Raw genomic sequence first — 54,619 nt, 5'->3', positions numbered from 1 at the left:
TCAGGATGCACAGGATCCTCAGCGTCGTGGACGGCTCCCCATAGATCAGAATGCCGATCCCCGCCGCGCCCACCGCACCGATGCCGGTCCAGATGGCGTAGGCCGTGCCGATGGGCAGCTTCTGTGTCGCCAGCCACAGGAACCAGAAGCTGGCGATCATGGTCACGCCCACCACCAGCGAGGTCACCGGCCGCGACGGCCCCACGAATTTGAAGCCCGAGGCCCAGGCCACTTCGAGCAGGCCCGCGATCAGCAGCGAAACCCAGGGATTGAGGGGAGGAATCGTCATCCCCGCCACATGGGACAACCGGCGCGGAGGGGCAAGCGACGATCATATCGGCGGCCCATGCCCTGTCCGGCGCGAAGCTTCACCAACCCGACGCCCTAAATCCCCTGTTTTTCAAGACCAGTTCCTTGCAGGACAAGGCTTTGATCCGTCGCAACGGCCGGATTTATCCCGCTGTCCCGCGCGCCCTTATAATGGCGTCATGACCGCACGCATCGCTCCCGCCTCCCGCCTCCCCCCGCAGCGAAGGAAGTGAGACTCCCATTGCACTCTTTTTCGCGTCGAGAGTCTCACCTCCCCGCATCGTCATTCCCGGCCTTGTGCCGGGAATCCATAATCACGGAGCGCGCCAGGGACTCTCACCCCTCGGGCGTATGGATCGCCGGGACAAGCCCGGCGATGACGTCATTGTTTGAATAAAATCAACAGGCTGACCAACTCAACCAGCCGAATTCATACAAGGAGATTTCAGACAATTCAGACCCTGTTTTTTTTTCAGACCTGAGTCTGAAATCATCCGTTCCGGCTCAGCGCCGGAACACGCCCACCAGCTCCACATGGGTCGACCACAGGAACTGGTCGATGGGGGTCACACGCTCCAGCACGAAGCCGGCGTCGATCAGCACCCGGGCGTCGCGGGCGAAGGTGGCCGGGTTGCAGGACACGCCCACCACCACCGACACTGACTTCGTTCCGGCGAACTGCTGGGTCTGCTCCAGCGCCCCGGCCCGGGGCGGGTCGATGACGATGGCCTCGATCCCCTTCAGGTCGTGGGGCGACAGGGGGCGGCGGAACAGGTCGCGGGCCTGGGCGTCGATGCCCTTCAGCCCCTGCGCCGTCCCGGCCCCCGCCTTCAGTCCGGCGATGGCCCCCGCCGAGGCGTCCGCCGCCAGCACCGGGGCGACCTCGGCCAGGGGGAAGGTGAAGGTGCCCGCGCCGCAGAACAGGTCGGCGATCCGTTTGGCCCCGCGCACCGCCGCCACGGCCCGCTCCACCATGGCCGCCTCGGCCACGGGCGAGGCCTGCATGAAGGAGGCGGGCGGCAGGGGCACCGTAGCCCGGCCGAACCGCACCGTGGGCTGGCGCATCATCACCAGCACCTCTCCGTCCATGCTCAGCCGCGCGATGTCGGCCATCCGCGCCGCGCGCACGCCCTGCTGGGCCACGTCGGCGGAGCGGCCGCTGCGCTCCACCCCGGTGATGTCCACGTCCAGGCCCGAGTCGGTCACGGTCACATGCAGGGTCGGCGCCGACTTGGCCCCGCCCAGAAACGGCGCCGCCACCGCCGCGAGGCTCGGCAAAGCTGCGTTGATGCGCGGGTCCGACAGGGGACAGTGGGCCAGGGGGACCACCCGCCACGACCGGCGCCCCTTGAAGCCCAGCACCACCTGCCCGTCCTCGTCGCGACGGGCGTGCAGGGCGATGCGGCGACGCACGCCCGGCGGGGTGGCGACGGTGGCCTCCACCTCGGTCTCGATCCCTTCGCGCTCCAGGGTCTCCACCACCAGATCCCGCTTCCACGCCAGATAGGGGGCGCTGGCCCAGTGCTGCAGCGGCGCGACCCCGCACTCGGCGTAGGTCTGCGACTGGATCGGAACCCGGTCGGCGCTGGCCTCGAGGATCTCGATGTCCTCGGCGCGGCCGTCCCTGACCACCGCGCGCACCACCTCGCCGGGCAGCGTCCCCGGCACGAAGACAGCCCCGCCGGGGGTTTCGGCGATCCCGTCGCCCTGGTGGCCCACGCGGGCGATGGTCAATTGTTCGGACATGGCGCGCTCATAGCCCGTCCCGCGCCCAAACCGAAACATGAACGAAGATGAACGGCCCGCTCAAAACCCGTTCAGGTTCGCTCCGCCATAACGGACGTCGACAAGGGGGTGCTGATCCGTTCAGCCCCGCAACCCCAGGTACGGAGCTGAAACGATGAACGCCTTCCTGAAGAATTCCGCCGTCGCGGTCGTCGCCGTCGCCGCCTGTGCGACCGCCCTGCCCGCCTCGGCCCAGAGCTACAGCCAGCCCTACGGCTCCTCTTCCAGCTATCAGGCCCAGAGCGGCTACGGCTACAACCAGGGCTACGAGACCGGCCAAGCCTACTATGACCAGTGCGTCCGTGACCGTCGCCAGCGCCAGGTCGCGGGCGGTGTGGTCGGGGCCCTCGTCGGCCTCGCCGCCGGCCGCGGCGTCGCCAGCCGCCGGGTGCGCAGCGAGGGCGGCGCCATGGGCGCCCTTCTCGGCGCCGCCGTCGGCGCCGGTGTCGGCGGCTCCACCGCCGCCTGCCAGCCCGGGCAGTCGCAACCCTACGCCCAGCCCTACGGCGCCCAGGCCGGCTACGGCTACGACAACAGCCGCTACGACGATCGCTCCAGCCAGCAGTACGGCTACGACCGTGGCTATGACGATCAGGACCGCGGCTACGGCTACGGCCAGCCGGTCCGCGACTATGACAACACCGACCAGTGCCGCCTGGTCGAAAGCAACATCCGTCTTCCCGACGGCCGCGTGGAGAACCGCTACGTCCGCGCCTGCCCCGATGGAAACGGCCGCTATCGCGTCGTCGATTAAGTTTCAGCCCCCCTGTCGAATCGACGACGTGTAGGGAACCGCCGGTGGAGCAATCCTCCGGCGGTTTTTCCTTGCCCTGTCGCCCCGAATTTTGACCGCACCGCCCCCTCTGTTAAGCATACCGCCGTTCTTCAGGAGGGGGTTTCATGAAGATCGTCGCCGCCATATCCGCCGCCGTCCTGGCCCTGTCGGGCGCCGCCCTGGCCCAGGACGCCTCGGTCCCGTTCCAGGACCGCACCGAACGCCTGAACCTGGAGGGCCGACGCGGCCCCAGCCTGTTCCGGCCCGGCTTCGCCGTCGGCGAATACACCGGCGCGTCCAGCGCCCGCTCGTCCAGCACCCGCATGCCGTTCCGCTCCCGCGACTTCTCCCGCGCCGGCTTCGATGTGGCCACCGGCGTCGGTCAGGTGACGGGCGAGTGCGAGGGCGGCCAGAGCCACGTCTCCTTCGCCTGGATCACCTTCGATCGGGACGAGCTCAGCTATGTGTGCAGCTACGCCGGCGCGGCGCCCGCCAACGCCCGGCTCAGCCTCGCCGTGGCGCGCGGCGGCGGCTTCTTCCAGCGGCTGCAGCAGCCCCAGCGCGCGGGCGAACTGACCTGGGGCGACATCACCATCCGGGCCGAGACCCGCTATGTGGACGGCCTGCCCTGGGGCGGCGGAAACGTCATCGGCTATGTCTTCACCCGCGACGGGATCGACGTGGGCGGCCTGGCGCTCAGCGGCATGCGCCCCACCTTCTACCTGCCCCCGCAAGGCTCCCCCGACCGCGACGCCGTGGCGGTGATGGCGCTCAGCCTCTACTTCTTCCAGGACCCCGGCCGGGGCGGGTGAGCTAGAACTTCCGCTTCCCGCTGACCGTCTCGAAGAACAGGCGAAAGTCGCCCATCAGGCTCCACAGGGGGTATTTGAAGGTGGCAGGCCGGTTTTTCTCGAAGAAGAAATGCCCCACCCAGGCAAAGCCGTAGCCGATCAACGGCATGGCCAGCAGCCACCATGGGTTCAGGGTTACGATGGCCAGCGCCAAAGCCCCGAACACCAGCCCTGTGCCCACCACATGGATGCGGCGGCAGGTGCGGTTGGAATGCTCGTGGATGTAATACGGGTAGAAGGCTTCGAACGAGGGATAGCGTTCGGCCGCTGCGGGCTGGGTCATGGCGTCCTCCGGGTCCGAAGCTTGCGACGGCCCCGTCTTCACTGCAAGTCCGAGGCGGGCTCGGGTCCCAGCAGCCGCTGGATCAGCGGCCAGATGCGCACAACCGCCGCGACGAATCCGACGAAGCTGGCCACCGCCTGGAACGCGCCCCAGATCAGGTTGAACGCCCCGCCGCCGAACAGGGCCGCCGTGGCCGGATACAGCGCCCGGCTGATGCCGATGCGGAAGTCGGCGTAGGCGCTGGAATACTCGATGGAGCGGTCGGCGAAGAAGGCGATCACCGCCGCCGCCGAAACGGGCGCCCACAACAGCGGCAACAGCAGGATCAGGGCGCCCAGCACTACCGCCAGCTTGGTCCCCAGGGTGTGGGGCGAGATCAGGCTCAGCACCACCCCCGCCCCCAGCGCCAGAACGGTCAGGGCCAGCATCACCGGCAGAACCAGGTCCGCCGCCTCCATCAGGTCCATGAAAAGCATGGCGGTCAGAATGGCCCCGCCCGACAGCAGGAACGCACCCAGCCACAGGGCCGCATACTGGCTGATCCGCCGCTTCAGATGGCCGCCGTGAAACATGGTCTGGCTCCGCTCAGCGGAGCGACCATGCCGCGCGGGGCCGCGCCTGTCGATTCAGATTTCGCCGTTCGTCAGGCGGGCCGCCTATTCCGCCCGGTGCTTCTTCTTGAAGGTCGGCTTGCCCGCCTTGGGGCCGGGTTTGAAGCCGGGCTTGGGCTTGCCCTTGTAGGGCTTGCGGTCGAACGGGCGGGCGTCGCCTTCAGCCGCAGGCGCGGCCGAGGCCGTCCGTTCGGGGCGGTAGGGCGCGGGGCGGTTCTGGGCGTTGTCGTTCTCGCGGCGCTTGAAGGGCTTCTTGGGGCGGGGTCCGCCAAAGCCCTGGTTCGGGGCCTCGGACGGGGTGATGGCCACCTCGGCGCCCTTGGCCGCCTTCACCGAGGCGAGGAACCCGGCCTGGGCCGCCAGGGAAATCTCGAACCGGGTCTCGTCGGGGAACACGCGGATTGAGCCGATGTCCTTCTTGGTGATTCCGCCCAGACGGCAGATCAGCGGGATCAGCCATTTGGGGTCGGCGTTCTTCTGGCGGCCGATGTCGGCGCGGAACCAGGTCACCTCGTCGGGCTGCAGCCGGTCAGTGGGCCAGGCCGAGGCGTTCGGCGCGGCGCCGGGCTCGCGCCGTCCGCGCGGTCCCTCGCCCGGATCCACCAGATCCTCGGGCGCCGGCATCTCGGCCCGCATCAGCCGCACCAGGGCGCAGGCCAGTTCTTCCGGCGTGCGCTCGGCCGCCAGCTTCTTCGCCAGGGCGAAGTCCTCGTCGGTCACCGTCTGGTCGAAGATCGGTGTGGCCAGCAGGCGCTCTTCATCCCGGGCCAGAATCTCGTCGATGCCCGGCGCGGCGCTCCAGGTGGCGTCCAGTCCGGCGGCGCCCAGCAGCATCTCGGCCTTGCGGCGGCGGGTGGAGGGGACCAGCAGGACGGACACGCCCTTCTTGCCCGCCCGCCCGGTGCGGCCAGACCGGTGCAGCAGGGTGGCCTTGTTGACCGGCAGTTCGGCGTGGATGACCAGCCCCAGATCGGGCAGGTCCAGACCGCGCGCCGCCACGTCGGTGGCCACACACACGCGGGCCTGACCGCTGCGCAGGGCTTGCAGCGCATCGGTGCGCTCGCGCTGGCTCAGTTCGCCCGACAGGCCGACCGAGGAGAAGCCCCGCTCGCGCAGGGCCGCCTGCAGATGCTTGACCGCCTCGCGGGTCGAACAGAACACGAGGGCGCCCGGCGCCTCGAAGAAGCGCAGCACATTGACCACCGCGTGCTCGATCTGGTTCGGCGCGATGCGCATGGCGCGGTATTCGATGTCGCCGTGCGGCTGGCTGCGGTTGGTGGTGTCGATGCGCACCGCGTCGCGCTGATAGCGCTTGGCCATGGTGGCGATTTCGCGGGCGATGGTCGCCGAGAACATCAGGGTGCGGCGCTCTGCGGGCGCCTGCTCCAGAATGTACTCAAGGTCCTCGCGGAAGCCCATGTCGAGCATCTCGTCGGCTTCATCCAGCACCACGACCTTCAGGGCCGACAGATCCAGATTGCGACGGTCGATGTGGTCCTTCAGGCGGCCGGGCGTGCCGACCACAATGTGGGCGCCGACGTTCAGGGCGCGGGCTTCCTGACGCGCGTCCATACCGCCCACGCTGGTGGCGATGCGGGCGCCGGTGTCGGCGTACAGCCAGGTCAGTTCGGTCGCCACCTGCATGGCCAGCTCGCGCGTCGGCGCGATCACCAGCGCCAGCGGGGCGCGGGTCTGGCCGAAGCGCTCGGCCTCACCCAGCAGGGTCGGCGCCGCCGCCAGACCAAAGGCCACCGTCTTGCCCGAGCCGGTCTGGGCCGAGACCAGCAGGTCGGCCTCGGTCAGCCCCGCTTCCAGAACGGCGTCCTGCACGGCGGTGGGTTCGGCATAGCCGCGCTGGACGAGCGCGCGATCGAGCGCGGGGTGAATGGCGGGAAAGGGCATTGGAAACCTGAATCTTGACTTGGGCGGCCGTGGAAACGACCGCGCCCGGCCGGTTATGCACCGGGCCGGGCGTTGGAAAGCGGGCACTATACACGAATAGCGGCGGTATTGCGTTCACTTATGGATTCACCCTGTTCCTGAACGGTCCGGTTACGCCGTCGCGTCACTGTGGCGGGGTAAGAGGAGACCGCCATGCAGGCCCTGTCCATCGCCGCCGCCGGCATGATGTCCGCCGCCGAACGCTTCGACGCCTCCGCGCGCCGCACCGCCGCCGCGCCGCTGAACAATCTAGCGGAAGAGATGGTCGAGCGGATCACCGCCGGGCACGCTTTCAAGGCCAACGCCGTGGTCATCCGCACCGCCGACGAGATGATCGGGACCCTGCTGGACAAGACGGTTTAACCCGCCCTCCCCCGCCGCTAGACTCCCGGCGACACGGGAGGAATGCATGATCCATCGCCGTCAGGCGCTGCTGGGCGTCGGCGCCGCCGCCCTGGCCGCGCCCTCGATCGCCCACGCCCGGCCTCGACGGACCCAGCGGGTGCTGTATCTCAGCCAGTCGGTCGGATGGCTGCACAATACGGTGGCCCGACCCGACGACGGCGGCCTGGCCATGTCGGAACTGGCCATGACCGAGATCGGCCGCGCGTCCGGCGCCTTCACCACCCGCGCGACCCAGGACGCCTCGGAGATCACCCCCGCCCTGCTGGCCGAGCTGGACGTGCTGGTGGTCTACACCACCGGCGCCCTGCCCATCCCGCGGCAGTCGTGGCAGGCCATTCAGGCGTGGCTCGCCTCGGGCCGGGGCGGGTTCGTCGGCCTGCACAGCGCCGCCGACACCGGGCTGGATTTCCCGGGCGGACGCGAGGCGTGGGTCGGCATGATCGGCGGCGACTTCGCGGGCCATCCGTGGAATCAGGGCGATCCCATCCGCATCCGCACCCACGGCGACCACCCCACCGTGGCCATGTGGCCCGAGGTCTTGGATTATCGCGAAGAGATCTACCAGTATCAGGGCTTTGACCCGACCCGGGTCCGTGTGCTGCAGAGCCTGGACCTCGCCCGCACGCCGACGAAGCGGCCGTGGGCCGTGCCGGTGACCTGGGTGCGCCAGATCGGCCACGGGCGGCTGTTCTACACCAACCTGGGCCACACCCCCTCCACATGGAGCGACCCGCGCTTCCGCGACCAGATCGTGCAGGCGGTGCAGTGGGCCGGCGGCGCCGGGCGCATCGACGCGGACCCCAATCCGCTGGATCAGGCGGTGGACAGCATTCGCGCCCTGCTGACTTGGTCGGGCGACGATCCCGCCGTCACGGACGAACTGACAGGCCAGCGCCCGGCCTGGCTGCTGGACATGGGCCGCCGCATCACCGCCCTGATCGACCATGAGGGCGACGAGGACGCTCTGACCGCCGCCGTGGCGCCCCTGCGGCGTGAGGTGCTGGAACGGGCGTAGGCCTACGTCCCCGCCTTGGGCGGCAGGGTGTAGAGATCAATGAAGCGCTGTGCGAGAGCCTTGTCACCCGTCACGCTCACCACCTCGGCGGCCTCCATCGCCGTCAGGGGCTGATCGCCATACACCGCCGCGGCCGTCATCTCCGGCGTGGCGGTGATCACGAAGTCCGCCCCGTCCACATCGCCGCGGGCCACGGACAGCTCACCGTCCGCCAGCCGCGCGCGATAGGTCTCGTCGCCGAACACGAAGCCGGCGTCCAGACGCAGATCGCCCGCCTTCACGCTGTCGATCATGGTCCTGAGCGACAGCATCATGGACACCCCGCTCAGCGGCAGGGTCGGGTCGTGGCCCGGCGACCGCGCCGCCCAGCGCCCCAGGGTCATGATGATGGGCTCGGCCTCGCGGCCCCAGTCCGTCAGGTCATAGACCTGCACCGAGGCGGGCGGCGCCAGCTTGCGCCGCGTCACGATGCCCGCGGCCTCCAGCCCCTCCAGACGCTGGGTCAGCACATTGGCGCTGATCCCCATCAGATCGGCCTTCAGATCCCCGAACCGCTTGGGCCCCAGCATCAGCTCCCGGACCACAAGCAGCGCCCAGCGCTCGCCGATCAACTCCAGCCCATGGGCCGTGCCGCAGGCGTCGTTGTAGGCCCGCCCGACCTTGTTAGTTATTTTTTCTAACTTCATACTTGCATTACATAACACATGGGGACAGGATGTCCATCACAACGAACGGAGAGCCCCATGACCCGGATGATCTTCATCAACCTGCCCGTCGCCGATCTCAATCGCTCCATCGACTTCTACGAGGCCGTCGGGGCCGTGAAGAACCCCCTGTTCTCGGACGACACCGCCGCCTGCATGGTGATCTCGGACGTCATCCACGTCATGCTGCTGACCCACGCCAAATGGGCCACTTTCACCGACCGGGTCATCCCGGACGCCCACCACAGCGCCCAGGTGCTTCTGTGCGTGTCCGAGGACAGCCGCCAGGCGGTCGATGACGCCACGGCGCGCGCTGTCTCCGCAGGGGGCCTCGCCGATCCCACCCCCACCCAGGACTTCGGGGTCATGTACGGCCGCAGCTACGCTGACCCGGACGGCCACATCTGGGAAGTCATGTGGATGGACCCGGCGGCCGCCGCGCAGGGCGCCGAGGCGCTCGAGCCCGCAGGAGCCTGATCATGCGCAAGCTCCATGTCGCCGCCTTCATCAGCCTCGACGGCGTCATGCAGGCGCCGGGCGGGCCGGAAGAAGACCGTTCGGGCGGCTTCGCCCATGGCGGCTGGGTCTTTCCCCACTTCGACGAGGCGCTGGGCGAGGAAGTCGACCGCTTCTTCGCCCCGCCCCGGGCGCTGCTGCTGGGCCGCAAGACCTACGACATCTTCGCCGCCCACTGGCCGCACCAGACCGACGCCTTTGCTGACACGCTGAACGCCATGCCCAAATATGTGGCCACCCGCTCGCCCCGCCCGCTGGACTGGACCAACAGCCACGCCATCGGGCCGGACGCCGTGTCCGCCGTGCGGGCGCTGAAGGCCGAGGAGGGCCCTGACCTGCTGACCCAGGGCTCGTCCGGCCTGATCCAGTCTCTGCTGAAGGCCGATCTGGTCGACCAGTTCACCCTGCTGGTGTTCCCTCTCGTGCTCGGTCGCGGAAAGCGGCTGTTCCACGGCGAGGCCGCCCCTGCTGGTCTCCAGTTGCTCGGCTCGCGCACCACCGATCCGGGGGTCGTGGTCGCCTGCTACGAGCGCGCGGGCGAGGTCTCCAGCGGCTCCTTCGCCATGGAGACGCCGTCGGAGGACGAAGTGAAACGCCGCGCCGACATCAACGGCGAACAGGAGCTATCCCGATGACCGACAAGATCGTCCCCTGCATCTGGTACGACACGGGCCAAGCGCGAAAGGCTGCGGAATTCTACGTCTCCCTGGGCCTGCCCGACAGCCGGATCGACACCGTCCACGCCAGCCCGGCTGACAACCCCTCGACCGCCGAGGGCGAGGAGCTGGTCGTCCAGTTCACCCTGGCCGGCCGCGAGTATCTGGGTCTGAACGGCGGCCCGATCTTCCCGCAGACCGAAGCCGTTTCGTTCATGGTCATGACAGACGACCAGGCCGAGACCGACCGCCTGTGGAACGCCATCGTTGGAAACGGCGGCGCCGAAAGCCAGTGCGGCTGGTGCAAGGACCGCTGGGGCGTGAACTGGCAGATCACGCCGCGCCGCCTGATGCAGTTCTACGACGACCCGAATCCCGCCCGCGCCAGGGCCGCCTTCGAGGCCATGATGTCCATGAAGAAGATCGACATCGCCGCCCTGGAACGGGCCGCCGCAAACGCCTGACCAATCCACAAAGGAGACGACCCATGAGCTATGTTGACGGAATGATCGCCGCCGTGCCGGACGACAGGAAGGACGCCTATCTGGAGCACGCCAGATTCGCCGCCGACATCTTCAAGGAGTTCGGCGCCGAGCGCTGCGTCGAGTGCTGGGAGGACGACGTGCCCGACGGCAAGGTCACCGACTTCCGCCGCGCGGTTCAGCGCAAGGAGGGCGAAAGCGTGGTGTTCTCGTGGATCACCTGGCCCGACAAGGCCACCCGCGACGCCGGCTGGGCCAAGATGATGGAGGACCCGCGCATGGCCAATATGGAGATGCCCTTCGACGGCAAGCGCATGATCTACGGCGGCTTCAGCCCTATCCTGGACGTCTGAGTCCCCGTTCACCATCTGTGATGACGGAGCCCTAACCATGGCGCGGCCATCCTGCCCGGATGAGCCGCGCCTTTTCTTTTCGCCGCCGCCGTTTTCGCCGCCTGAGCCCGCTGGAGCGCGGGATCATTGTCGCCGCCGTCGTCTCGGTGGTGGTGATCCTGAAACCGGACTGGATCGAAGCGACGCTGAACACCGACCTGCCGCCGCTGCCGTCGGCGACCGCCGCCTCCCTGCCTTCGCCGTCAGCCGCCCACATTTCCGGCTACGCCCGCGTTGTCGACGGCGACGGGCTGGAGATCGGCGGCCAGAGCATCCGGCTGCACGGCATCGACGCCTTCGAGATGCGCCAGATGTGCGGCGGCCATGCCTGCGGCCAGGCCTCCACCAACGCCCTGCGCAATCTGGTGGGCGGCCGCTCCGTGACCTGCGTCAGGATGGATCGCGACCGCTACGGCCGCGTCGTCGCCGTGTGCAACGCGGGCGGCCAGGACCTCGGCGCGGCCATGGTCCGTCAGGGCCATGCTGTGGCCTACACCCGTTACTCCCACCGCTATGTCCTGGAGGAGCGGGCCGCCCGCCGCGACAACGCCGGCGCCTGGGCCTACGGCTTCACCCAGCCGGAGGCGTGGCGGCGCGCGTCCTGAGCGTCAGCGGATCTTCGACCAGTCCAGAACCACCTTGCCCGACTGGCCGGACCGCATGGCCTCGAAGCCGTCTTCGAAGCGGTCGTAGGGCAACTGGTGGGTGATCAGCGGGGTCAGGTCCAGCCCGGCCTTGAGCAGGCCCAGCATCTTGCGCCAGGTGGTGAACATCTCACGCCCGTACACGCCCTTGATGGTCAGGGCCTTGAGGATGATGGCGCCCCAGTCGGTCACCATGGGCTTTGACGGAATGCCCAGCATGGCCATGCCGCCGCCCATGATCAGGGTGTCGACGCACTGCTTGAAGGCGATGGGCGAGCCGGACATTTCGAGCGCCACGTCGAAGCCGACCTTCATGCCCAGCTCGTGGATCACGTCGTGCAGGTCTTCCTTCGTGGTGTTCACCGTGCGCACGCCCGGGGCCACCTTCTGGGCCAGCTCAAGCCGGAAGTCGTTGATGTCGGTCAGCACCACGGTGCGCGCGCCCGCGTGACGGGCCACGGCGGCGGCCATCATGCCGATGGGGCCCGCGCCGGTGACCAGCACGTCCTCGCCCAGCAGGTCGAACTGCTGCGCCGTGTGCACCGCATTGCCGAACGGATCGAGGATGGCGCCGATCTCCCACGGCACCTCGTCGGGCAGTTCGATGACGTTGAAGGCGGGGGCCACCACGAACTCCGCGAAGCCGCCCTGGCGGTTCACGCCGATGCCCCGGGTGGCCGGATCCAGATGGAAGTGGCCGGCGCGGGCCGCCTCGCTGTTCAGGTCGATGACGTGACCCTCGACCGAGACCCGCTGGCCGATCTTGATGGGACGGTCCACGTCCTTGCCCACCGCGACCACCTCGCCGGAGAACTCGTGGCCGGTGATCATGGGGACGGGCACGTTCTTCTGGCTCCACTCGTCCCAGTTCCAGATGTGGATGTCCGTGCCGCAGATGGCCGTGCGCTGGACGCGGATCAGCACGTCCTCGGGCCCGGCGACCGGCACGGGCGCGTCGATCAGCTCGAGGCCCTCGGCGGGCCGGGTCTTGGCGAGGGCCTTCATGGTCTGGGTCATGTGGTCTTCCTGAGTCCTTGGGTGTCGGTCGGCGAGGTCAGATAACCCCAAGCTCCCTGCCCGCCGTGGTGAAGGCTTCGACCGCCTGGTCAATATGCTCGAAGGTGTGGGCGGCTGACATCTGGGTGCGGATGCGGGCCGCGCCGCGCGGCACGACCGGGAACGAGAACCCGATCACATAGACGCCCAGCTCCAGCATGCGCGCGGCGAAATCCTGGGCAAGTTTGGCGTCGCCCAGCATCACCGGGATGATGGGGTGCTCGCCGGGCAGCAGGTCGAAGCCGGCCTCGGTCATGGCGCCCCGGAACCGCGCGGCGTTGGCGGTCAGTTGCTTGCGCAGGGCGTCGCCTTCCTCGCCCTGAGCGATGCGGATGGCCTCGAGGCTGGAGCCGCACACGGCGGGCGCCAGGGCGTTGGAGAACAGATAGGGCCGCGCGCGCTGCTTCAGCAGTTGAACCACCTCGGTGGTGGCGCAGATGAACCCGCCCATGGCCCCGCCCAGCGCCTTGCCGAAGGTGCCGGTGACGAAGTCCACCTTGACCCCGTGATGGGCGTAGGAGCCCCTGCCCTTCTCGCCCAGGAACCCCGTGGCGTGGCAGTCGTCCACCATGATCAGGGCGTCGTACCTGTCGGCCAGCACGCGGATGTCCTGCAGCCGGGCGATGTAGCCGTCCATGGAGAAGGCGCCGTCGGTGGCGATGATGATGTCGCGGGCGCCGGCGCCGCGGGCCTCCTTCAGCTTCGCCTCCAGCTCATCCATGTCGGAGTTGGCGAAGCGGTAGCGTTTCGCTTTGCACAGGCGCACGCCGTCAATGATCGAGGCGTGGTTCAGGCTGTCGGAAACAATGGCGTCCTCCTCCCCGAACAGCGGCTCGAACAGCCCCCCGTTGGCGTCGAAGGCGGCGGCGAACAGGATGGCGTCCTCAAAGCCCAGATAGCCCGCGATGGCGGCTTCCAGCTCCTTGTGGATCTCCAGCGTGCCGCAGATGAAGCGCACCGAGGCCGTGCCAGAGCCCCAGCGTTCGGTGGCCGCGATGCCGGCCCGGGCCACCCGCTCATCGCCGCCCAGACCCAGATAGTTGTTGGCGCAGAAGTTCAGGACCTCACGGCCCGCCACCGTGATGACCGGGCCCTGACGGGAGGCGATCACCCGCTCGGGCTTGGTCAGGCCCTGCTGGTCGATGGAGTCCAGTTCAGCGCGGACACGGGTATGGAATTGCGCGGGCATGGTGTCTCCGGGGTCGGGGATTCAGCTATGGGCGCGAGTTACGCCGAATCCGCGCCCAAGGCCACCCGTCCTCAGTCCGGTCGCGAGCCGTCCCGGACCGGACGCAGCGGGCTGACCCGGACCTGACGGCCGCAGGGCTGGATCTCCAGATCCAGCGGAATATCCGCCGTATCGCCCGGCGCCCGCGCGATCACCTCGGCGACCGACGGGCAGCGGGTCTCGCCAAGGTTTTCATGGGGTACGGCGCTGTAGGACAGATCGAAATACGCCTTGCCGTTGGGTTCCAGCTCCACCGCTTCCGGCGTCTGCCCGGCGCGGAAATAGTTGCCCGACTGCTGGACGGTGCGGACCTGATCCAGATCGTCCCCGTCCGCGTCGCGCAGCACCAGGCCGGGATAGCCCCGGACCGAACAGGCCGTCGATCCGGCGTTGGTCAGGGACATCACCACCTGACGGTTGCCCGCCCCCGCATCGCCGCCCTCACGCGCCAGGCGCAGGGCCGGGCCGCGGCACGGCGGGGCCATGTCCGGGTCCGCCGCCTCCAGTCCCTCGGCTTCGCCGGGCGCGCGCGGCGGCAGCACCGTATTGGCCGGACGCGAGCAGCGCTCCAGCACCGTGGAGCCCACGTCCTCATTGGGCCCCAGGCGGCTCAGGGTCGCGGTCTCCTGATCGCCCCGCGCGGCGGTCCACCATTCCAGGTCGGGACCCGCATAGCGCGCGCCGCTGGCCGAGCGGGCGATGTTCAGGGTGTAGGTCTGGCCTTCGTAAGTGACCTCGGCGCTGGCGGAATCCACATAGCGCACGCTCAGCGAGCGGCCGCTCTCGCAGGCGTAGCTGACTTCCGGCGCGGGCGGCGCTTCGGGCTGCTCGGCGACGGGAACGTCATCCACCGCCTCGACCGGCGCCTCCTCCCGCGAACAGGCGGCCGCGCTCAGGGCCAGGCAGGACACGGCGAGGATGGACAGGGTGGTGCGGGTGGTCATGGACGTCTCCGGTTTGCGCCGAAGATTAACGCTGTTCGCCCGCAAAGGCTCCGCTTGCCGGTTCAGGCCGCGGCGACGGCCCGGCGCCCATCCTGTCGCCGGTCCAGAAAGGCATGGGCTTCCTCGGGCGTCGAGAACACGTGGTGGGTCCGGTTGGTGAAGCAGAAATCCATGGTGCGCGCCCAGTCAACAAAGCCCGCATCGAAGCTGATGAAGCAGGTGTGCGAGGCCCGGCGCCCCGCCCCGCAGGCCCGGAAGGTCTCCGCCGTCCGCACCACGTCGTCATGGGATCCGTCGCCGTACGATTCCCGCAGATCGATGATGAAGTCATGGTCCGCCCGTTCGGGCTTCTCGAGAACCAGGCCGAGCAGGGCGCCGTTCAGATCACGCGCCATGACGTTGAAAGTACACGTCAGGACGACGCGGCGACAGGCGTCATCAATCTCGATCCCGGGCTTCATGGCGCGGCCTCCACCCGGCGGACCAGCGACGACAGTCCGTCAAGCATCGCCTTGGCCTCAGGGCCATCGTCGAAGCCCGTGGTGAGGATCAGGCGCAAGGACCGGACGTGGACATCGACCGACGACCAGTCGCGGCGCCCGGCGGCGCCCAGCTTCTCGGTCAGCTCACACAGGCTGTAGACGGCGCGGTAGAAGGGTCCCGTCTCGAAGAATCCGGCCGTCCCGGCGAGGTTGGCGGCGAGAGGATAGATTGAGGCGAAGCCCCCCTCGGACCGTTCGCGACACAGGGCCTCCAGACGCTCAACCCCCAGATGGAGGCCCTCCACGGCCGAGGCCCGCTGATCGTCCAGGGCGGCGTCGGCGGCGGCCACGGCCTCGCCGACCTTTTTCCCGCCGGGCAGGCGGATCTGATCAGCGAGGGTCGGTCTGACCTTGAACATACGGGCGTTGTCTGATGCGGCGGTCACAGGGCAACCCTTTGCGGCTTCAGGAGCATGTCGATGTCCGACTGGTCCATGTTCGGCTCAAGGGCGACGCCCACATGGGCGGACAGATCGCCCGCCCGGCGGCCGGCCATGCCCAGGGGGGGGCCGTAATTGCGCACCCGCCGGTCCGGCCCGACATAGGTCTCGCACTCCACCCATTCGCGCTGGTCCTTGGTCAGCCACAGGATTCGCTGCAGCAGGACCATGGGCGTCAGGGGCTTGGTCACGATGAAGCTGGCCCCGCAGTCCCGGCTCTTGGCCACGAAGCCTTCCGAGGCGTGGCCGGTCAGGATGATGACAGGGGTGTAGGCGCTGGTCTTGGGTCCCTCCCGGCGCATCCACCGCACGAAGTCGCAGCTTTCGGCCGCCGACGCGCACTCCACCAGCACCATGTCCACCGAGCGCCGCTTGATGACGCCGCGCGCGTCGTCGGGCGAGGCGGATTTGATCTGCTCCTTCAGGCCGAAGCCCTGAACAATGGAGCTGAGGATATCGAGACCTTGCGGATTGTCGTTGATCAGCAGCGCGGAGGTGCGCTCCAGGTTGATCCGCGTTTCTGGGGAGATGGCGCGGGACATGATCAGTCGAACAGCATCAGGTCGCCCGAAGGCGGCGGATGTGAGATCGCGGGAGCGGCTTCCCCGTTCAGGCTGGCGCGCATGCGCTCCACCAGCCCGCCCAGCGGGGCGGCGACCACGGCGTTCCGGGGGCAGTCGCCCTCGGCGACGCGCGCGGTCATGGCGGCCAGGGCGTCCAGATGCTGCACCAGCATGTCCAGACCCTGGGCGCGGACCATGGCCTCGTGCTGACCCGCCGACGGCGCCGCCGACAGCAGCGGCGCGAGGCCTTCGGCCATCGCGCGGCCGTGCGCCAGTTCGTCGGACAGGGCGGCCAGGAAGCGGGCGTCGATACTCATCAGAACAGCTCCAGCTCGCCAGAGTCGGCGACCACCGGCGGCGGAACGCGACGCTCCACGGGACGGTCGCTGACGGACTTCTGAAGGGCCCGGCCGGTGGCGGGCCAGAACTGGACCCGCCGGGCGCCGTGCCCGCGCAGGCTGGAGGCGATGATCGGAATGCCTTCGTCGGCCAGGAATTTCTCGGCGAAATTCGCATTGGCCACGCCCACGTCGGCCAGGCCGTCGAACATGCGCCCGCCGCCGAACAGCTTGGCCTCAAGGCGGTCGCGGCGCCCTCCCGCGGTGAGAACGCCGTTGATCAGCACTTCCATGGCGTAGGCGCCGTAGCGGCGGCCCTCATCGGCGCCGTCCGTGCGGCCCGACGGCAGCAGGAAATGGTTCATGCCGCCGATCCGCGCGACCGGATCCCGCAGGCACATGGCCACGCACGACCCCAGGATGGTGGTCAGCATCACCTGCGGGTCGCCGGTGATCAGATGCTCGCCCTGGCCCACATGCAGGCGCACCGAGGCCGGGGGGGCCGTGAGAATCTCCGCATTCATCATGTCAGCGGACCGAACACGCCCTCGATCTTCTCCTTCAGCTGGCCGGCGGTGAAGGGCTTCACGAGGTAGTTGTTGACGCCGAACTGCACGGCGCGCTGCACCAGCTCCTTGTCGGCCCGGCCGGTCAGCATGATGAAGGCGGACTTGCTGGTGGGCGGATGGGCGCGGATGGCGCGCAAAAGGCCCAGACCGTCCAGGTTCGGCATGTTGAAGTCCGAGATCACCAGATGCGCCGGCTGGGCGATCATGGCGCGCAGGGCCTCCTCGCCGTCATTGGCCTCGCGCAGATTGACGACGCCGATCTGCTGCAGGCTGGCGCGGATCAGGCTGCGCATGGTCAGCTGGTCGTCCACGATCAGGGTCTGGATGGCGGAAGCGGCGGGCATGTCACTGAACCTCTGCAGGCTGGGAGGCGGCCGGGGAGGCGGCGGAAACAAGATCAAGAATGGCGGGGCCGATGCGGCCGAGGGGCAATTGGCGCTCCACGGCGCCCAGCTCGTAGGCGGCACGGGGCATGCCGTAGACGACGCTGGAAGACTCGTCCTGGCCCAGGGTTCGGGCGCCGGACTGACGCATGGCGAGCAGCCCCTGCGCCCCGTCACGACCCATGCCGGTCAGGAGGACGCCCACCGCTTGCTGGTCCAGTCGGGCGACGGATTCGAACAGCACATCGACCGAAGGCCGGTGGCCGCTGACCGTGTCTGCGGCCCTGAGCCGGCATCGCGGCGAGGACCCGCGCGAAACCTCCAGATGCGCCAGGCCGCCGGGGGCCAGGAAGATGCGGCCGGGAAGCAGGACATCGCCGTCCTCGGCTTCCTTGACCGACGGCGCACACAGCTTGTCGAGCCGCGCCGCGAAGCTCTTGGTGAAGGTCGCCGGCATATGCTGGGTGATGACGGTGGGCGGGCAGTTCGCAGGGAAGGCCGACAACACCGTGATCAGGGCCTCAACCCCCCCGGTGGAGGCGCCCAGCGCCACCACATGATCCGGCCGGGCGCGCCAGGCGGCGTCCACGGACGGGCCCCGGGTTTCGCTCACCGTGCGCACGCGGGCGCCGGCGGCGGCCTTCACGCGCTGGGGCAGGTCCGCGAAGGCCTCCATGGCGGTCACGCCGCCCGACGGTTTGCCCACAGCATCCACGGCGCCCAGCTCCAGCGCCGCCAGGGTCACGTCGGCGCCCGCCTGGGTCAGGGTAGAGACCATCACCACCGGCATGGGCCGCAGGCGCATGATCTTCTCGAGGAATTCCAGCCCGTTCATGTTGGGCATCTCGACGTCCAGGGTGATGACGTCGGGGTTCAGTCGCTTGATGGCCTCGCGCGCCTCCAGCGGATCGCCCGCCGTTCCCAGCACCTCGATCTCCGGATCGCGCTTGAGGGCGGCCGAGATCAGACCGCGCATGGTCGGGGAGTCGTCCACCACCAGAACCGTCACGGTCATGGCGCGGCCTCATAGGTGGTCAGGCCGCTGGTGCGCAGCCGCGCCGTGGCGGGACCTGAAACGCGCTCGGAGTGGCCGATGTAGAGCGTTCCGCCGGGATTCATCAGGGGCAGGAAGCGGCTCCAGACCGTCTCCTGGGTCTGGTCGTCGAAATAGATCACCACATTCCGGCAGAAGATCACGTCGAACTTGCCCTTCATGGGCCAGTCGCCGATCAGGTTCAGCTCGTTGAAGGTGATCATCCGGCGCAGCTCGGGCGCCGCAGCATACAGCATGCGGTCGCCGCCGCTTTCGCGCTTGAACCAGCGATGACGCAGGGTGTCGGGCACCGGCTCCAGCGTTTCGGCGGAATAGAGCCCTTGGCGGCCCTCGGCCACCATGTTCGGGTCGATGTCGGTGGCCAGGATCCGTACGTCCAGGTCGGCCGCCTCGGGCAGGACCGACAGCACCGTCAGGGCCATGGAATAGGGTTCCTGCCCGTTCGAGCAGGCGGCGGACCACAACCGCACCCGTCCGCCCTGACGCGCCCGCTCGGCCAGGGCCGGCATGACCTTGTCGCGCAGGTGATCGAAGTGGTGGGGTTCGCGGTAGAAGCGCGTGACGTTGGTGGTCAGGGCCGCGAACATCGCCTGACGCTCGTCCAGACCGTCCGCGCCGTCGATCAGGGTGCAGTAATCGCGGAAACTGCGCAGGCCCAGGGCGCGCAGCCGCTTGGCCAGGCGCGAATAGACCAGGGCCGCCTTGGCCTCGGTCAGGGCGATGCCGGCATGGGAATGCAGCACCTGGGCGATATGGCGGAAATCCTCGGCGGTGAAGGCGAACTCGCCCTGCACCAGCGATGTCTCCTTCGCCGGGCGCACCCTGTCGGCGGTCTGGGTCATGCCGCTTCTGCCTCCGGTTCGGTCGGCAGGATGCGGTCCAGGGCGATCAGGCTGATCATGCGGCCGTCGATGGCGAAGATGCCCTTCACGAACGCCTTGACCTCGTCCGCCGCCACGTCGGGCGTGGGCTGGACCTGGTCGTCGGTCAGCTGAAGGATGTCGGACACCGCGTCGACCAGCAGGCCGATGGTGCGATCGCGGATGTGCACCACCATGATGACATGGCGGGCGTTGGGCTCGGTGACACCCAGGCCGAACCGGCCCGACAGGTCGATGATCGGCAGCACGGCGCCGCGCAGGTTGATGACGCCCTTCATGTAGCCGGGCGTGCGCGGCAGCGGCGTGGCCGGGGTCCAGCCGCGGATCTCCCGGACCGCCATGATGTCCACGCAGAATTCCTGTTCGCCGATGCGGAAGGCGATCAGTTCACGTCGGGCGCCGGTCTGGATGTTGGCTTCGGTCATGGATCAGCTCGCGAGCTTGAGGTCGGGTTTGCGCACCGAACGGCGCGTGTTCGAGACGAGGGCGTCGATGTCGAGAATCAGGGCCACGCGGCCGTCACCGAGAATGGTGGCGGCAGCCACGCCGTCGATGGCCTGATAGTTGGTCTCAAGGCTCTTGATGACCACCTGGCGCTGGCCCTGGATGGCGTCCACCAGCAGGGCGGCCTTGGCGCCGCCCTCGGCCTCGACGATCAGCGCCACGCCGGTCGAGGCCGGTTCCGGCCCGATGCCGAAGCCCAGGGTCGCGGCCACGTCGACCAGGGGAACGAACTCGTCGCGGAACCGGATCACGGGCGTATGGCCGCCGACCAGATGGATGTCCTCGGCCCGGGGGGTCAGGCTCTCGACAATGGCGGCCAGCGGGGCGACCAGGGTCTGTTCGGCGCTGGACACCACCATCCCGTCCAGAACCGCCAGGGTCAGCGGCAGACTCATGGTGAAGGTGGAGCCTTCGCCGGGCTTGCTGGTGATCGAGATGCGTCCGCCCAGCGACTGGATGGAGCGCTTGACCACGTCCATGCCCACCCCCCGGCCCGAGACGTCGGAAATGGTCTCAGCGGTCGAAAAACCGGGCATGAAGATCAGGTTGTCGATCTGTTCGTCGCTCAATTGGGTGTCCGGTTCGACCAGGCCCTTTTCGACGGCGATGCCCAGAACCCGTTCGCGGTTGATGCCCGCGCCGTCGTCGGAGATCTCGATGACGATGCGGCCCGAGCGGTGCAGGGCGGCCAGGCGCACCTGGCCCTCGGCGGACTTTCCGGCGGCCACCCGCTTGTCGGGCTTCTCAAGCCCGTGGTCGATGGCGTTGCGCAGCATGTGGGTGATGGGTTCAGCCAGGCGCTCGACGACGGTCTTGTCCACCTCGGTGGCCTCGCCCTCGGTCACCAGGCGCACCTGTTTGCCGGTCATCTGGGCGACTTCGCGCACCAGACGCGGCATGCGCTGGAACACCGACTTCACCGGCTGGGCGCGGATGGCCATGACGCTGTCCTGGATCTCGCGGGTCAGCAGCTCCAGGTCTTCCAGCCCCTGCCCCACGCCCGTGGCGCGGATCATGGCGGTCTCGCTCACCCGCTGGGCCAGCACGGCCTGCTGGATCACCAGCTCGCCCACCAGATTGATCAGACGGTCGACCCGGTCCAGGTCGACGCGGATGGTCACGGGCGCCTGGGCGACGGGGGCGTTCGCCGCCGTCTCGGGCGCGGCCGGCGGCGCCTTGGCCTCCGCCGCAGGCGCAGCGATCACGGGGGCCGGTTCCGGCGCCGGCGCGGCCGGCTCGGCGGGCGCTTGCACCTGCGCCTGGGCGGCGGCCAACAGGGCGGTGATGTCCAGATCGGGTGCAGGCGCAGCCACGGGTGCGGCGACGAACTCGACCGGCGGGGCCTCCGCTTCGTCGCGCAGGATGGCCAGGTCGCAGTCGCCGTCGACAAATTCGAAGACTTCGCGGATCGCCGCCTCGTCCACCGCGCCCGGCAGGCGGATGGTCCAGCTGAGGCAGCCCTCTTCCGGCTCCAGGACGTCCAGCATCGGCACGCCGCTGGCGTCGATCTCGACCGTCGCCTCGCCCAGCCGCGACAGTTCGCGCAGCAACAGGCCGGCGTCATTGGCCTTGGCGTAAAGTGCGGCGTTGGGCTGGAACACGATGCGCCAATCACCACCGCCGGACGTCGCGGGCGCCGCAGCGGGCGCCAGATCCATCGGGTCGAACTGAACGGGCTTGAAGCCGAATTCGTCTTCGTCCGCTTCGGGTGCGGCGGCGGACGCGGCGGGCGCGGCGTCGCCGTGGGTCAAGGCCTCCAGCTCGGCCACCAGGCCGGCCGAACGGGCCTCATCCACCGGCGCGCCCGCGCCGCGGGCGGCGGCCACATGGTCGTTCAGCACGTCAGAGGCGCGCAGAAGGGTCTTGATGGTCGCGTCGTCGCAGGGTTTGCGGCCCGCGCGCAGCTCATCCATCAGGGTCTCGAAGACATGGGCGAAGCGCACCAGCGCTTCCATGCCGAAGGCCCCGGCGCCGCCCTTGACCGAGTGCACCGCGCGGAACACGGCGTTGATGGTCTCGTCGTCGCCCTCGCCGTTCTCCAGCGCCAGCAGCCCGGCTTCCAGGTCGGCGAGCAGCTCCTCGCATTCCTGGAAGAAGGTCGCCTTGATGGCCTCGAAGGGATCTTCGGTCATGTGGCGCTCCCGCTCAGGCCGCGACCCGGCGAACCGCGTCCACCAGCTTGACGGGATCGAACGGCTTGACGATCCAGCCGGTCGCCCCCGCATCACGGGCGCGCTGCTTCTTGGCGGCGTCGCTTTCGGTGGTCAGCACCAGGACGGGCGTGCCCCGATAGTCGGGATCAGCGCGCATGCCCTCGATGAAGCCGAAGCCGTCCATGCGCGGCATGTTGATGTCGGTGATGACCACGTCGGCGCCATGCGCCTTCAGGGTCTCCAGCCCATGCACGCCGTCCTCGGCCTGAATGACGTGATAGCCAGCGTCCTTCAGGGCCATCATCAGCATGTCCCGCATTGTGCGCGAGTCATCGACGGTCAATACGGTCTTCATCCTGTCGCCCCAACGAGATCAGTGTTCAGGTCCGCGCAGCCATAGGCCGCAAGTTGTTCGGTCAGAGCGTCGGAGAGAGGCGCCAGCGTCAGCGCCTTTCCGTCCATGGCCCAGGTCTTCTTCGCGCTGATCAGCACCTGCAGACACAGGCCGCCGATCCGCTCCACTTCGCCGCCGTCCAGGACGATGTCCGACCCGCGCAGGGCCAGCAGATCTTCCCGGAGCGTCCCGGCGGCGCGGATATCCAGCACCGCCGGCAGGCGCACGGCCGTCATCAGAACTCCTCCCAGCCGTCTTCGGCGGCCACAGTCTCGAGCTTGCGGGCCGCGCCGCCGGCGCCCATGGCCTTCAGGGCCGTGACGGTGCGTTGGACGGCGGAGGGCTTGGCCGCGGGCTTGGCTGCGGGCTTGGGCGCGTGCGCGGGAGCCGAGGCGGTGCGGTCCTTCTCGCCGATCTCGAAGCGCGAGACCGACTCGTTCAGCTGATCCGCTTCCTGAGCCAGCGAGTGGCTGGCCGCGGTGGACTGCTCGACCATGGCGGCGTTCTGCTGGGTCACCTGGTCCATCTGGTTGACGGCGGTGTTGACCTGCTGAAGGCCGGTGGCCTGCTCCTGGGCCGAGGCGGAGATCTCGGAGATCAGGCCGTCGATCTCGGCGACGCGCTCCACGATCCGGTTCAGGGCCTCGCCGGTCTGGCCGACCAGGCTGACGCCGGCGCCGACCTGGGTTCCAGAGGACGAGATCAGGGTCTTGATCTCCTTGGCCGCGTCGGCCGAGCGCTGGGCCAGGGCCCGCACTTCGGACGCCACCACCGCGAATCCGCGGCCCGCATCACCCGCCCGCGCCGCCTCGACCCCGGCGTTCAGGGCCAGCAGGTTGGTCTGGAAGGCGATTTCGTCGATCACGCCGATGATCTGGCTGATCTGGGTGGAGGACTGTTCGATGGCGCTCATGGCGCCCACGGCGTCGCGGACGATCTCGCCGCTCTTCTCGGCGTCGCCGCGCGCGGCCAACACCACGTCGGAGCACTGCTTGGCGCCCGAGGCGGTCTTGCGGACCGTGGCCGTGATCTGGTCCAGGGCGGCGGCGGTCTCTTCCAGGCTGGCGGCTTGCTGCTCGGTGCGGCGCGACAGGTCGTCGGCGGCCTGGCTGATCTCGCCGGCGCCCGAGCGGATGGCGGCCACATTGGTGACCACCGTGCTCATGGCGTCCTTCAGCTGGCCCATGGCCGCGTTGAAGTCGCTCTGCAGCTTCAGATAGTCCTCCGGGAAGGTCTGGGTCAGGCGATAGGTCAGGTTGCCCTTGCTCAGCTGCTCCAGGCCCTCGGCCAGGGCTTCGACCACGGCGGCCTGCTGGCGGGCGGCCTCGGCCCGCTCGGCCTCGGCGCGGGCGCGCTCGCTCTCGGTCATGCGACGCTGGTCGGCGGCCTCGCCTTCCAGACGGTCATTGGCGATGGCGGCGTCCTTGAAGGCCAGGACGGCGGCGGACATGTCGCCGATCTCATCCTTGCGGCCGGCGCCCGGCACCTCGATGGTCTTGTCTCCGCCGGCCAGCTTGCGCATGACGGTGGTCATGTTCACCACCGGCTTGGCGATGGTGCGGGTCATCAGTAACCCGAGGCCCGCCGCGATCACGGCGGCCAGCGAGATGCCTCCGATCAACACGGTGTTGGCCATGTTGCCGGCTTGAGTCTGGTGGTTACGGGCGCCCGTCAGAATGGCTTCTTCGGCTTCAATGAGGGCGTCCATGCCGTCTTCGGCGGGGGTGATGTATGTATCGGCCACGCCTTCACGGCCCACCATGGCGATCGCCTGGGCCCGAGTCGCCGGGTCCGCCGCCAACTCACGGCCGACCTCGACCACATTCACGTACCAGGCATCCGCGGCGGCCTCGACCTGGTCCACCAGCTCGAGCACTTCAGGATGGCCGGCGCCCTCCGTTCGAAGCTGGCCGAGCTTTTCCTTGAAAACTGCCCGGTGCGAGTCCAGGCGTTCAATGTAGTAGGGATCGCCCGACACCAGATAACCGCGATAGGCGTTTTCCTGACGCGCCACGTAAAATTGCGCTTCCTGGGTGGTTCGGATGCTCTGACTGGCGGTGCTGTATTCCTGGCGCGCGTTCTCAATATCCAGGACATTCAGAAAAACAGCCGTGCCCGTGGCCGCGATGACGACCACCACTGCTGCAAAGGCCATGGCCAGCTTTTGACCGATCTTTAGATTGTTCAGGTTCACGGGAACTGCCTTTCAGAGGGGTCTTGAAGCGGGGGCGCCGCCAGAGAAGCTCGGGTTTCAGAAGGAAGCGGTCAGGGCGGCCACCAGACGGCCGTCGTAGCGGTCGCCGCGGAAGTGCGCGTCGGTGTCGTACCAGCGCACATCCAGGGCCAGGTTTTCGGTGAGTCCGTGGTTCACGCCCAGGTTCCAGGCGTTGTAGTCCGCGCCGTTCTCGGCCGCGCGATTGGCGAAGGCGGCGCTGACACGGGTGGCGTCGGCCACACTCACCGAGCCGTTCAGCTCGATCCACCAGGCCTCTTCCGTGGCGGAAAAACCGTCGGGCGTGTAGTTGACGCGCAGACGGGTGTTCACCGGGCCAAGGCGCCGGGAGATGTCCGTCTGGAATTCAAAATAGTTGCTGTCGATGCCCGACCGCGTGCCGGGGAGATCGCGGTTCACCACCGAGAAGTTCAGCCCGTTGCCCGCCCAGCGGGTTTTGTAGCCGATCGACGAGACGATCTCGGCAGTCGATCCCTGGGGCAGGTCGGCGCTGGAGACCCAGACCTTGGCGTAGAAAGCGCCGTGGGTGGCCTGGACGCCGGCGAAGATGCTGGGGTCACCGTCGCTTTTGCCCAGGCCTTTCCCGACATATTCCGTCGCGACGCCGATTTCAGCTGACCAGTCGATGGCGGGCGAAGCCGCCTGAGCTTGAGCTTCGGTGGAAGAAAAACCCAAAGCAACGACCGAAGAAACAGCCGCAATACAGGCGGCTCCGGAATACATATTAGTCAATATAAACCTCACTCAGCATTCTACTTGAGAAATATAGGGTTAATTGGAAAATATACGCGTTATACAGATTGCAGATAACGCGATCAGTCCTTACCAAAATCGAAATAGCAGCGCTTTCCGGATCTATCTGTGACCCAAAATGGGTCGTTGCGAATGATTTTCGACACCGGTGTCATGCGTTATGCCTTGGGAACACAGTGTTATCTGCCGTACGGTCCCCCGGATGCGAAATCTGAGTCCTCACCGGACGCCGAAACAGTGACGTCCGCCACAGCCACACCGGGCGGCTATACTTTGCCCCCTGAACTCATCGCGGTTCTTGACGCCTCGCCCGACTTCCAGATCCTGCTGGCGCCGGACCAGACGGTCCTGTTCGCCAACGTTGCCTTCAAGGCCACCACGCCGGACGAGGTGGGCCCCCTGATCGGCCGCCCCTTTGCCGACAGCCTCCTGGGCCGGGACGCCAGGCGGGCGGCCAGCCGCCGCATCATCCTCGACGCCGTCAGGCAGGCGCTGGCGAATAGGGAGGTCATCCGCCCCCCCATCTTTCGGTACGACATCCAGAAGGACAGCCGGCTGCCGGCGCAGGAAGCGTGGTGGCGCCTGTGCGCCTCGCCCTGCGTTCTGGATGGCCGCCCCTGCCTGTTGCTGACGGCGTCAGAGGTGACGGCGGCCATATCCATGGGCCGCACCGGGGACACGGACATCGCGGAGGAGGCGGGGCCGGGCGGCGCGCTGGTGTGGGCGGAGCGGCGGCGCCTCGGCCAGATGTTCGATCAGGCGGCGGACATGATGGCGCTGGTGGTGGGCCCCGACCACGTGTTCGAAATGATCAACCCCGCCATGAAGCGGGCCGCCGGCGACGCGCAGCTGCTCGGCCGCTCCCTGCGCGACGTCGTGCGGTCGGATCAGGGTCGCGAGATCCTGCGGCGCCTGGACGAGATGCGGGACACAGGCCTGCCGTTCACCGCCCTCGCCCGGCCATTCCGTATGACCGCCGAGGCTGACGAGGATCGCTACCTCGATCTGACCCTGCAGCCGCTGATCAACGACGACGGTCAGGTCGAAGCCATATTCTGCCGCGGCCAGGACGTGACCGAGCAGGTGAAGGCCCTGGCCGTGCAGCAGTTCCTCAGGGACGAGTTGGCCCATCGTCTGGGCAACATCCTGGCGGTGGTCGTGGCCCTGGCCGAACAGAGCGCGGCGCGGACGCCCTCACTGGAGCGGTTTCGAACCGTCTTCGGGGCCCGGCTGTCGGCGCTTGCGGCGATCAACGCCCTGCTGAACCGCCATGGCCCGGAGGTTTCGGTGGAGGCCGTTTTTGACGCCGTCGCGCGTCCGCTGTTCGGGCCAGGCCTTGTGAGCGGCGGCGGCCGCACCGCCACGCTCACGCCGAAGGCCGCAATCACCCTTGGATTGATGTTTCACGAAATGCTTCAGTCATCGGGCGCGGCGACAAAACCGGGTTCGACAGGACCGCGAATCCGGGCACACCAGCGTGCCGGGCGCCTCCATCTGATCTGTGTGTCGCCAGACCTGTGTGATTTCTCTAAGGATGGTGATGATTTCGCGCATCGCCTGATTGATCACGCCGTCCGTCATGAGTTCCAGGGCAGTTGGGTCTTCTTCCATCGCAAGAAGGGCGCGGCGGCCTGTTTCGAGTTCCCGCTTACCCATTCCGTCTGGACGCGTTCCGGCGCGGCCGCATGAATTGAGGGATCCCATGCGTGTTCTGGTGGTCGAAGATGAAACCCTGGTGCTGTTCACCCTCGAGGCTGAACTGACCCGGGCCGGATTCGAGGTGGTGATGGCCAGCGATCCGGCCGGCGCCCGCGCGCGCCTGGATGAGGAGGGCGCCGATCTCAGCGGGCTGGTGGTGGACCTCAACCTGTCGGCGGAGGAAACCGGGTTCGACGTGTCGCGTCACGCCAGGACGGTCAACCCGGACGTCACCGTGATCTACATTTCCGGCAATGATCCCAGCCAGTGGGCGGATCAGGGCGTGAAGGACAGCGTCTTCTTCGCCAAACCGGTGCTGTCCGCCGAGGTGGCGAAAGCCCTGCAGTCCCGGATCGGCTAGACCCCGGGCGGGGCGTCGTTTTCGACCAGTTTCTCGACCGTCGCATGGCTGACGGCGGCCAGGCGAATGAACTTGTCGACCACGAACCGGCTGTCGGGAAAGGCGCGGGGCGTGATGGTCAGAAGCTGGCCCGAGCGCTTCACCAGCCCATCCTTGATCAGATCATTGACCTTGCGCCGCACCGTTTCACGCGGGATGCCGGTGGAATCGGCGATCGAACGGATGTTGGTCCACAGGGTCGGCAGGGCGTCCAGGTCACCGGACAGGACCTTCTCGGACGGCAGATCGGCGAAGCCGCGGGCCATGGCGCTGCGAAGCATTATGATTAGCAAAACGAGTTGCCGGTCGAGGTCATTCGCCTGTCGCCGTGAAACAATGAGATAGTCGTTTAACGCTGATAACAAAGCCGGTGCTGCCCGGCAGTAGTCTTCGCGAATGCGCGCTTCAGTCAGTACCGGCATTCCCTACCCTGAACAGTGCCCCGTCAATCAGAAGTGCATATTCCGCATGCATTTGCACCTTTCCAAACCTCATCATTGCGTGAACACATTGCCGCATGGACTGCTTTGACTGCCCCTCCTGAAGGTAACCGGTGGACAAGACAGGGTCTCTGACGGGGGTTGGCGCCCCGCGCCCGGAAGCTCTATGCCAAGGCGGACAATCACGAACGTCCGCCCCCCGAGCGGGCGCCATGGGAGACCGACGCCATGACCCAGCCCCTTTCCGGCGCGCCCGAAGGCTACATGCCCGGCCTCGGCAACCACGTGGCCACCGAGGCCGTGGCCGGCGCCCTGCCCCAGGGCCGCAACTCGCCGCAGAAGACTCCTTTCGGCCTCTACGCCGAACAGCTGACGGGCACGGCCTTCACAGCGCCGCGACACGCCAACCGCCGCTCGTGGCTGTACCGGCTTCGGCCCAGCGCCAACCACGGCGCCTTCACCCCCTATGACGGGGCGAAGCTGTTCCGCACGGGTCCCTTCACCGAACAGCCCCCGACGCCCAACCGCCTGCGCTGGGATCCCCTGCCCCTGCCCGACGCCCCCACCGACTGGGTCGACGGGCTGGTCACCTATGTGGGCAACGGCGACGCGGCGGCCACGGCGGGGATCGGCGTGCACCTGTACGCCGCCAACGCCTCCATGACCGACCGGGTGTTCTACAACGCCGACGGCGAGTTGCTGATCGTGCCCCAGGACGGCGCCCTGGACCTGTTCACCGAGATGGGCCGCATCCACGCCGCTCCCGGCGAGATCGTGGTCATCCCCCGCGGCGTGCGCTTCCGGGTCGATCTGCCGGACGGCTCGGCGCGCGGCTATGTGTGCGAGAACTACGGCGAGCCCTTCCGCCTGCCCGACCTGGGCCCCATCGGCGCCAACGGTCTGGCCAATCCGCGCGACTTCCTCACCCCCGTCGCCTGGTTCGAGGACGTGGACCGCCCCGTGCAGATGATCCAGAAATTCCTCGGCGGCCTGTGGTCCACGCAACTGGATCACTCGCCGCTGGATGTGGTCGCCTGGCACGGCAATCACGCGCCGTACAAATACGACCTGGCCAATTTCAACACCATCAACACGGTCAGCTTCGACCACCCCGACCCGTCCATCTTCACGGTGCTGACCAGCCCGTCGGACACCCCCGGCGTGGCCAACTGCGACTTCGTCATCTTCCCGCCCCGCTGGATGGTGGCCGAAGACACCTTCCGCCCGCCGTGGTTCCACCGCAACGTCATGAGCGAGTTCATGGGCCTGATCCACGGCGCGTATGACGCCAAGGAAGGCGGCGGCTTCGCCCCCGGCGGCGCGTCCCTGCACAACTGCATGAGCGGCCACGGCCCCGACCAGGCCGCCTACGACAAGGCCATCAAGGCGGACCTGAAGCCGCACAAGATCGACAACACCCTCGCCTTCATGTTCGAGAGCCGCTGGGTCTTCCGCCCCACGGCATGGGCCGTCGAAACCCCGGCCATGCAGCTGGACTACGACGACGTCTGGACGGGGTTCGAGAAGGGCAAGGTGGAGTAGGCTGGGCGCTGTAGCGTAGACTGCCAGCGACCCATTGCGGACGCGGATCAAGTCGGTGTTAGGTCAGGGCGAGTCCGCGAGCCGCGCGCTGGCTCGCCTCTGGGAACGCAAACGCCACTAAACAGTCGCAGCGGTCGTCCGATCCGCCGGTCGCGTGGAAGAGCGAGGAGAATAGCATTTGCCCTTCCCGGAGATTGATCCTGTCGCGCTCCAACTGGGTCCCCTCGCCATTCGCTGGTACGGGATCGCTTATGTAGCGGGCTTCATTCTCGGCATGCTGCTCATCCAGCGCCTGATGACAACGTACAAAGACTATCCGTTCAGCTACGACAGCGTCTCAGGCGTATTCACCTACGCCATGGTCGGCGTCTTGCTGGGGGGGCGGATCGGAAGCATCGTATTCTACAATCTCGATTTCTATCTCGAAAATCCGGCCCAGATGCTCCGGGTCTGGGACGGCGGAATGTCGTTTCATGGGGGGCTGATCGGCGTCTTGCTGGCTGTGGTCCTATACTGCAAGTGGAACGGCCTTCCGTTGATGACCGTAGCGGACCTGATCGCGACAGCGGCCCCCATCGGCCTGCTGCTCGGCCGTCTGGCGAACTTCGTGAATGGCGAGTTGTGGGGTCGGGTGACCACCGTGCCTTGGGCGGTGGTGTTTCCATCCCCGGAAGCCGGCCCGCTGCCCCGCCACCCCAGCCAGTTGTACGAAGCCATCGGAGAGGGTCTGTTCCTTCTTATCGTGCTGCTGGCCATCACCGCTAACAGACACCTGCGTCTCTCACGCGGGTTCGCGGCGGGCATCTTCTTGGCAGGCTATGCCGTTATTCGTTTTCTGGTGGAATTCACCCGCGAACCTGACGCCTCCTACATCTGGATTTTCACGCGCGGGCAGGCGCTTTCTGTTCCCATGGTGGTCTTGGGCTTAGTGCTGCTGGTCTTTGCCCTGCGCAATAAGCCGGACAGGGCAGCATGACTGTCCGCTTCCCGCCCATGACAGTTGGGAATTTCCGCTTGCCGGGACGCTGAGAGAGCCCTCCGCCCTAAACCTGCCCGATGGTCTTCAGCCGCGCCTTGGGATGCACCTCGTTCTGGCTCATCACCACGGTCTGGCCGCGGAATCGTTCGATGATGGAGCGCACATACGGGCGGATCATGGGGCCGGTCAGCAACACCGCGGCTTCGCCGCCCATGGCCGCGCGCTCGAATACGTCGCGCACCTGACGGATGAAGTCCTGCAGCCGTGACGGCGCCATGGCCAGCTGCTTGTCCTCGCCCTGCCCCACCAGACTCTCGGCGAAGGCCTGCTCCCACTCGGGGCTCAGGGTGATGATCGGCAAGGCCCCGTCGTCGCCCTTGTGCTGCCAGCACAGCTGACGGGCCAGCCGGGTGCGCACGTGCTCCACCAGCTGGGTGACCGAATTGGTGTGCGGCGCCGCCTCGGCCAGCCCCTCCAGAACGGCCTGCAGATCGCGGATCGACACCCGCTCGCGCAGCAGGGACTGCAGGACCCGCTGCAGGGTGGTGACCGTGACCACCGAGGGGATCAGTTCGTCCACCAGCTTCTTCTCCTCGGTCCCCAGCTCCTTCAGCAGCTTCTGCACCTCGGCGTAGGACAGCAGGTCGGCCATGTTGTCCTTGAGGATTTCGGTCAGGTGCGTGGTCAGCACCGTGGACGGATCGACGATGGTGTAGCCCCGGAAGGTCGCCTCCTCGCGCAGGGAGTCGTCGATCCAGGTGGCGGGCAGGCCGAAGGCGGGCTCGCGGGTGTGCTCGCCCGGCAGCTCCACCTGACGGCCTGACGGGTCCATGGCCATGATCTGGCCCAGACGAACCTCGCCGTTCCCCGCCTCCATCTCCTTGATGCGGATGGCGTAGCCCTGGGTGGCCAGGCGCATGTTGTCGAGGATGCGCACGGCGGGCATGACGAAGCCGAACTCCTGGGCCAGCGACCGGCGCAGGGCCCGGATCTGGTCCGTCAGGCGCCGCCCCTCCAGATCGTTGATCAGGCTCAGCAGCGAATAGCCCAGCTCGATCTTGACCTCGTCGATGGTCAGGGCGGTGGAGATGGGTTCCTCCACATCCTCGGCCGGGCCGTCGGAGACCACCTCGACCGGCTCGGGCCTCAGCCGATTTCGCCCGCGTCGCCAGGCCAGATAGCCTGCCCCTCCCGACAGCACCGCGAACGGCAGCAGCGGCATGCCGGGGATCAGGCCGATGAAGCCCGCCGCCGCCGACACCATGCCCAGCGCCACCGGGTTCATGGCCATCTGGGCCACCAGCGCCTTGTCGGCCGAGCCCTCGACCCCGGCCTTGGACACCAGGAAGCCCGCGGCGATGGACACGATCAGCGCCGGCACCTGGGTCACCAGGCCGTCGCCCACCGCCAGCAGCACATAGCTGGAGGCGGCGTCGCCCGCCGACATGCCGTGCTGCACGATGCCGATGATCAGGCCGCCGATGACGGTGATGAAGGTGATGATCAGACCCGCCACGGCGTCGCCGCGCACGAATTTGGAGGCGCCGTCCATGGCCCCGAAGAAGGTGGACTCCTGCTCCAGCTCCTTGCGGCGCGACCGGGCCGTGTTCTCGTCGATCAGGCCCGACGACAGGTCCGCGTCGATGGCCATCTGCTTGCCCGGCATGGAGTCCAGGGTGAAGCGGGCCGAGACCTCGGCGATGCGGGTCGAGCCCTTGGTGATGACCACGAAATTCACCACCAGCAGGATGGCGAAGATGATCACCCCGATGACGAAGCTGCCGCCCATCATCAGGGCGCCGAACGCCTCGATCACCTGACCCGCGCTGGCGGTGCCCTCGTGTCCGTGGCTCAGGATCAGGCGCGTCGAGGCCAGGTTCAGCCCCAGCCGGTACAGGGTCACCACCAGGAGCACGGTGGGGAAGACCGCGAAGTCCAGCGGCTTCTTGATCAGCAGGGCGGTCATCAGCACCAGCACCGAGCCGGTGATGGAGATGGCCAGCAGCAGGTCCAGGATGAAGCTGCTCATCGGGATGATGAGCAGGCAGATGATCAGCACGACGCCCAGCGCCAGCGCCACTTCGCCGCGCATGAACCAGCCGAACATGTCGCGCCCCGAGGGCCGCGCCATGCCGTCCTTCATCATGCCCGCGTCAGCCATGTCCGAACGCCTCCAGCGCCCGGCCCACAGCCTCGGCGATGACGGCCTCGCCCGCCGCGAAGTCGTCGCTGGGCGGGCCTTCGTAATAGGCGGCGACGAAGATGGGCGCGCCCTCGGGCGGCCAGATCACGCCGATGTCGTTGACCGGACCCAGAGAGCTGGTCCCGGTCTTGTGCCCCACGCGCCAGCCGTCGGGGGCGGCGGCCTTGATGCGGTTCGGGCCGGTGGGCGAGTCCGTCAGCCAGCGCTCCAGCAGCGTCTGGTGCGCAGCCGTCAGGCGCGTCTGGCCCGGCGCCAGCAGCCGCGCCATGTTCGCCACGGCCTGCGTCGGCGTGGTGGTGTCCCGTTCATCGCCGACAAGGTTCAACTCTGGCTCCAGACGGTCCACGCGGGTCACCGAATCTCCGATGGAACGGTACCAGTTCCGCCATGAGTCGAGACCGCCCATTTCGCGGATCAGGATGTTGGCCGCCGGATTGTCGCTGAGCTCGACCGTCGACCGGCACAGCGCCTCGATGGTCAGGGCGCCGCCCACCGCCGGACCCGTGACCGGCGCATGGGAGATCATGTCGTCCGACGTGATCGGCAGGGCGCGATCCAGCCGCTCCTCGCCCCGCGCCACGCGCTCCAGCGTCGCGGCGGCCAGGAACAGCTTGAAGGTCGAGCAATAGGTGAAGCGTTCCGTAGCGCGCCAGAGGGCTTCGCCGCCTTCATGAGACACGGCGAGGCCGAGCCGCCCGCCCTGCCGGGACTCAAGGTCCGCCAGGTCCAGCTGAACGGGCTCCACCGCTCGCCCGGACGCCACGTTGGAGCACCCCGCCGCCGCGAGTGCGCCAAGGCCGGTCAGGACGCTTCTGCGGTCCGTTCTCGCGGTCATGGCTCAGGCTGCGTTGTAGGCGGATCCGGCGACGCCGGACTGGGGCGCGGGGATGGCTTCGCCCGCGTCGGCGTATTCGTTCAGCTTGTTGCGCAGGGTGCGGATCGAGATGCCCAGGATGTTGGCCGCATGGGTGCGGTTCCCCAGGCAGTGGCTCAGGGTGTCCAGGATCAGGGTCTTCTCCATCTCGGCCACCGTCTGGCCCACATAGGCGCGGGTGACGGCGTCGGCGGCCTGGGCCGCATGGCCCGCGACACCCGCGTCGCTCGCCGCCGCAGCCGTCCCCGCGGCGCCGAGCGGCTGGCCGTCGGGCATGCGCAGGGCGTCCTCGCCGATCTCCGGCCCGGTGGCCAGCAGCACCGCCCGGTGCATGGCGTTCTCCAGCTCCCGCACGTTACCGGGCCAGCGGTGCCCCAGCAGCGCGCGGCGCGCCGCCTCGGACAGGGGCCGCGCCGGCACCCCGTTGGCGACCGCGTATTTCTTGACGAAGTGATCGGCCAGCACCGCCACGTCGCCGGGCCGCTCGCGCAGCGACGGCAGGCGCAGGTTGACCACGTTCAGCCGGTACAGCAGGTCCTCGCGGAACGTCCCCTCGCTGACCGCCCGGGCCAGGTCGCGGTTGGAGGTGGCGATGATGCGGATGTTGACCGACACCGGCTTGGCGCCGCCCACCCGGTCGATGACCCGCTCCTGGATGGCGCGCAGCAGCTTGGCCTGCAGCCGGGCGTCCATCTCGCTGATTTCGTCCAGCAGCAGGGTGCCGCCGTCGGCCTCCTCGAACTTGCCGATGCGGCGGGCCACGGCGCCGGTGAAGGCGCCCTTTTCGTGCCCGAACAGCTCGGATTCCAGCAGGTTGTCGGGAATGGCGGCGCAGTTGACGGAGATGAACGGCTTGTCGGCGCGGCGCGACTGGGCGTGCAGGTGACGGGCCATCACCTCCTTGCCGACGCCGCTTTCGCCGGTGATCAGGATGGAGGCTTCCGACTTGGCCACCTGGTCGGCCAGCTTGATGACCGCCACCATGTTCGGGTCGGCGCTGACCATGGGCCGGTCGTCGTCGGCCACGGCGGCCAGGACGGCGGCGATCAGGTCCGCCTCGGGCGGCAGGGGGATGAACTCCTTGGCCCCGGCGCGGATGGCGTTCGCGGCCAGATCGGCGTCGGCGTCCACCCCGCAGGCCACCACCGGCACATGGATGCGCTCAGCCTCGTTGGCCGCGATCAGGGCGGCGATGTCCAGGTGGTAGTCGACCATCAGCAGGTCGGCCCCCTGCCCGCGCCGCAGGCTGTCGGTGGCCTGATCACAGCGCTCGACGTGACCGACCTTGGCGCCGTGCGCCATGGCCATCTTCACCGCCGCCGCCAGCTGTCCGCTGAGCCGTCCCACCACCAGGAGCCGCATGGTCCTTCTCCTCTAAACTCTGTGCCGAACCGTCGCCGTCAGGCGCCGGAGTCCTCGGTCTTGATGATTTCCGTCATGGTCACGCCCAGGCGGTCCTCGACGACGACGACCTCCCCGCGGGCGACCAGCCGGTTGTTGACGAAGATGTCGATGGCCTCGCCGACCTTGCGGTCCAGTTCCAGCACCGAGCCGCGATTCAGCTTCAGCAGTTGCGCCACCGACATGTGGGCCTTGCCCAGCACGGCCGAGATGTTGACCGGCACGTCGAACACGGGCGCCAGGTCGGAGGCGGATTTGTCGCCCGGGTCATCCGCCGTCGCGAGCGCCGTGCCTTCGGCGAATTCTTCAAGGGCCAGATCGTCGGATGGCATCAGGCGTCTCCTTCAGGAGCATTGAGAGTTTCGGCGTGGCCGCCTTCGGCCGCCAGGGCTGCGGCCAGGGCCTCGCCGACGCGGCGGGCGGAATCTTCGGGGCTGTATTCGGCGCGGCCGTCGGCCCACTCCAGGGCGAAGGCGGCGGACTCCATGCCCGCTTCGTCGCGGAACGAGACCTGGCCGGTGAAACCCGCCTCGGCGCAGACCGCCTCGATGCGGCCGCGCGCGTCGTCGGACAGCCCGCCCGTGCGCACCACCAGCCGCGGCGTGGCGTCGATCTCGTGACCCAGCGCCTCGAGGGCCTCATGCAGAGGCCCCTGCGGCGTCTGCTCCAGGGCCGAACCGGCGATGATGCGGGCGGCGGCCAGGGCCAGGTCGGCGGAGGCCGCCCGATGCTCATGGGCCACCCGCGCCAGTCCGGGCAGCGCCCGCCCCACCGCCTGGCCGATCTCGGCCAGCGCCATGGCCTGAACGCCTTCCAGCTCGGCCAGGGTCTGTTCCCGGGCCTCGGCGCGGGCCTTGGCGACCAGGGCCTCGACCTCGGCCGCCAGATACACGCGCTTGACCGTCTGGGTCGGCTGCGAAGACACCACGGCGCCGGAGGCGTCGAACTCGGTGCCGAAAACGAAGGGCTGATGCTGCGGTTGGGTCATGTCAGTAGATCAACTCGTCGTCGCCGCCCTGGCCGACCAGCATGATCTCGCCCTTGGCCGCCAGATCCTTGGCCGCCTGGACCATGGTCATCTGGGCGCTGTCCACGTCCTTGAGGCGCACGGGGCCCATGGCCTCCATGTCCTCGCGCATGATCTTCGACGCCCGCTCGGACATGTTCGAGAAGAACAGTTCCCGCAGGGTTTCGGAGGATCCCTTCAGGGCCAGGGCCAGCTGGTCCTTCTCCACCGCGCGCAGCAGGGTCTGGATGCCGCCGGGGTCCAGCTTGCCCAGATCCTCGAACACGAACATCAGGGCGCGGATGCGCTCGGCCGCCTCGCGGTTGCGCTCTTCCAGCGCGCCGAGGAACCGGGCCTCGGTCTGGCGGTCGAAGCTGTTGAAGATCTCGGCCATGGCCTCGTGGCTGTCGCGCTTGGAGGTGCGGGCCAGGTTGGACATGAATTCGGTGCGCAGGGTCTGCTCGATCTTGTCCAGGATCTCCCGCTGCACGGGCTCCATGCGCAGCATGCGCTGGACGCATTCCAGGGCGAAGTCCTCGGGCAGGGCGGTCAGGACGCGGCTGGCGTGCTCGGACTTCACCTTGGACAGCACCACGGCCACGGTCTGGGGGTATTCGTTCTTGAGGTAGTTCGCGAGGACCGCCTCGTTCACATTGCCCAGCTTGTCCCACATGGTCCGGCCGGCCGGACCACGGATCTCCTCCATCAGGGCCTCGACCCGCTCGGACGGCATGAAGGCGGCCAGCAGGCGCTGGGTCTGGTCATAGCTGCCCATCAGGGAGCCGGCGCCCGACATGCCGGACACGAACTCGACCATCAGCTCCTCGACCACACTGGCCTGGACCGAGCCCAGCGACGCCATGGCCTGCGAGATCTCCTTGATCTCGTCCTCGTCCAGCGCCTGCCAGAGGGAGGTGTGGTCCTCGCCGAGGGCGAGCAGGATCACGGCCGCCTTCTCAGGGCCGGTCAGGCGGCGGGCGTCGTCCACACCCGGCTTCTTGGCGGCGAGGCGGGCGGCCATCAGCCCTCCTGAACCCAGGTGCGCAGGATCGAGACGGATTCCTCGGGATGCTTGTCAACGAACTCGGCCACCTTCTTGACCGAGGACGCCTTCACCTGACCCTCGATCCGGGCGATGTCGATGCGCTGGTCCATGTCGGAGTTCGGCGCGGGAAGCGCGGCGTTTCCGCCCCCCGACGGCAGGGCGCCCGCCATGGCCGGCTCCCCGCCCATGGCCATGGTCTGCAGCGCCGTAACACCGCGTCCGCCCTCGCCGCGCGCGGTCTTCAGCAGCGGACGCAGGACGAAGAAGATCAACAGCAGGCCTGTGACCAGCAGGATCAGCAGCTCGACCCCGCGCATGATGTCGTTCTTGGTGAAGTTCATCAGCGGCGCGCCGGCGTCCGTCCCGCCGATGACCGGAGTGTCGCGGTTGAAGCGGACGTTGATGACGCTGACCTGGTCGCCGCGATCCTCGCTGAAGCCCATGGCCGAGCGGACCAGGGCCTCGATCCGCTCCATGTCCTCTTCCGAGCGCGGCGTGTAGGTGGGCTCGCCCTCGCCGCCTGCGGGCGGGGTCAGGACGCCGTCGACCGCCACGGCCACCGAGACCCGCTGGAGCTGGCCGGGCTCGCGCACCGTCGTCGTGGTGGTGTTGGAGATTTCGTAGTTGGTGATCTCGGACTGATCGCCGCTAGTGGAGCCCACAGCCATCATGGCCGGGTCTTCGCCGCCGGGGATGTTCTGCTGGGCGCCCACCACACCATCGGGCTGGGCCTGATTGTCCTGCGCGTTCGACGCGGAGGTGGAGGTGGAGCGCACCACCTGACCGTCGGGATCGTAGCGCTGCTCCTGGGTTGTCTGGCGGCTGGTGTCGATCTCGGCCGAAACCTGAACCCGCGCGGCGCCGACGCCGACGACGCCCTCGACCAGATCGCGGATGCGGGCGGTCATGGCCGCCTCCATCTCGGTCCTGCGGCCGTCGCCCAGACCGGCGGTGAAGCCTTCCTCCTCGGCGCCGGCGGCCAGGGTGCGGTTGGCCTCGTCCACCACGGTGACGCGGTCGGGACGCATGTTCGGCACAGACGAGGCGATGACGTTGCGGATGGCGCGGATCTGGTCGCCGGTCAGGTCGCGGCCGCCGACGCCCACAACCACGGCCGCCGTGGGCTCGCCGGCCTGTTGCTGGAACATCTCGCGGCGCGGCAGGGTGATGTGGACCCGGGCGGAATTGACGCCGCGCATGACCTGGATGGTCCGGGCCAGCTCGCCCTCAAGGGCGCGCTTTTCATTGAGGTTCTGCTGGAACTCGGTCTGACCCAGCACCGATTGGGTGTCGAAGATTTCGTAGCCGACGCTGCCCGAGGTCACCATGCCGGACGAGGCCAGCATCAGGCGCGCCGTGCCCACGTCGTCCCGGTGGACCATGACGGTCGAGCCGTCGCCGCGGGTGGAGTATTTGATGCCCTGCTGGTCCAGGGCCGCGGTGATCTCGGCGGCCTCGCGCAGGTCCAGATTGGAATAGAGCAGCGCGTCGGGCTCCTGGCCGACGCGCAGCATCAGGGCGATCAGCACGGCCGTCACGCCCGCCGCCACGCCCAGCACGGCGGCCAGACGGCCTATACCGAATCTCTGCAAAGCCGCCGTGAAACCGCCCACGCACACCGCCCCCAACACGCGGGCGACCTCGAACGCTCCCGCTAGGCAGAAAGTGCCGCCCCCATGGTAAACGCGGTCTTAAGATCGGTCAGGAAAGCCGGAATGAATGAGGATCAGTCCGACGCCTCGAAAGATCTGCGCTCATTCAGAGGCGCGATGAAGACGCGGTCGCATTCCGCCTCATCGTTCGCCAGCGGGATCGCCTCATAGTCGTCGCCCGCCCGTTCCACCGCCTCGGCGGCGATACGGTCGAATTCATCCTCGTGACCGGGGCGGCGGAACAGAACCACGCCGTCCTTGGCGTCCAGGACGCCGTATGCCGGCGCGCCTTCGAGCAGGGTGTCGAGATCATGGGCCATGAGTTGTGAAACCCGAACCGGCCGAAAGGTTCATAACGGCGCCGCTTGGCTAGACGTCGAAGCGCACGCCTTGGGCCAGCGGCAGAGCGCCCGAGAAGTTCAGGGTCTGGGTCTGGCGGCGCATATAGGCCTTCCAGGAATCCGAGCCGCTCTCGCGCCCGCCGCCGGTCTCCTTCTCGCCGCCGAACGCCCCGCCGATCTCGGCGCCCGAGGGGCCGATGTTGACGTTGGCGATGCCGCAGTCCGAGCCCCAGGCCGACAGGAAGCCCTCCGCCTCGCGCATCCGTTCGGTGAAGACGCAGGACGACAGGCCCTGCGGCGCCGCGTTCTGCATCGCCACCGCAGCGTCGAAATCGGCATAGGTCAGGACGTACAGGATCGGCGCGAAGGTCTCGCGCAGCACCACGTCTGACTGGGCCGGCATGCGGATGATGGCGGGCTTCACATAGACCCCGCCGGCCCAGTCCGCGTGCACCCCGCCCGTCAGCACCTCGCCGCCCTCGGCGCGCGCCTGTTCGATGGCCGCGTCGAAGCCGCGCCCTGCGTCGCCGTCGATCAGCGGCCCCACCAGCGTGCCGTCCTGACGCGGATCGCCGATGGATAGGCTGGCGTAGGCCTTGGTCAGTCGATTCAACAGTTGATCGGCCACGGCCTCATGCACGATCAGGCGGCGCAGGGAGGTGCAGCGCTGGCCCGCCGTGCCCACGGCGGAAAAGGCGATGGCCCGCACCGCCAGATCCAGATCGGCGCTGTCGCTGACGATCATGGCGTTGTTGCCGCCCAGCTCCAGCAGGCTGCGGCCCAGCCGCCCGGCCACGGTGGTCGCCACCGCCTTGCCCATGCGGGTCGAGCCGGTGGCCGACACCAGCGGGATGCGGCCGTCCGCCGCCAGCGCCTCACCCACGCCCCGCCCGCCGATCAGCACCTGCGACAGGCCCTCCGGCGCATCGTCGCCGAAGCGGGCGGCGGCGCGGTCGAACACCGCCTGCACGGCGATGGCGGTCAGGGGCGTCTTCTCTGACGGCTTCCAGATCACCGGATCGCCGCACACCAGCGCCAGCGCCGCGTTCCACGACCATACGGCCACGGGGAAGTTGAAGGCCGAGATCACCGCCACCGGCCCCAGCGGCTGCCAGGTCTCGCGCATGTGGTGGCCGGGCCGCTCGGACGGCATGGTCAGGCCGTACAGTTGCCGCGACAGCCCCACGGCGAAGTCGCAGACGTCGATCATCTCCTGCACCTCGCCGGCCCCCTCGGAGACGATCTTGCCCGCCTCCAGCGTCACCAGCATGGCCAGATCGTTCTTGGCCGCCCGCAGCTCCTCGCCCAGCAGCCGCACCAGCTCGCCCCGCCGAGGCGCCGGCACGCGGCGCCAGTGGTCGAACGCCCCCTGCGCCCTCACCACCGCCTGCTCGATGTCGTCGCTCGACGCCTCCGCCACGCGCCCCGCGCCGGACCCGTCGATGGGCGAGCGCGCCTCGACGCCCGCCGCACCGAACACCGCGCCCACGCCCAGCCGCTCCAGTATCGCCTTCGCCTGATCCGCAGCCGTCATGGGGGTCTCTCTTCTCGCTATGGCTTGTCCCGAGGGTCCATAGACTCCCACAGGGCCGAGAGAAACCTACGCCGCGTCGTCCCGCGCCGCCTGATCCGGATCGTAGTTCAGGATCGGCGCCAGCCAGCGTTCGGCCACAGCCAGCTCCCAGCCCTTGCGGCGCGCATAGTCCTCGACCTGGTCGCGGTCGATCTTGCCGACGCCGAAATAGAAGCTGTCCGGATGGCTGAAATACAGGCCCGAGACCGAGGCCGGCGGGTTCATGGCGAAGCTCTCGGTCAGTTCCATGCCCGCATTGCCCGGCGCGTCCAGCAGGTCGAACAGGGTCTGCTTCTCGGTGTGCTCCGGCTGGGCCGGATAGCCCGGCGCCGGGCGGATGCCCTGATAGCGCTCGGCGATCAGGTCCGCGACGCTCAGGGCCTCGTCGGCGGCATAGCCCCACAGTTCGGTGCGCACGGCCTTGTGCATGCGCTCGGCGAAAGCCTCGGCCAGACGGTCGGCCAGGGCCGTGGCCATGATGGCGGAATAGTCGTCGCCCTTGGCCTTGAACTCGCCCGCCTTCTCCAGCTCGCCATGCCCGGCGGTGACGGCGAAGCCGCCGATCCAGTCGTCCGAGCCCATGGGCGCGATGAAGTCCGACAGGGCTGTATTGGGTTTGCCGGGGGTCTTGGCCATCTGCTGGCGCAGGGTGTGCAGCCGGGCCAGCTCGGTGGTGCGCGCGTCATCGGCCCAGACGATGATGTCGTCCCCGTCCGCATTGGCGGGCCAGAAGCCCACCACCCCGCGCGCGGTGTACCACTTCTCGGCGATGATCCGGTCCAGCATGGCCCGGGCGTCCTTGTAGAGGTCCCGCGCCGCCTCGCCCACGATCTCGTCGTCCAGAATGTCGGGGAACCGCCCCACCAGCTCCCAGCTGGCGAAGAACGGCGACCAGTCGATGTGCGCGGCCAGGTCCGCCAGATCCCAGGCGTCGAACGCCTTCACCCCCGTGAACGACGGCTTCGCCGGTCTGTGCGCCGCCCAGTCGATGGCGAAACGGTTCGCGCGCGCCTTGTCGATGGGCGTGCGGGCCTTCTGGGTCTGACCCCGCGCATACTGCTCGCGCACCCGCACATACTCGTCCCGCGTGGCCTGCTGGATGCGGTCCTTCTCGGTGGCCGACAGCAGCCCCGAGACCACCCCCACCGCCCGGCTGGCGTCGGTGACATAGGTGGTCGAGCCCCGCTTGTAGGCCGGCTCCACCTTCACCGCCGTGTGGGTTTTGGACGTGGTCGCCCCGCCGATCAGCAGCGGAATGTCGAACCCGCGCCGCTCCATCTCCGAGGCCACGAACACCATCTCGTCCAGGCTCGGCGTGATCAGGCCCGACAGGCCGATGATGTCGCAGTTGTGGGCCTTGGCCTCATCGAGGATGCGGTCGGCCGGGACCATGACGCCCAGGTCCACCACCTCGTAATTGTTGCACTGGAGCACGACGCCGACGATGTTCTTGCCGATGTCGTGCACGTCGCCCTTGACCGTCGCCATCAGGATCCGGCCCGCCTGCTCGCGCGGCTTGCCGGCCTTCTCGGCCTCCAGATAGGGCTCCAGATAGGCCACGGCCTGTTTCATCACCCGGGCCGACTTCACCACCTGGGGCAGGAACATCTTGCCCGAGCCGAACAGGTCGCCGACCACGTTCATGCCGTCCATCAGCGGGCCTTCGATGACGTGCAGCGGCCGCTCGACGCCCTGCCGCGCCTCTTCGGTGTCCGCCTCGATGAACTCGGTGATCCCGTTCACCAGCGCATGCTCGATGCGCTTGGCAACCGGGCCCTCGCGCCATTTCAGATCGACGACGCGCGCCTTGCCCTTCTCGCCCTTGTACTCCGGCGCCATGTCCACCAGCCGCTCGGTGTTGGACACGTTCGTCCGCTGGGGCCGGTTCAGGATCACGTCCTCGACCGCCTCCCTCAGCTTCGGGTCGATGTCGTCATAGACCGGCAGATCGCCCGCATTGACGATGCCCATGTCCATGCCGGCATTGATGGCGTGGTACAGGAAGACGCTGTGGATCGCCCGGCGCACCGGCTCGTTGCCGCGGAAGCTGAACGAGACGTTGGACACCCCGCCCGACACCCTGGCGTGGGGCAGGGTCTGCTTGATCACCCGCACCGCCTCGATGAAGTCCACGGCGTAGTTGTCGTGGTCCTCGATCCCCGTCGCCACGGCGAAGATGTTGGGATCGAAGATGATGTCCTCGGGCGGAAAGCCGATGTCGTCCACCAGCAGGCGATAGGCCCGGGTGCAGATCTCCACCTTGCGGTCCTTCGTGTCCGCCTGGCCGTCCTCGTCGAAGGCCATGACCACCACCGCCGCGCCGTAGCGCAGGCATTTCACCGCATGCTCGCGGAACGCCGCCTCGCCTTCCTTCAGCGAGATGGAGTTGACGATGGGCTTGCCCTGAACGCACTTCAGCCCCGCCTCGATCACCTCCCATTTGGAGGAGTCGATCATGATGGGCACCCGGCTGATGTCGGGCTCGGCCGCGATCAGGTTCAGGAACGTCCGCATGGCGACGACGCCGTCCAGCAGCCCCTCGTCCATGTTCACGTCGATGACCTGGGCGCCCGCCTCCACCTGCTGGCGCGCCACCGACAGGGCCTCGCCATAGTTCCCGTCCACCACCAGCTTGCGGAATTTGGCCGAGCCGGTGACGTTGGTCCGCTCGCCGACATTGATGAAGACAGGTCTCATGCGTAGGCCACCCAGCCCTGCCAATTCATGGCGAAATAGAAGGTATGGACGCCGCTGAACCCGGCCTCCTTGAGGAGCGCCTCGTCGCGCGCGGCGGTCGCCATGGCCTTGTTCGCCCGGTGGCTGGCCCGGGCGTTGCCCAGGGTGTCGGGATCGACGCCGCTGGCCGTCGCATAGGCGATGTAGCGGTCGATGTTGCGGTCGAAATCGGGGCTGTCCGCATCGTCGCAGCGGTCCACCAGCACGAAGGCCGCGCCCGGCTTCAGGCGCCGCCGGATCTCCTGAAGCGTCCTGAGCTTCGACCCGTCATCGGGGATCAGCTCCAGCACCAGAATCAGGGTGGCCCCGTCGAACGGTCCCTCGGGCGCCGCCTCGACCCCGCCCTCGATCAACTCCACCCGCGGATTGATCTCGTCGCCCAGGACCACCCGGGCCAGATCCAGCATCTTGGCCGCCGGATCGACCCCGGTGAACCGCCAGCCCGGCGCGAACCGGGCCATCGCCCGCGTGTCCAGCCCGCCCCCGGCGCCCACCACCAGGATATGGCCGTCCGCCGGCGCGCGCTCGGCCAGCAGCACCCCGGTCATCTGCAACAGGCCCGCATGACCCGGCGTGAAAGCCGGCGGGCCCTTCTCGACATATTTGGCGACGAAGTCCGGGTCGTCGAAATTGAACACAGGCTTGCTCATGACGCGATCTCGAACGGCTCCAGCCCCGACAGGCGCATGGCCGTCGGCCGCTCCGGGATCGCGCGCGGCTTCACCCCCGCCACCGCATCGGCCACATGCTTGATATGGTCCGGCGTGGTGCCGCAGCAGCCGCCCAGAATGTTGACCAGCCCGCTCTCGGCCCACTCGTGCAGGTGACAGGCCGTCTGGTGCGGCTGTTCGTCGTACTGACCCATGGCGTTGGGCAGGCCCGCGTTGGGGAAGGCCGCGACCAGGGTGTCGGCCACCCGCGCGATGTCGGCGATGTGGGGCCGCATCAGGTCGGCGCCCAGGGCGCAGTTCAGGCCGATGGCGAAGGGCTTGGCGTGGCGCACGCTGTTCCAGAACGCCTCGGCCGTCTGGCCCGACAGGGTCCGGCCCGAACGGTCGGTGATGGTCCCCGAGATCCACAGCGGCAGGGCCTCATAGCCCTCGTCCTGCAGGTCCAGGATCGCCTTGATGGCCGCCTTGGCGTTCAGGGTGTCGAAGATGGTCTCCACCAGGAACAGGTCGACCCCGCCCTCGTGCAGGGCGCGGGCCTGCTGCTTGTACGCCTCATAGACCTCGTCGAAACTCACGGCGCGGAAGCCTGGATCGTTCACGTCCGGGCTGATGGACAGGGTCCGGTTGGTCGGCCCCATGGAGCCCGCCACGAAGCGCGGCTTGTGCGGCTCCTTCTCGGTCCAGCGGTCGGCCACCTCGCGAGCGATCTTCGCACCCTCGAAATTCAGGTCCCACACCGCGTCCTCAAGCCCGTAGTCCGCCTGGCCGATGGTGGTGGAGGAGAAGGTGTTGGTCTCCGAAATGTCCGCGCCGGCCCCGTAATACTGGTCGTGCAGGTCGGCGATGATGTCCGGGCGCGTCAGGATCAGAAGGTCGTTGTTGCCCTTCTGCGGATGGTTGTGCTCGCGGAAGCGTTCGCCCCGGAAGTCCTCTTCCGACAGCTCGCGCCGCTGGATCATCACCCCCCAGGCGCCGTCCAGCACCAGGATGCGCTCCTTCGCGGCCGCGTGCAGGGCGGCGATACGGTCGGCGCGGGTCATTGCTTATCCTCCCCCATCGGGGGAGGGGGACCGCCCGCAGGGTGGTGGAGGGGGCTGGCCCCGGACATCGGCGCTTGCGGTTGGCCCCCTCCACCGCTTCGCGGTTCCCCTCCCCCGTCGGGGGAGGAGTGCGCTTCCCGAACGCCCAGCACCCGGCAGATGGCGTAGACCAGATCGGCCCGGTTCAGGGTGTAGAAGTGGAAGTCGCCGAACCCCTCCTCCTGCAGCCGCGCGCAGGTCTCGGCGGCGACGGAGGCGGCGATCAGGCGGCGGGTGTCGGGGTCTTCGTCCAGTCCCTCGAAATGGGCGCCCAGCCAGTCGGGCACGCTGGCCCCGCAGGCGCCGGACATGCGCTTCAGGGCGCCGAAATTGGTCACCGGCATGACGCCGGGGATCAGGGGGATGGTCACCCCGGCCGCGCGCACCCGGTCGCGGAACCGCAGGAAGGCGTCCATGTCGAAGAAGAACTGGCTGATGGCCCGGGTGGCGCCTGCGTCCACCTTGGCTTTCAGCACATCGATGTCGTGCTCGATGGAGGGGCTCTCCGGGTGCTTCTCCGGATAGGCCCCGACGGTGATCTCGAAACCGCCCACCCGGCTGATGGCGGCGGCCAGTTCGGTGGCGTTGGCGTAGCCGTCCGCGCGGGGCTCATAGACCCCCCCGATCCCGGCCCCGCCGGGCGGATCGCCGCGCAGGGCCACGATGTGGTTCACGCCCGCAGCCTTGTACTCGGCGATCACCTCGTCGATCTCCCCGCGCGAGGCCTCCACGCAGGTCAGGTGCGCGGCGGGCTTCAGGCCGGTTTCGGACAGGATGCGGGTGACGGTGCGGTGGGTCCGCTCCCGCGTCGAGCCGCCGGCGCCATAGGTCACGGACACGAAGGCCGGGTTCAGCGGCTCCAGCCGCCGCACCGCGTTCCAGAGGTTCTCTTCGGCCTGGTCGGTCTTGGGCGGAAAGAACTCGAACGATACGCGCGGCGCGGCGCCGCCCGGTTGTCCGGCGCGGGCCACCGGTCCCAGCGGCGACAGCAGCAGGGCGCGGGCCTCGGCCAGGCTGGCGGGGGCGGTCATGCCACGCTCCTTTTCGCGGTTTCGGCCCGCGTGGCGGTCCAGATGGTGACGGTGAGGTCTTCGGTGTCGGGCGGCAGGGCGATGGGGGCGGAAGTGGCCAGCCCCGCCTCCCTCAGCCAGCCGGCGATCTCGGCGTCCGAGAAGCCCAGGCGGCGATGCTGGTGTTCCTCGCGCAGCTGCTCCAGCGCGTGGGGGGCGAAATCCACGATCAGCAGGCGTCCGCCCGGCGCCACCAGGCGCGCGGCCTCGCGAACGGCGGCGGCGGGGTCGATCAGATAGTGCAGGACCTGATGGACGATCACCAGATCGGCGCTCTGGCCGGGCAGGCGGGTGGCGAAGATGTCGCCGTGGCGCAGCTCCACCTTGTCCAGACCCGCCTTCGCGGTGTTGCTCCGGGCGATGTTCAGCATGTTCTGGCTCAGGTCCAGGCCGATGCACAGGCGCGCCTTCTTGCCCAGCAGCGTCAGCATGCGGCCCGAGCCGGTGCCCAGATCCACCACCCGGTCGAAGGGTCCGGGACCGGCGGCGCGCTCGATGGCCGCCTCCACCGCGCTTTCGCAGACGTACAGCGAACGCATCTGGTCCCAGCGCGGCGCCACCTGTTCGAAATAGGCGGCCGCCTCGGCCTCACGCTCCCGGCGGACCTCCTCCAACCGGACGTGGTCCTGATCGGCGGCGCCGTCCTCCAGCAGGTCCAGCACCATGTCCACCAGCCGCCGCGCGGCCAGGTCGGACGACAGGCGGTAGAACACGCGCGCCCCGTCGGGGAATCGCTCGATAAGACCGGCGTCGGCCATCAGCTTCAGATGGCGTGACACGCGCGGCTGGCTCTGGTCCAGTATGCGCGACAACTCCATGACGGACAGCTCGTCGCCCGCGAGCAGGGTCAGGACCCGGAGACGGGTCGGCTCTCCCGCGGCGCGCAGGGCTTCCACAGCCTGATCGGACGTAAACGACATGACGTCATATAAAGATATCTTTATATGATTATGCAAGCAAAATTCCTTGGCCTGGCAGCGGTTCTCGGCCTCGCCCTGCCGCTGCTGGCCGGCTGCGACTCTCGCGGGGAGGACGGGGGGAGCGAGGCTGCGCCCGTCGCCGAATCCGTCTCGGCGGCCGACCTTGCGGAAGAGCCGCCCCTCCTGGACGCCTCGACCGATCCCGCAGACGAGCCCTCTGCGGCCGTTGAACCGGACCCCGCGCCGCCGCCCGTGCGCATGGCCGCGCGGCGCATGGAGCCCTCGCCCCGGACACCGCCCGAACCTGCGACCGACGTAGAGCCCCTGATCGTCATCGGGCCGCGCGACGGCGAAACCCTGGGCGAATACCGGGCGCGGGCCGAACGCCTGTTCAACCGTCTGGACACAGACGGCGACGGTCGGCTGGACCGCGAGGAGATCATTTCGGGCGTGGGTCAGGTCCGCCTGCGCAACGCCCTGGAGCGCGCCGACATCGATCTGGACGACCATGTCTCCCGACAGGAGTTCAACGACCTGGCGACCCGCGCCTATCAGCGTCTCGACGCCGACGGCAACGGCGTGATCACCGAGGCGGAGTTCGAGGCCGGCGACCCCCTGGGCGCCGAATAGGCCCGCTTATTCCCGCATCTCGCACCGCCAGTCCCCTTCCCCACAAGGGGTTGCGCCGCTCGTCCCGTCTTTTTCGCCCCCCTCCCCGCACGCCCCTTACACTGGGCCGTTCAAACCGACGGGAGGCGATTTCAGACAATTCAGACAATTCAGACCCTGTTTTTTTGGGGGCCGTTGCACTCCAATTGCACTGTTTTTCCGCTTCGGAGTCTCACCGGGCCGGGGCGCCCACCTTGTCATCCCGGAAACGCCGAAGGCGTTATCCGGGACGGGACCGGTCATTCCTTGATCAGGCCCGGACGGAGCATCGCGACGAGCCGGGCCGATGTGTCCACCTCCGCCGCTCGCCCGGCTCAGCCTCGCGGCTGTCCGGGCGTCCAGTTGGTGAAGGGCAACGGTCCCGGCTCTCCGCTTCGCGTCGGCCGGGATGACAAGGGCGCCCGTTGCACTCCATTGCACTGTTTTCCGTCCCGGAGTCTCACTCCACCGGGGTCTTCAGCGGCCGTCCCTCGAAGTGGGCCGACAGGTTCTCCAGCAGCAGGCCCAGCATGCCCTGGACCGCCTCGTTGGTGGCCCCGGCGGTGTGGGGGGTCAGGGTGGTGTTGGGCACGTCGGCCCAGCGCGCCGGGTCCGTGGGCTCGGTCTCGAACACGTCCAGCGCCGCATGGCCCAGCTTGCCCGCTCGCAGGGCCGCGATCAGGGCGTCCTCATCCACCAGCTGGCCGCGCGCCACATTGACCAGCAGGCCGTCCGGTCCCAGCGCCTCGATCACCGCGCCTGAAATCAACCCCCGGTTGTTTTCATCGGCCCGGCAGGCCACCACCAGTACGTCGCTGTCCCGCGCCAGGTCCTCTAACGACGCCGCCCGCGGCCATGGGGCCTCCTTCTCGCGCGGTCCCCACCAGGCGACCCGCATCCGCAGGGCCTCGCAGCGACGCGCCACCGCCTCGCCGATCAGGCCCAGGCCCACGACGCCGACGCGCAGGTGGTTCAGGGACGGGGTGATGGTCTTGGCGTCGGGGGTCCACTGGCCGGCCCTCAGCGCCCGGTCGCCCTCGGTGATGCGCCGCCGCGCCGAGAGGACCAGCCCCAGGGCGTGGTCGGCCACGTCCTCGTGGTTCACGCCGGGCGCATGGGTGACCGGCAGGCCCTTCTCGCGGCACCAGTCCACATCGATGCCGTCATAGCCCGAGGTGAAACAGGCGATCAGCTCCAGCCGCGGCAGGCTCTCGATCAGGTGCTTGTCCAGTTCGAACTCGCCGGCCACCACCATGGCGCGGATATCCTCCCGCGCCTCCACCGGCGGCCCCTCCCAGAACCGGTAGACCGTATAGGCCCCGTCCAGAAAGGCCGTCAGCGGCGCCAGATGCCGCTGCATGATCAGGATCGCGGGACGGTCGGTCATGCAACGCTCATCCGGGTCGGAGCCGCGGCCCCCTTACAGGAGGATGTTCTCGAAGGCCTCGTGGTTGCCATAGAGCACGATCCGCATGTCCGCCACGCCGTCGCCGTCCACGTCGGCGGCAAGAAGGGTGAAACCGGCCCCCGGCAGCCAGGTCAGGGTCAGTTGGCCCGCCTGTCCGGTGAACTCGTCCACCCGCTCGAAAACCTGATTGCCGGCCACGTTGGCGTTCGCATCGATGTTGCGCAGGTCGATGAAGTCATCGGCCCCCAGATCCATGATGCGGTCGTAGTCGGCGAAGCTGGAATCCGACACCTCATTGTATTTGAAGATGTCCGACCCGCCTCCGCCGGTCAGATAGTCCGCGCCGCCATTCCCGATGATGATGCTGTCAGCACTGTTGCCGATGATGATGTTGCTCAGGGCGTTGCCCACGACGTTGGCGTTCGCCCCACCCAGGAGGGTGATGTTCTCCACATGAGTGAAACGGGCGTCGAAGCTGACGGTGCTGAACACCGTGTCGACGCCGCCGCCGGCCACTTCCACGACCACATCGTCGCGGCTGTCCACATAGTAGGTGTCGTCGCCGCCCAGCCCCTCCATGCGATCCGCGCCGCCGCCGCCCTTGATGATGTTGGCGGCGTTGTTGCCGATGATGATGTTGTCCAGGTCATTGCCCACGACGTTGGCGTTCGCCCCGCCCTGGAGCGTGATGTTCTCCACATGGGTGAAGCGGGCGTCGAAGCTGACGGTGCTGAACACCGTGTCGATGCCGCCCCCGGCCACTTCCACGACCACATCGTTGCGGCTGTCCACATAGTAGGTGTCGTCGCCGCCCCGGCCTTCCATATAGTCGTCGCCGCCGCCGCCCTTGAGAATGTTGGCTGCGTCGTTGCCGACAAGGATGTTGTCCAGGTCATTGCCGACCAGATTGACCGCCGCGTTGCCCTGAACCCTCAGGTTCTCCACATGGGTGAAGCGGGCGTCGAAGCTGACCCGGGCGTAGACCGTGTCCACGCCCCCGCCTGCGGTCTCGACCACGACGTCGTTGCGGTTGTCGACATAATAGATGTCGTTCCCGGCGCCGCCTTCCATGTAGTCCGCGCCGGCGCCGCCGACCAGAATGTCGTTACCCAGACCCCCGTAAAGCTCATCGTTGCCGGCGCCGCCATCCAGCCGCGAACCCTGGTAGCCGCTCACCGGCGCATCGGCGCCGGAAAGAGACACGTTCAGACGATAGCTGGCGCCCACGGGGACGGGATCATAGGCCACATAGCCGCCCGAGCCGGGCCCGGCATAGGTGCCTACGACGATGTAATAGACGCCGCCCGCAGGAACGGTGAAGCTGAGGAAGGAGTCCTGTCTGACGCTGCTGCCGACATCGACAGGACCGTCGTCGTTCTGCGCCAGGGGATTGCCGGCCGCGTCATAGATCCGGACCACCGTGTCGATCCCGGACGTCCCGTCGATGTCGATGGTGACCGTTTCGCCCTCGCCCGCGGTGAAGCGGTACCATTCATGGGTTCCGCTGCCCGTGGCCTGAACCGTCGCATGCGGAATAGTCGTGGAGGATATGATCTCGGCGTCGAACTGCAGCCCGAATCCGTTGTCCAGGGAGAAGGCCGTCCCCCGGGTGTTGATCACCTGCCCCTGCGTCTTGACCAGATCGGCGACCGCCACGGCGATGGGCGTCGCCGCCGCATACATGACGTCGTTGCCAGATCCGCCGATGGCCCGCTCGATCACCGCGCCGTGGGCGATGGAGACGTTGCCGGTCAGACCGCCGACGTTGGAGAAGTGCCCCTGGCGCAGGTCAATCAACTGGTTCTGGGAGTAGCCCGAGAAATCCAGGGTGTCATAGCCGCCCGCGTCCCAGACCGCGAAGATCAGGGCGTCGCCGCTGCTCGTGGCGGTATAGAAATCCCTGTCCGTGTTGGAGTTGAAGCCATAGATGGTGTCGCCGGTGCGCGTGCTCATGTTCGCGCCGTAGATCAGCTGGATCGCCGCGATGTCGTCCAGCAGGGGCGCGGACGGGTGGTTGCCCTGGAACGCGGCGCCGGTGTTGGCTTCGGACCAGTAGCTCATCACGCTGAACTGGCGGGTATCCTCCCGATAGTCGGCGTCGGCGTAGGTGGGATTGCCCTCGCTGGCGTCATAGTTCCCCGGGTGCAGAAGGCCGATGGCGTGGCCGATCTCGTGGGTCAGGGTGTGCCGACCGTAGTTCATGTAGGCGGGCGAAGCGTTGTACCAGAGCGAGCTGTTGACCCAGACGTCGCCGTTGGCGGCGCTGGCGGCGGTGTTTCCCGGCAGCGAGGCGAAGGCTGCAGCACCCTCGGCGCCCGAGGAATAATTGCTGAACAGTATGGAGGCGTCATTGGAATAGCCCGAGCCGCCCACCCGGTTGAAAGTGATGTTGGCCAGGTCCGACCAGCTCTGAAGCGCCAGGAGGGTCTGGGCGATCTGGGCCTCGTTGAAGCGCGAGAAGCCCGAGGTTTCGTTCGGCATGGTCGCCGGGCCCGTGTCGCGGAAGGCGAAGGTGACCACCGCGCCGGGGCCGCTGCCCCAGATCAGGCCCGCGCGCGCCAGGGCGCCCGCTGCGCCCTCCACGGTGTAGGAGGGCTTGCCTCCGAAAGGCCCGCCACCCCGGTCCTCTGCATTGATGCGGAAAGGCTCCTCGATCAGAGGCCAATCCTGCTCATGGCGCACAAAGTAACCCAGTCCGCAGATGCCGCACATGGCGCATTCCCTCCATTCACCCTAGGCTGGACATTAGACACGAGGCTGACCGCGACAACCCTCTTTGTTCGGCTCCAGCAAGTTGTGATAGCTGATGCAACGCAGTGCGCTCGTTTTACGGGCGGCCTGATCCTGTCGCGCGGTGGCCGGGACGTCAGCCTCCGAGGCCGAGGAAGTCGTCGAAATCGCCGTTCATCACGATCCGCATGTCCGCCACGCCGTCGCCGTCGATGTCTGCGGCCAGCAGGGTGAAGCCGTCCGGCAGCCACGTCAGGGTCACCTGGCCCGCCTCACCGGTCAGTTCGTCCACCTGGGTGAATGACTGGTCGCCTGCGACGTTGACGTTCGCATCGAGGTTCCGCAGGTCGATGAAGTCGTCGGCTCCCGGATCCATGATGCGGTCATAGTCCGGGAAGCTGGAATCGGAGACCGGATTGTATTTCAAGGCGTCCGCCCCGTCCCCGGCATAGATCGATTCCGGCATGTAGACGTCGCATGACCATTCGAGTGCGAAGGTTCTGAAAGCGAGGTCATCAATCAGACCAGCCAGTCGACCCTGGGGCGCATACTGGCCGAAAATGTCCGTGTTCGACGACAAGCGCATGGGCGCCACGAAATCGGTGGGGCGCGATATTGTGTCGTGAAGAAACAGGCCAAAGTCGGCGTTAAGGTAGGCGTACATGGGCGGGGCCTCCAATCGGGACGTCTGCGACCTTAACGGGCAAACGCCAGCTATCAACATACTTATGTCCAGGTTCCCGGTTTCGTGTAGGGAGATGGACACGCATCCGACCCTGCCCGGACTTGTCGCCGCGCTCTTCATGGCCGGTTCGGGCTGGGCGCAGCCTTCGGAGACCAGCGCCATGACCATCGGCATCCCGGCGCTTCAGCCGGCGGAGCATTTCGCCGGAAACTGGCGCATGAGCGGAGGGGGCGTGTCCTGCACCCTCACGCTTCGCGCCGATCCCACGCCCGTGCCCCGCCCGGCGGCGCCGAGCTTCGCCCTGGACGTCGAGGGGACCTGCCCCGGCGGTCTGGAACAGCACGCATTCGGGGCCTGGCGGCCCGCCTCGGACGGGATCGACCTGACGGACCAGCAGGGCCGGACACGCCTGTTCCTGTCGCGCACGGCCCCCGGCGTCTATGAAGCCACCCTGCCCTCGGGCGAGGCGATCCATCTGACGCGCGGCTGATACGGCGGCCAGGCGTCAGCCTCCCACGCCGAGGAAATTGTCGAAGTCGGAATGGTCCCCGTACAGCACGATCCGCATGTCAGCCACGCCGTCGCCGTCCACGTCGGCGGCGAGAACGGTGAACCCCGCCGACGGCAGCCAGGTCAGGATCATTTGGCCCGCCTCACCGGTCAGTTCGTCCACCTGGGTGAATGACTGGTTGCCCGCGACGTTGACGTTCGCATCGATGTTCCTCAGATCGATGAAGTCGTCAGCCCCCAGATCCATGATGCGGTCATAGTCGGCGAAGCTGGAATCGGAGACCGCGTTGTACCGGAAGGTGTCCGCCCCGCCCCCGCCGGTCAGATAGTCAGCACCGCCGTTCCCGATGATGATGTTGACCGCGCTGTTGCCCACGATGATGTTGCTCAGGTCGTTGGCGACGACGTTGGCGTTGGACGAACCCTGAAGGGTCACGTTCTCTACGTGGGTGAACCGGGCGTCGAAGCTGACGGTGCTGAACACCGTATCGACGCCGCCACCCTCCACTTCGATCACCACGTCGTCGCGGCTGTCGACAAAGTAGGTGTCGTCGCCGCCCAGACCTTCCATGCGGTCCGCGCCGCCGCCGCCCTTGATGATGTTGGCCGTGTCGTTGCCGATGATGATGTTGTCCAGGTCGTTGCCGACGGCGTTGGCGTTGGCGTCGCCGACCAGGGTGATGTTCTCCACGTGGGTTGCCCGGGCGTCGAAGCTGACGGTGCTGAACACCGTGTCGATGCCGCCCCCGGCCACTTCCACGACCACGTCGTCGCGGCTGTCCACATAGTAGGTGTCGTCGCCGCCCAGACCTTTGAGGATATTGGCGCCGCCGTTGCCCCTGATGACGTTGTTCAGGTCGTTGCCGACGGCGTTGGCGTTGTCGTCGCCGGTCAGGGTGATGTTCTCCACATGGGTGAAGCGGCCATCGAAGCTGACGGTGCTGAACACCGTGTCGACGCCGCCGCCCTCCACTTCGATCACCACGTCGTCGCGGCTGTCCACAAAGTAAGTGTCGTCGCCGCCCAGGCCCTCCATGCGATCCGCGCCGCCGCCGCCGTTGATGATGTTGGCGGCGCTGTTGCCGATGATGATGTTGTTCAGGTCGTTGGCCACGACGTCGGCGGCGGCGTCGCCGGTCAGGGTGATGTTTTCAACATGGGTGAAGCGGGCGTCGAAGCCGACGGTGCTGATCACAGTGTCGACGCCGCCGCCCGCCACCTCGATCACCACATCGTCGAGGCTGTCCACAAAGTAGGTGTCGTCGCCGCCCAGACCCTCCATGCGGTCCGCGCCGCCGCCGCCCTTGATGATGTTGGCCGCGTCGTTGCCGATGATGTCGTTGTCCAGATCGTTGCCGACGAGATTGCGCGCCGCGCTGCCCTGGGCTCTCAGGTTCTCCACGTGGGTGAAGCGGGCGTCGAAGCTGACGGTGCTGAACACCGTGTCGACGCCGCCGCCTTCCACCTCGACCACCACGTCGTCGCGGCTGTCCACAAAGTAGGTGTCGTCGCCGCCCAGACCCTCCATGCGGTCCGCGCCGCCGCCGCCCTTGATGATGTTGGCCGCGTCGTTGCCGATGATGTCGTTGTCCAGATCGTTGCCG

Annotated in this window: 56 protein-coding genes and 1 pseudogene (1 of these 57 cut by a window edge); 15 read left to right on the top strand and 42 right to left on the bottom strand. The window is 68.0% G+C overall.

Features of this window, described 5'->3' with window-relative positions:
* Together IWC96_RS08925 and IWC96_RS08920 are read right to left on the bottom strand one after the other, a co-directional pair.
* Positions 1 to 289: the 5' portion of a multidrug efflux SMR transporter gene (locus IWC96_RS08925; RefSeq protein ID WP_021697253.1), read on the bottom strand. Its footprint begins 50 nt before the window's first position; the window shows 289 of its 339 coding nt (coding positions 1-289); it begins with the start codon at positions 287 to 289; the stop codon falls past the left edge of the window.
* Between the two features lie 524 nt (positions 290 to 813).
* A complete protein-coding gene (locus IWC96_RS08920; protein WP_196838760.1) occupies positions 814 to 2,055 on the bottom strand; it encodes a class I SAM-dependent RNA methyltransferase in 1,242 nt (413 codons plus the stop codon).
* A gap of 154 nt (positions 2,056 to 2,209) precedes the next feature.
* On the opposite strand from IWC96_RS08920, the gene IWC96_RS16170 reads away from it, so the two are divergent.
* Both IWC96_RS16170 and IWC96_RS08910 read left to right on the top strand, forming a co-directional pair.
* Positions 2,210 to 2,848 carry a hypothetical protein gene (locus IWC96_RS16170; protein WP_021697255.1) on the top strand — a complete coding sequence of 213 codons (639 nt, stop codon included), beginning with the start codon at positions 2,210 to 2,212 and terminating at the stop codon, positions 2,846 to 2,848.
* Between the two features lie 146 nt (positions 2,849 to 2,994).
* Complete coding sequence (locus tag IWC96_RS08910) at positions 2,995 to 3,681, top strand: hypothetical protein (RefSeq protein ID WP_021697256.1); 687 nt, start codon at positions 2,995 to 2,997, stop codon at positions 3,679 to 3,681.
* 1 nt (position 3,682) lies between these two features.
* On the opposite strand, the gene IWC96_RS08905 is transcribed toward IWC96_RS08910, so the two are convergent.
* From IWC96_RS08905 to IWC96_RS08895, 3 genes are all read right to left on the bottom strand, one after another.
* The gene (locus tag IWC96_RS08905) at positions 3,683 to 4,003 is read right to left on the bottom strand and encodes an Mpo1-like protein (protein WP_045319004.1); all 321 of its coding nucleotides are present in this window, start codon (positions 4,001 to 4,003) and stop codon (positions 3,683 to 3,685) included.
* A gap of 38 nt (positions 4,004 to 4,041) precedes the next feature.
* A complete protein-coding gene (locus tag IWC96_RS08900) occupies positions 4,042 to 4,575 on the bottom strand; it encodes a hypothetical protein (protein WP_021697258.1) in 534 nt (177 codons plus the stop codon).
* 84 nt (positions 4,576 to 4,659) lie between these two features.
* Positions 4,660 to 6,516 carry a DEAD/DEAH box helicase gene (locus IWC96_RS08895; protein WP_196838759.1) on the bottom strand — a complete coding sequence of 619 codons (1,857 nt, stop codon included), beginning with the start codon at positions 6,514 to 6,516 and terminating at the stop codon, positions 4,660 to 4,662.
* Positions 6,517 to 6,708: 192 nt separating this feature from the next.
* Here IWC96_RS08895 and IWC96_RS08890 point away from each other — a divergent pair, with 192 nt between their 5' ends.
* Entirely contained in the window at positions 6,709 to 6,918 is a 210-nt protein-coding gene (locus IWC96_RS08890) for a flagellar basal body rod C-terminal domain-containing protein (protein WP_021697260.1), read from the top strand.
* 46 nt (positions 6,919 to 6,964) lie between these two features.
* Positions 6,965 to 7,975: a ThuA domain-containing protein gene (locus tag IWC96_RS08885; RefSeq protein WP_021697261.1), complete on the top strand. Its 1,011-nt coding sequence runs from the start codon at positions 6,965 to 6,967 to the stop codon at positions 7,973 to 7,975.
* A 2-nt stretch (positions 7,976 to 7,977) separates the two neighbouring features.
* Here the strand turns inward: IWC96_RS08885 and IWC96_RS08880 are convergent, their stop codons facing one another.
* Positions 7,978 to 8,661, bottom strand: coding sequence for a helix-turn-helix domain-containing protein (locus IWC96_RS08880; protein WP_021697262.1), 684 nt, complete (start codon positions 8,659 to 8,661; stop codon positions 7,978 to 7,980).
* A 57-nt stretch (positions 8,662 to 8,718) separates the two neighbouring features.
* On the opposite strand from IWC96_RS08880, the gene IWC96_RS08875 reads away from it, so the two are divergent.
* The 5 genes from IWC96_RS08875 to IWC96_RS08855 are packed head-to-tail and all read left to right on the top strand — an operon-like array spanning position 8,719 to position 11,330.
* Positions 8,719 to 9,156 (top strand): VOC family protein, encoded by a 438-nt coding sequence (locus IWC96_RS08875; protein WP_021697263.1) that lies wholly within the window; start codon positions 8,719 to 8,721, stop codon positions 9,154 to 9,156.
* A gap of 2 nt (positions 9,157 to 9,158) precedes the next feature.
* On the top strand, positions 9,159 to 9,830 hold the full coding sequence (locus tag IWC96_RS08870) for a dihydrofolate reductase family protein (protein ID WP_021697264.1): 672 nt from the start codon (positions 9,159 to 9,161) through the stop codon (positions 9,828 to 9,830).
* A complete protein-coding gene (locus tag IWC96_RS08865) occupies positions 9,827 to 10,315 on the top strand; it encodes a VOC family protein (RefSeq protein ID WP_021697265.1) in 489 nt (162 codons plus the stop codon). Before IWC96_RS08870 ends, IWC96_RS08865 begins: the two co-directional genes overlap by 4 nt.
* 23 nt (positions 10,316 to 10,338) lie before the next feature.
* The gene (locus IWC96_RS08860) at positions 10,339 to 10,686 is read left to right on the top strand and encodes a DUF1428 domain-containing protein (RefSeq protein ID WP_021697266.1); all 348 of its coding nucleotides are present in this window, start codon (positions 10,339 to 10,341) and stop codon (positions 10,684 to 10,686) included.
* Positions 10,687 to 10,745: 59 nt separating this feature from the next.
* A complete protein-coding gene (locus tag IWC96_RS08855; protein WP_021697267.1) occupies positions 10,746 to 11,330 on the top strand; it encodes a thermonuclease family protein in 585 nt (194 codons plus the stop codon).
* A gap of 3 nt (positions 11,331 to 11,333) precedes the next feature.
* On the opposite strand, the gene tdh is transcribed toward IWC96_RS08855, so the two are convergent.
* The 17 genes from tdh to IWC96_RS08770 form a co-directional block, all read right to left on the bottom strand.
* Entirely contained in the window at positions 11,334 to 12,374 is a 1,041-nt protein-coding gene (tdh, locus tag IWC96_RS08850; protein WP_200865112.1) for an L-threonine 3-dehydrogenase, read from the bottom strand.
* 49 nt (positions 12,375 to 12,423) lie between these two features.
* Complete coding sequence (locus IWC96_RS08845) at positions 12,424 to 13,614, bottom strand: glycine C-acetyltransferase (protein ID WP_021697269.1); 1,191 nt, start codon at positions 13,612 to 13,614, stop codon at positions 12,424 to 12,426.
* 71 nt (positions 13,615 to 13,685) lie between these two features.
* Positions 13,686 to 14,597 carry a DUF4232 domain-containing protein gene (locus tag IWC96_RS08840; protein ID WP_196838758.1) on the bottom strand — a complete coding sequence of 304 codons (912 nt, stop codon included), beginning with the start codon at positions 14,595 to 14,597 and terminating at the stop codon, positions 13,686 to 13,688.
* 62 nt (positions 14,598 to 14,659) lie between these two features.
* Positions 14,660 to 15,058: a hypothetical protein gene (locus tag IWC96_RS08835; protein WP_021697272.1), complete on the bottom strand. Its 399-nt coding sequence runs from the start codon at positions 15,056 to 15,058 to the stop codon at positions 14,660 to 14,662.
* Positions 15,055 to 15,525 carry a hypothetical protein gene (locus IWC96_RS08830; protein ID WP_196838757.1) on the bottom strand — a complete coding sequence of 157 codons (471 nt, stop codon included), beginning with the start codon at positions 15,523 to 15,525 and terminating at the stop codon, positions 15,055 to 15,057. The genes IWC96_RS08835 and IWC96_RS08830 overlap by 4 nt, the downstream gene beginning before the upstream one ends.
* Entirely contained in the window at positions 15,522 to 16,121 is a 600-nt protein-coding gene (locus IWC96_RS08825; RefSeq protein ID WP_021697274.1) for a two-component system response regulator, read from the bottom strand. The genes IWC96_RS08830 and IWC96_RS08825 overlap by 4 nt, the downstream gene beginning before the upstream one ends.
* A 2-nt stretch (positions 16,122 to 16,123) precedes the next feature.
* Positions 16,124 to 16,459 (bottom strand): hypothetical protein, encoded by a 336-nt coding sequence (locus tag IWC96_RS08820; protein ID WP_021697275.1) that lies wholly within the window; start codon positions 16,457 to 16,459, stop codon positions 16,124 to 16,126.
* Positions 16,459 to 17,004, bottom strand: a complete 546-nt coding sequence (locus IWC96_RS08815) for a chemotaxis protein CheD (RefSeq protein WP_045319011.1) — start codon at positions 17,002 to 17,004, stop codon at positions 16,459 to 16,461. Before IWC96_RS08815 ends, IWC96_RS08820 begins: the two co-directional genes overlap by 1 nt.
* Complete coding sequence (locus tag IWC96_RS08810; protein WP_021697277.1) at positions 17,004 to 17,393, bottom strand: response regulator; 390 nt, start codon at positions 17,391 to 17,393, stop codon at positions 17,004 to 17,006. The genes IWC96_RS08815 and IWC96_RS08810 overlap by 1 nt, the downstream gene beginning before the upstream one ends.
* A gap of 1 nt (position 17,394) precedes the next feature.
* A complete protein-coding gene (locus tag IWC96_RS08805; RefSeq protein ID WP_021697278.1) occupies positions 17,395 to 18,447 on the bottom strand; it encodes a chemotaxis response regulator protein-glutamate methylesterase in 1,053 nt (350 codons plus the stop codon).
* The gene (locus IWC96_RS08800; protein ID WP_021697279.1) at positions 18,444 to 19,328 is read right to left on the bottom strand and encodes a protein-glutamate O-methyltransferase CheR; all 885 of its coding nucleotides are present in this window, start codon (positions 19,326 to 19,328) and stop codon (positions 18,444 to 18,446) included. Before IWC96_RS08800 ends, IWC96_RS08805 begins: the two co-directional genes overlap by 4 nt.
* Positions 19,325 to 19,792 carry a chemotaxis protein CheW gene (locus IWC96_RS08795; protein ID WP_021697280.1) on the bottom strand — a complete coding sequence of 156 codons (468 nt, stop codon included), beginning with the start codon at positions 19,790 to 19,792 and terminating at the stop codon, positions 19,325 to 19,327. Before IWC96_RS08795 ends, IWC96_RS08800 begins: the two co-directional genes overlap by 4 nt.
* Positions 19,793 to 19,795: 3 nt before the next feature.
* Complete coding sequence (locus IWC96_RS08790; protein ID WP_021697281.1) at positions 19,796 to 22,003, bottom strand: chemotaxis protein CheA; 2,208 nt, start codon at positions 22,001 to 22,003, stop codon at positions 19,796 to 19,798.
* A gap of 13 nt (positions 22,004 to 22,016) precedes the next feature.
* Positions 22,017 to 22,379 carry a response regulator gene (locus IWC96_RS08785; RefSeq protein ID WP_021697282.1) on the bottom strand — a complete coding sequence of 121 codons (363 nt, stop codon included), beginning with the start codon at positions 22,377 to 22,379 and terminating at the stop codon, positions 22,017 to 22,019.
* Positions 22,376 to 22,654 (bottom strand): STAS domain-containing protein, encoded by a 279-nt coding sequence (locus IWC96_RS08780; protein WP_021697283.1) that lies wholly within the window; start codon positions 22,652 to 22,654, stop codon positions 22,376 to 22,378. Before IWC96_RS08780 ends, IWC96_RS08785 begins: the two co-directional genes overlap by 4 nt.
* Positions 22,654 to 24,612 (bottom strand): methyl-accepting chemotaxis protein, encoded by a 1,959-nt coding sequence (locus tag IWC96_RS08775; protein WP_021697284.1) that lies wholly within the window; start codon positions 24,610 to 24,612, stop codon positions 22,654 to 22,656. The genes IWC96_RS08780 and IWC96_RS08775 overlap by 1 nt, the downstream gene beginning before the upstream one ends.
* 57 nt (positions 24,613 to 24,669) lie before the next feature.
* Positions 24,670 to 25,374, bottom strand: coding sequence for a TorF family putative porin (locus IWC96_RS08770; RefSeq protein WP_021697285.1), 705 nt, complete (start codon positions 25,372 to 25,374; stop codon positions 24,670 to 24,672).
* 267 nt (positions 25,375 to 25,641) lie between these two features.
* On the opposite strand from IWC96_RS08770, the gene IWC96_RS08765 reads away from it, so the two are divergent.
* Both IWC96_RS08765 and IWC96_RS08760 read left to right on the top strand, forming a co-directional pair.
* The gene (locus tag IWC96_RS08765; protein WP_196838756.1) at positions 25,642 to 27,093 is read left to right on the top strand and encodes a PAS domain-containing protein; all 1,452 of its coding nucleotides are present in this window, start codon (positions 25,642 to 25,644) and stop codon (positions 27,091 to 27,093) included.
* A 13-nt stretch (positions 27,094 to 27,106) separates the two neighbouring features.
* Positions 27,107 to 27,463, top strand: a complete 357-nt coding sequence (locus IWC96_RS08760) for a response regulator (RefSeq protein ID WP_021697288.1) — start codon at positions 27,107 to 27,109, stop codon at positions 27,461 to 27,463.
* Here IWC96_RS08760 and IWC96_RS08755 read toward each other — a convergent pair.
* Positions 27,460 to 27,783, bottom strand: coding sequence for a winged helix-turn-helix transcriptional regulator (locus IWC96_RS08755; protein ID WP_196838755.1), 324 nt, complete (start codon positions 27,781 to 27,783; stop codon positions 27,460 to 27,462). The genes IWC96_RS08760 and IWC96_RS08755 overlap by 4 nt on opposite strands.
* A gap of 387 nt (positions 27,784 to 28,170) precedes the next feature.
* Between IWC96_RS08755 and hmgA the strand changes: the two genes are divergently transcribed.
* Positions 28,171 to 29,484 carry a homogentisate 1,2-dioxygenase gene (gene hmgA / locus IWC96_RS08750; RefSeq protein ID WP_021697291.1) on the top strand — a complete coding sequence of 438 codons (1,314 nt, stop codon included), beginning with the start codon at positions 28,171 to 28,173 and terminating at the stop codon, positions 29,482 to 29,484.
* 178 nt (positions 29,485 to 29,662) lie between these two features.
* Positions 29,663 to 30,460, top strand: coding sequence for a prolipoprotein diacylglyceryl transferase (gene lgt, locus IWC96_RS08745; protein WP_021697292.1), 798 nt, complete (start codon positions 29,663 to 29,665; stop codon positions 30,458 to 30,460).
* Positions 30,461 to 30,527: 67 nt separating this feature from the next.
* Here lgt and flhA read toward each other — a convergent pair whose 3' ends face one another.
* The 14 genes and pseudogenes from flhA to IWC96_RS08675 all read right to left on the bottom strand — a co-directional run bounded on the left by flhA (position 30,528) and on the right by IWC96_RS08675 (position 47,034).
* Positions 30,528 to 32,609, bottom strand: a complete 2,082-nt coding sequence (gene flhA, locus IWC96_RS08740; protein ID WP_370541123.1) for a flagellar biosynthesis protein FlhA — start codon at positions 32,607 to 32,609, stop codon at positions 30,528 to 30,530.
* Between the two features lie 7 nt (positions 32,610 to 32,616).
* Positions 32,617 to 33,501: a class A beta-lactamase gene (gene bla / locus IWC96_RS08735; RefSeq protein WP_196838753.1), complete on the bottom strand. Its 885-nt coding sequence runs from the start codon at positions 33,499 to 33,501 to the stop codon at positions 32,617 to 32,619.
* A 3-nt stretch (positions 33,502 to 33,504) separates the two neighbouring features.
* Complete coding sequence (locus IWC96_RS08730) at positions 33,505 to 34,902, bottom strand: sigma-54-dependent Fis family transcriptional regulator (protein WP_196838752.1); 1,398 nt, start codon at positions 34,900 to 34,902, stop codon at positions 33,505 to 33,507.
* 38 nt (positions 34,903 to 34,940) lie between these two features.
* On the bottom strand, positions 34,941 to 35,273 hold the full coding sequence (fliN, locus tag IWC96_RS08725; RefSeq protein ID WP_196838751.1) for a flagellar motor switch protein FliN: 333 nt from the start codon (positions 35,271 to 35,273) through the stop codon (positions 34,941 to 34,943).
* The gene (locus IWC96_RS08720; RefSeq protein WP_196838750.1) at positions 35,273 to 35,929 is read right to left on the bottom strand and encodes a flagellar assembly protein FlbE; all 657 of its coding nucleotides are present in this window, start codon (positions 35,927 to 35,929) and stop codon (positions 35,273 to 35,275) included. The genes fliN and IWC96_RS08720 overlap by 1 nt, the downstream gene beginning before the upstream one ends.
* 1 nt (position 35,930) lies before the next feature.
* Positions 35,931 to 36,968 (bottom strand): flagellar motor switch protein FliG, encoded by a 1,038-nt coding sequence (gene fliG, locus IWC96_RS08715; protein ID WP_196838749.1) that lies wholly within the window; start codon positions 36,966 to 36,968, stop codon positions 35,931 to 35,933.
* Positions 36,968 to 38,605 (bottom strand): flagellar basal-body MS-ring/collar protein FliF, encoded by a 1,638-nt coding sequence (fliF, locus tag IWC96_RS08710; protein ID WP_196838748.1) that lies wholly within the window; start codon positions 38,603 to 38,605, stop codon positions 36,968 to 36,970. The genes fliG and fliF overlap by 1 nt, the downstream gene beginning before the upstream one ends.
* A 113-nt stretch (positions 38,606 to 38,718) precedes the next feature.
* Positions 38,719 to 38,964 (bottom strand): hypothetical protein, encoded by a 246-nt coding sequence (locus IWC96_RS08705; RefSeq protein ID WP_196838747.1) that lies wholly within the window; start codon positions 38,962 to 38,964, stop codon positions 38,719 to 38,721.
* A gap of 49 nt (positions 38,965 to 39,013) precedes the next feature.
* Positions 39,014 to 40,519 (bottom strand): aldehyde dehydrogenase family protein, encoded by a 1,506-nt coding sequence (locus tag IWC96_RS08700; protein ID WP_196838746.1) that lies wholly within the window; start codon positions 40,517 to 40,519, stop codon positions 39,014 to 39,016.
* A gap of 66 nt (positions 40,520 to 40,585) precedes the next feature.
* Entirely contained in the window at positions 40,586 to 43,255 is a 2,670-nt protein-coding gene (metH, locus tag IWC96_RS08695) for a methionine synthase (RefSeq protein WP_196838745.1), read from the bottom strand.
* The gene (locus IWC96_RS08690; RefSeq protein ID WP_196838744.1) at positions 43,252 to 43,944 is read right to left on the bottom strand and encodes a bifunctional 2-polyprenyl-6-hydroxyphenol methylase/3-demethylubiquinol 3-O-methyltransferase UbiG; all 693 of its coding nucleotides are present in this window, start codon (positions 43,942 to 43,944) and stop codon (positions 43,252 to 43,254) included. The genes metH and IWC96_RS08690 overlap by 4 nt, the downstream gene beginning before the upstream one ends.
* A complete protein-coding gene (locus IWC96_RS08685; RefSeq protein ID WP_196838743.1) occupies positions 43,941 to 45,005 on the bottom strand; it encodes a homocysteine S-methyltransferase family protein in 1,065 nt (354 codons plus the stop codon). The genes IWC96_RS08690 and IWC96_RS08685 overlap by 4 nt, the downstream gene beginning before the upstream one ends.
* A gap of 134 nt (positions 45,006 to 45,139) precedes the next feature.
* A pseudogene (gene metF / locus IWC96_RS08680) lies at positions 45,140 to 46,075 on the bottom strand (methylenetetrahydrofolate reductase [NAD(P)H]); the annotation flags it as partial.
* Complete coding sequence (locus IWC96_RS08675) at positions 46,072 to 47,034, bottom strand: metalloregulator ArsR/SmtB family transcription factor (protein ID WP_021698072.1); 963 nt, start codon at positions 47,032 to 47,034, stop codon at positions 46,072 to 46,074. The pseudogene metF and the gene IWC96_RS08675, both read right to left, overlap by 4 nt.
* A gap of 24 nt (positions 47,035 to 47,058) precedes the next feature.
* Here IWC96_RS08675 and IWC96_RS08670 point away from each other — a divergent pair, with 24 nt between their 5' ends.
* A complete protein-coding gene (locus IWC96_RS08670) occupies positions 47,059 to 47,664 on the top strand; it encodes an EF-hand domain-containing protein (protein ID WP_081703502.1) in 606 nt (201 codons plus the stop codon).
* A 478-nt stretch (positions 47,665 to 48,142) separates the two neighbouring features.
* Here the strand turns inward: IWC96_RS08670 and IWC96_RS08665 are convergent, their stop codons facing one another.
* The 3 genes from IWC96_RS08665 to IWC96_RS08635 form a co-directional block, all read right to left on the bottom strand.
* Positions 48,143 to 49,069 carry a 2-hydroxyacid dehydrogenase gene (locus tag IWC96_RS08665; protein WP_021698070.1) on the bottom strand — a complete coding sequence of 309 codons (927 nt, stop codon included), beginning with the start codon at positions 49,067 to 49,069 and terminating at the stop codon, positions 48,143 to 48,145.
* Positions 49,070 to 49,102: 33 nt separating this feature from the next.
* Positions 49,103 to 51,802 (bottom strand): M57 family metalloprotease, encoded by a 2,700-nt coding sequence (locus IWC96_RS16165; protein ID WP_304502310.1) that lies wholly within the window; start codon positions 51,800 to 51,802, stop codon positions 49,103 to 49,105.
* 154 nt (positions 51,803 to 51,956) lie between these two features.
* Positions 51,957 to 52,484, bottom strand: coding sequence for a hypothetical protein (locus IWC96_RS08635; protein WP_196838741.1), 528 nt, complete (start codon positions 52,482 to 52,484; stop codon positions 51,957 to 51,959).
* Between the two features lie 94 nt (positions 52,485 to 52,578).
* On the opposite strand from IWC96_RS08635, the gene IWC96_RS08630 reads away from it, so the two are divergent.
* On the top strand, positions 52,579 to 52,995 hold the full coding sequence (locus tag IWC96_RS08630; protein ID WP_196838740.1) for an AprI/Inh family metalloprotease inhibitor: 417 nt from the start codon (positions 52,579 to 52,581) through the stop codon (positions 52,993 to 52,995).
* Positions 52,996 to 53,010: 15 nt separating this feature from the next.
* Here IWC96_RS08630 and IWC96_RS08625 read toward each other — a convergent pair.
* Positions 53,011 to 54,619 (bottom strand): calcium-binding protein (locus tag IWC96_RS08625; RefSeq protein ID WP_196838739.1); only part of this gene is annotated, 1,609 nt, incomplete at its 5' end.

The sequence above is a fragment of the Brevundimonas sp. BAL450 genome (assembly GCF_015767455.1).
In the GTDB taxonomy this organism is placed as follows: Bacteria; Pseudomonadota; Alphaproteobacteria; order Caulobacterales; family Caulobacteraceae; genus Brevundimonas; species Brevundimonas abyssalis.
Note: the sequence above shows the minus strand (reverse complement) of the source record. Positions and strands in the feature narration are given on the sequence as shown.

Bases quoted from the DNA above. Each gene is read 5' to 3' on its own strand.
- metH (WP_196838745.1), bottom strand. From the start codon at position 43,255: ATGAGACCTGTCTTCATCAATGTCGGCGAGCGGACCAACGTCACCGGC.
- IWC96_RS08755 (WP_196838755.1), bottom strand. From the start codon at position 27,783: ATGCTTCGCAGCGCCATGGCCCGCGGCTTCGCCGATCTGCCGTCCGAG.
- IWC96_RS08840 (WP_196838758.1), bottom strand. From the start codon at position 14,597: ATGACCACCCGCACCACCCTGTCCATCCTCGCCGTGTCCTGCCTGGCC.
- IWC96_RS08880 (WP_021697262.1), bottom strand. From the start codon at position 8,661: ATGAAGTTAGAAAAAATAACTAACAAGGTCGGGCGGGCCTACAACGAC.
- IWC96_RS08865 (WP_021697265.1), top strand. From the start codon at position 9,827: ATGACCGACAAGATCGTCCCCTGCATCTGGTACGACACGGGCCAAGCG.
- IWC96_RS08885 (WP_021697261.1), top strand. From the start codon at position 6,965: ATGATCCATCGCCGTCAGGCGCTGCTGGGCGTCGGCGCCGCCGCCCTG.
- IWC96_RS08870 (WP_021697264.1), top strand. From the start codon at position 9,159: ATGCGCAAGCTCCATGTCGCCGCCTTCATCAGCCTCGACGGCGTCATG.
- IWC96_RS08800 (WP_021697279.1), bottom strand. From the start codon at position 19,328: ATGACCCAGACCGCCGACAGGGTGCGCCCGGCGAAGGAGACATCGCTG.
- IWC96_RS16165 (WP_304502310.1), bottom strand. From the start codon at position 51,802: ATGTGCGGCATCTGCGGACTGGGTTACTTTGTGCGCCATGAGCAGGAT.
- IWC96_RS08780 (WP_021697283.1), bottom strand. From the start codon at position 22,654: ATGACGGCCGTGCGCCTGCCGGCGGTGCTGGATATCCGCGCCGCCGGG.
- IWC96_RS16170 (WP_021697255.1), top strand. From the start codon at position 2,210: ATGAACGCCTTCCTGAAGAATTCCGCCGTCGCGGTCGTCGCCGTCGCC.
- IWC96_RS08810 (WP_021697277.1), bottom strand. From the start codon at position 17,393: ATGCCCGCCGCTTCCGCCATCCAGACCCTGATCGTGGACGACCAGCTG.
- IWC96_RS08770 (WP_021697285.1), bottom strand. From the start codon at position 25,374: ATGTATTCCGGAGCCGCCTGTATTGCGGCTGTTTCTTCGGTCGTTGCT.
- IWC96_RS08785 (WP_021697282.1), bottom strand. From the start codon at position 22,379: ATGAAGACCGTATTGACCGTCGATGACTCGCGCACAATGCGGGACATG.
- IWC96_RS08730 (WP_196838752.1), bottom strand. From the start codon at position 34,902: ATGCGGCTCCTGGTGGTGGGACGGCTCAGCGGACAGCTGGCGGCGGCG.
- IWC96_RS08705 (WP_196838747.1), bottom strand. From the start codon at position 38,964: ATGGCCCATGATCTCGACACCCTGCTCGAAGGCGCGCCGGCATACGGC.
- IWC96_RS08905 (WP_045319004.1), bottom strand. From the start codon at position 4,003: ATGACCCAGCCCGCAGCGGCCGAACGCTATCCCTCGTTCGAAGCCTTC.
- hmgA (WP_021697291.1), top strand. From the start codon at position 28,171: ATGACCCAGCCCCTTTCCGGCGCGCCCGAAGGCTACATGCCCGGCCTC.
- IWC96_RS08690 (WP_196838744.1), bottom strand. From the start codon at position 43,944: ATGAGCAAGCCTGTGTTCAATTTCGACGACCCGGACTTCGTCGCCAAA.
- IWC96_RS08855 (WP_021697267.1), top strand. From the start codon at position 10,746: ATGAGCCGCGCCTTTTCTTTTCGCCGCCGCCGTTTTCGCCGCCTGAGC.
- IWC96_RS08665 (WP_021698070.1), bottom strand. From the start codon at position 49,069: ATGACCGACCGTCCCGCGATCCTGATCATGCAGCGGCATCTGGCGCCG.
- IWC96_RS08910 (WP_021697256.1), top strand. From the start codon at position 2,995: ATGAAGATCGTCGCCGCCATATCCGCCGCCGTCCTGGCCCTGTCGGGC.
- IWC96_RS08875 (WP_021697263.1), top strand. From the start codon at position 8,719: ATGACCCGGATGATCTTCATCAACCTGCCCGTCGCCGATCTCAATCGC.
- IWC96_RS08720 (WP_196838750.1), bottom strand. From the start codon at position 35,929: ATGACCCAACCGCAGCATCAGCCCTTCGTTTTCGGCACCGAGTTCGAC.
- tdh (WP_200865112.1), bottom strand. From the start codon at position 12,374: ATGAAGGCCCTCGCCAAGACCCGGCCCGCCGAGGGCCTCGAGCTGATC.
- IWC96_RS08760 (WP_021697288.1), top strand. From the start codon at position 27,107: ATGCGTGTTCTGGTGGTCGAAGATGAAACCCTGGTGCTGTTCACCCTC.
- IWC96_RS08675 (WP_021698072.1), bottom strand. From the start codon at position 47,034: ATGTCGTTTACGTCCGATCAGGCTGTGGAAGCCCTGCGCGCCGCGGGA.
- IWC96_RS08845 (WP_021697269.1), bottom strand. From the start codon at position 13,614: ATGCCCGCGCAATTCCATACCCGTGTCCGCGCTGAACTGGACTCCATC.
- IWC96_RS08825 (WP_021697274.1), bottom strand. From the start codon at position 16,121: ATGTCCCGCGCCATCTCCCCAGAAACGCGGATCAACCTGGAGCGCACC.
- IWC96_RS08835 (WP_021697272.1), bottom strand. From the start codon at position 15,058: ATGAAGCCCGGGATCGAGATTGATGACGCCTGTCGCCGCGTCGTCCTG.
- IWC96_RS08635 (WP_196838741.1), bottom strand. From the start codon at position 52,484: ATGTACGCCTACCTTAACGCCGACTTTGGCCTGTTTCTTCACGACACA.
- IWC96_RS08895 (WP_196838759.1), bottom strand. From the start codon at position 6,516: ATGCCCTTTCCCGCCATTCACCCCGCGCTCGATCGCGCGCTCGTCCAG.
- IWC96_RS08820 (WP_021697275.1), bottom strand. From the start codon at position 16,459: ATGAGTATCGACGCCCGCTTCCTGGCCGCCCTGTCCGACGAACTGGCG.
- IWC96_RS08630 (WP_196838740.1), top strand. From the start codon at position 52,579: ATGGACACGCATCCGACCCTGCCCGGACTTGTCGCCGCGCTCTTCATG.
- fliN (WP_196838751.1), bottom strand. From the start codon at position 35,273: ATGCCATCCGACGATCTGGCCCTTGAAGAATTCGCCGAAGGCACGGCG.
- IWC96_RS08860 (WP_021697266.1), top strand. From the start codon at position 10,339: ATGAGCTATGTTGACGGAATGATCGCCGCCGTGCCGGACGACAGGAAG.
- flhA (WP_370541123.1), bottom strand. From the start codon at position 32,609: ATGATGAAGGACGGCATGGCGCGGCCCTCGGGGCGCGACATGTTCGGC.
- IWC96_RS08790 (WP_021697281.1), bottom strand. From the start codon at position 22,003: ATGACCGAAGATCCCTTCGAGGCCATCAAGGCGACCTTCTTCCAGGAA.
- IWC96_RS08805 (WP_021697278.1), bottom strand. From the start codon at position 18,447: ATGACCGTGACGGTTCTGGTGGTGGACGACTCCCCGACCATGCGCGGT.
- IWC96_RS08670 (WP_081703502.1), top strand. From the start codon at position 47,059: ATGATTATGCAAGCAAAATTCCTTGGCCTGGCAGCGGTTCTCGGCCTC.
- IWC96_RS08795 (WP_021697280.1), bottom strand. From the start codon at position 19,792: ATGACCGAAGCCAACATCCAGACCGGCGCCCGACGTGAACTGATCGCC.
- IWC96_RS08700 (WP_196838746.1), bottom strand. From the start codon at position 40,519: ATGACGGCTGCGGATCAGGCGAAGGCGATACTGGAGCGGCTGGGCGTG.
- IWC96_RS08890 (WP_021697260.1), top strand. From the start codon at position 6,709: ATGCAGGCCCTGTCCATCGCCGCCGCCGGCATGATGTCCGCCGCCGAA.
- fliG (WP_196838749.1), bottom strand. From the start codon at position 36,968: ATGGCCGCCCGCCTCGCCGCCAAGAAGCCGGGTGTGGACGACGCCCGC.
- IWC96_RS08920 (WP_196838760.1), bottom strand. From the start codon at position 2,055: ATGTCCGAACAATTGACCATCGCCCGCGTGGGCCACCAGGGCGACGGG.
- IWC96_RS08685 (WP_196838743.1), bottom strand. From the start codon at position 45,005: ATGACCCGCGCCGACCGTATCGCCGCCCTGCACGCGGCCGCGAAGGAG.
- IWC96_RS08900 (WP_021697258.1), bottom strand. From the start codon at position 4,575: ATGTTTCACGGCGGCCATCTGAAGCGGCGGATCAGCCAGTATGCGGCC.
- IWC96_RS08815 (WP_045319011.1), bottom strand. From the start codon at position 17,004: ATGAATGCGGAGATTCTCACGGCCCCCCCGGCCTCGGTGCGCCTGCAT.
- bla (WP_196838753.1), bottom strand. From the start codon at position 33,501: ATGACCGCGAGAACGGACCGCAGAAGCGTCCTGACCGGCCTTGGCGCA.